At 69.0% G+C, this 56,015-nt stretch carries 52 protein-coding genes and 1 pseudogene (1 of these 53 running past the window's edge); 24 read left to right on the top strand and 29 right to left on the bottom strand.

Annotation, left to right across the window (positions count from 1 at the left end; translation table 11 throughout):
* From lpxK to MNQ95_RS15525, 5 genes are all read right to left on the bottom strand, one after another.
* Positions 1-259 carry the 5' end (the start) of a tetraacyldisaccharide 4'-kinase gene (gene lpxK / locus MNQ95_RS15505; protein ID WP_241953408.1) on the bottom strand. The gene continues 746 nt to the left of window position 1, outside the view, so 259 of the gene's 1,005 nt are visible here — the first part of the coding sequence; its start codon is at positions 257-259; the stop codon falls past the left edge of the window.
* A gap of 25 nt (positions 260-284) precedes the next feature.
* A complete protein-coding gene (gene msbA / locus MNQ95_RS15510) occupies positions 285-2,033 on the bottom strand; it encodes a lipid A export permease/ATP-binding protein MsbA (RefSeq protein ID WP_241953409.1) in 1,749 nt (582 codons plus the stop codon).
* On the bottom strand, positions 2,030-2,449 hold the full coding sequence (locus MNQ95_RS15515) for an ExbD/TolR family protein (RefSeq protein ID WP_162410942.1): 420 nt from the start codon (positions 2,447-2,449) through the stop codon (positions 2,030-2,032). Before MNQ95_RS15515 ends, msbA begins: the two co-directional genes overlap by 4 nt.
* 6 nt (positions 2,450-2,455) lie before the next feature.
* Positions 2,456-3,121, bottom strand: coding sequence for a MotA/TolQ/ExbB proton channel family protein (locus MNQ95_RS15520; protein WP_425605683.1), 666 nt, complete (start codon positions 3,119-3,121; stop codon positions 2,456-2,458).
* Positions 3,122-3,465: 344 nt separating this feature from the next.
* Complete coding sequence (locus MNQ95_RS15525; protein WP_425605747.1) at positions 3,466-5,706, bottom strand: DNA internalization-related competence protein ComEC/Rec2; 2,241 nt, start codon at positions 5,704-5,706, stop codon at positions 3,466-3,468.
* A gap of 305 nt (positions 5,707-6,011) precedes the next feature.
* Between MNQ95_RS15525 and MNQ95_RS15840 the strand changes: the two genes are divergently transcribed.
* The 4 genes from MNQ95_RS15840 (at position 6,012) to MNQ95_RS15550 (ending at position 8,289) form a co-directional block, all read left to right on the top strand.
* On the top strand, positions 6,012-6,881 hold the full coding sequence (locus tag MNQ95_RS15840) for an ACT domain-containing protein (protein WP_338423329.1): 870 nt from the start codon (positions 6,012-6,014) through the stop codon (positions 6,879-6,881).
* A 78-nt stretch (positions 6,882-6,959) separates the two neighbouring features.
* Positions 6,960-7,436 carry a RidA family protein gene (locus MNQ95_RS15540; RefSeq protein WP_241953410.1) on the top strand — a complete coding sequence of 159 codons (477 nt, stop codon included), beginning with the start codon at positions 6,960-6,962 and terminating at the stop codon, positions 7,434-7,436.
* Positions 7,433-7,753 carry an Rdx family protein gene (locus MNQ95_RS15545; protein ID WP_238390389.1) on the top strand — a complete coding sequence of 107 codons (321 nt, stop codon included), beginning with the start codon at positions 7,433-7,435 and terminating at the stop codon, positions 7,751-7,753. The genes MNQ95_RS15540 and MNQ95_RS15545 overlap by 4 nt, the downstream gene beginning before the upstream one ends.
* 293 nt (positions 7,754-8,046) lie before the next feature.
* Positions 8,047-8,289 (top strand): PspC domain-containing protein, encoded by a 243-nt coding sequence (locus MNQ95_RS15550; protein WP_162410938.1) that lies wholly within the window; start codon positions 8,047-8,049, stop codon positions 8,287-8,289.
* Between the two features lie 27 nt (positions 8,290-8,316).
* On the opposite strand, the gene lolD is transcribed toward MNQ95_RS15550, so the two are convergent.
* The 5 genes from lolD to MNQ95_RS15575 form a co-directional block, all read right to left on the bottom strand.
* Positions 8,317-9,042, bottom strand: a complete 726-nt coding sequence (lolD, locus tag MNQ95_RS15555; RefSeq protein WP_486660004.1) for a lipoprotein-releasing ABC transporter ATP-binding protein LolD — start codon at positions 9,040-9,042, stop codon at positions 8,317-8,319.
* 10 nt (positions 9,043-9,052) lie between these two features.
* The gene (locus MNQ95_RS15560; protein WP_162410936.1) at positions 9,053-10,294 is read right to left on the bottom strand and encodes a lipoprotein-releasing ABC transporter permease subunit; all 1,242 of its coding nucleotides are present in this window, start codon (positions 10,292-10,294) and stop codon (positions 9,053-9,055) included.
* Between the two features lie 46 nt (positions 10,295-10,340).
* The gene (locus MNQ95_RS15565; RefSeq protein WP_338015109.1) at positions 10,341-10,796 is read right to left on the bottom strand and encodes a hypothetical protein; all 456 of its coding nucleotides are present in this window, start codon (positions 10,794-10,796) and stop codon (positions 10,341-10,343) included.
* Positions 10,765-11,040, bottom strand: coding sequence for an FAD assembly factor SdhE (locus MNQ95_RS15570; protein WP_162410934.1), 276 nt, complete (start codon positions 11,038-11,040; stop codon positions 10,765-10,767). The genes MNQ95_RS15565 and MNQ95_RS15570 overlap by 32 nt, the downstream gene beginning before the upstream one ends.
* 192 nt (positions 11,041-11,232) lie before the next feature.
* Positions 11,233-12,567 (bottom strand): MFS transporter, encoded by a 1,335-nt coding sequence (locus tag MNQ95_RS15575; RefSeq protein ID WP_162410933.1) that lies wholly within the window; start codon positions 12,565-12,567, stop codon positions 11,233-11,235.
* Between the two features lie 202 nt (positions 12,568-12,769).
* Here MNQ95_RS15575 and cyoA point away from each other — a divergent pair, with 202 nt between their 5' ends.
* The 7 genes from cyoA to MNQ95_RS15610 all read left to right on the top strand — a co-directional run bounded on the left by cyoA (position 12,770) and on the right by MNQ95_RS15610 (position 19,704).
* Positions 12,770-13,825, top strand: a complete 1,056-nt coding sequence (gene cyoA, locus MNQ95_RS15580) for a ubiquinol oxidase subunit II (protein ID WP_162410932.1) — start codon at positions 12,770-12,772, stop codon at positions 13,823-13,825.
* 89 nt (positions 13,826-13,914) lie between these two features.
* Positions 13,915-15,888: a cytochrome o ubiquinol oxidase subunit I gene (gene cyoB, locus MNQ95_RS15585; RefSeq protein WP_425605748.1), complete on the top strand. Its 1,974-nt coding sequence runs from the start codon at positions 13,915-13,917 to the stop codon at positions 15,886-15,888.
* Complete coding sequence (gene cyoC, locus MNQ95_RS15590) at positions 15,875-16,522, top strand: cytochrome o ubiquinol oxidase subunit III (RefSeq protein ID WP_425501363.1); 648 nt, start codon at positions 15,875-15,877, stop codon at positions 16,520-16,522. The genes cyoB and cyoC overlap by 14 nt, the downstream gene beginning before the upstream one ends.
* Positions 16,522-16,947: a cytochrome o ubiquinol oxidase subunit IV gene (gene cyoD / locus MNQ95_RS15595; RefSeq protein ID WP_345779091.1), complete on the top strand. Its 426-nt coding sequence runs from the start codon at positions 16,522-16,524 to the stop codon at positions 16,945-16,947. Before cyoC ends, cyoD begins: the two co-directional genes overlap by 1 nt.
* A gap of 34 nt (positions 16,948-16,981) precedes the next feature.
* Positions 16,982-17,818, top strand: a complete 837-nt coding sequence (locus tag MNQ95_RS15600) for an SURF1 family protein (RefSeq protein WP_241953414.1) — start codon at positions 16,982-16,984, stop codon at positions 17,816-17,818.
* A complete protein-coding gene (locus MNQ95_RS15605) occupies positions 17,781-19,163 on the top strand; it encodes an ATP-binding protein (protein ID WP_241953415.1) in 1,383 nt (460 codons plus the stop codon). The genes MNQ95_RS15600 and MNQ95_RS15605 overlap by 38 nt, the downstream gene beginning before the upstream one ends.
* Positions 19,153-19,704 carry a response regulator transcription factor gene (locus MNQ95_RS15610; protein ID WP_162410926.1) on the top strand — a complete coding sequence of 184 codons (552 nt, stop codon included), beginning with the start codon at positions 19,153-19,155 and terminating at the stop codon, positions 19,702-19,704. Before MNQ95_RS15605 ends, MNQ95_RS15610 begins: the two co-directional genes overlap by 11 nt.
* 530 nt (positions 19,705-20,234) lie before the next feature.
* Here the strand turns inward: MNQ95_RS15610 and MNQ95_RS15615 are convergent.
* The 5 genes from MNQ95_RS15615 to MNQ95_RS15635 all read right to left on the bottom strand — a co-directional run bounded on the left by MNQ95_RS15615 (position 20,235) and on the right by MNQ95_RS15635 (position 23,873).
* On the bottom strand, positions 20,235-21,017 hold the full coding sequence (locus MNQ95_RS15615) for a succinate dehydrogenase iron-sulfur subunit (protein WP_162410925.1): 783 nt from the start codon (positions 21,015-21,017) through the stop codon (positions 20,235-20,237).
* A 95-nt stretch (positions 21,018-21,112) separates the two neighbouring features.
* A complete protein-coding gene (sdhA, locus tag MNQ95_RS15620; RefSeq protein ID WP_162410924.1) occupies positions 21,113-22,903 on the bottom strand; it encodes a succinate dehydrogenase flavoprotein subunit in 1,791 nt (596 codons plus the stop codon).
* Positions 22,904-22,928: 25 nt separating this feature from the next.
* The gene (sdhD, locus tag MNQ95_RS15625; RefSeq protein WP_162410923.1) at positions 22,929-23,312 is read right to left on the bottom strand and encodes a succinate dehydrogenase, hydrophobic membrane anchor protein; all 384 of its coding nucleotides are present in this window, start codon (positions 23,310-23,312) and stop codon (positions 22,929-22,931) included.
* Complete coding sequence (gene sdhC, locus MNQ95_RS15630; RefSeq protein WP_241953416.1) at positions 23,309-23,701, bottom strand: succinate dehydrogenase, cytochrome b556 subunit; 393 nt, start codon at positions 23,699-23,701, stop codon at positions 23,309-23,311. The genes sdhD and sdhC overlap by 4 nt, the downstream gene beginning before the upstream one ends.
* Positions 23,702-23,756: 55 nt before the next feature.
* On the bottom strand, positions 23,757-23,873 hold the full coding sequence (locus tag MNQ95_RS15635) for a DUF1674 domain-containing protein (protein ID WP_238390387.1): 117 nt from the start codon (positions 23,871-23,873) through the stop codon (positions 23,757-23,759).
* A gap of 97 nt (positions 23,874-23,970) precedes the next feature.
* On the opposite strand from MNQ95_RS15635, the gene ygfZ reads away from it, so the two are divergent.
* A complete protein-coding gene (gene ygfZ, locus MNQ95_RS15640; protein ID WP_425501362.1) occupies positions 23,971-24,849 on the top strand; it encodes a CAF17-like 4Fe-4S cluster assembly/insertion protein YgfZ in 879 nt (292 codons plus the stop codon).
* 21 nt (positions 24,850-24,870) lie between these two features.
* Here ygfZ and MNQ95_RS15645 read toward each other — a convergent pair whose 3' ends face one another.
* Positions 24,871-25,950 (bottom strand): ABC transporter ATP-binding protein, encoded by a 1,080-nt coding sequence (locus MNQ95_RS15645; protein WP_162410919.1) that lies wholly within the window; start codon positions 25,948-25,950, stop codon positions 24,871-24,873.
* A gap of 423 nt (positions 25,951-26,373) precedes the next feature.
* Here MNQ95_RS15645 and zwf point away from each other — a divergent pair, with 423 nt between their 5' ends.
* The 5 genes from zwf to eda all read left to right on the top strand — a co-directional run bounded on the left by zwf (position 26,374) and on the right by eda (position 32,396).
* The gene (gene zwf, locus MNQ95_RS15650; RefSeq protein ID WP_162410918.1) at positions 26,374-27,819 is read left to right on the top strand and encodes a glucose-6-phosphate dehydrogenase; all 1,446 of its coding nucleotides are present in this window, start codon (positions 26,374-26,376) and stop codon (positions 27,817-27,819) included.
* Between the two features lie 2 nt (positions 27,820-27,821).
* Positions 27,822-28,811 (top strand): glucokinase, encoded by a 990-nt coding sequence (gene glk / locus MNQ95_RS15655; RefSeq protein ID WP_238390385.1) that lies wholly within the window; start codon positions 27,822-27,824, stop codon positions 28,809-28,811.
* The gene (gene pgl / locus MNQ95_RS15660; protein WP_241953417.1) at positions 28,808-29,536 is read left to right on the top strand and encodes a 6-phosphogluconolactonase; all 729 of its coding nucleotides are present in this window, start codon (positions 28,808-28,810) and stop codon (positions 29,534-29,536) included. The genes glk and pgl overlap by 4 nt, the downstream gene beginning before the upstream one ends.
* Positions 29,537-29,647: 111 nt before the next feature.
* Entirely contained in the window at positions 29,648-31,561 is a 1,914-nt protein-coding gene (gene edd / locus MNQ95_RS15665) for a phosphogluconate dehydratase (RefSeq protein ID WP_241953418.1), read from the top strand.
* 175 nt (positions 31,562-31,736) lie between these two features.
* Positions 31,737-32,396, top strand: a complete 660-nt coding sequence (gene eda / locus MNQ95_RS15670; protein ID WP_162410916.1) for a bifunctional 4-hydroxy-2-oxoglutarate aldolase/2-dehydro-3-deoxy-phosphogluconate aldolase — start codon at positions 31,737-31,739, stop codon at positions 32,394-32,396.
* Positions 32,397-32,550: 154 nt separating this feature from the next.
* Here eda and MNQ95_RS15675 read toward each other — a convergent pair whose 3' ends face one another.
* The 8 genes from MNQ95_RS15675 to MNQ95_RS15710 form a co-directional block, all read right to left on the bottom strand.
* Positions 32,551-33,231 (bottom strand): hypothetical protein, encoded by a 681-nt coding sequence (locus tag MNQ95_RS15675; protein WP_241953419.1) that lies wholly within the window; start codon positions 33,229-33,231, stop codon positions 32,551-32,553.
* A gap of 53 nt (positions 33,232-33,284) precedes the next feature.
* On the bottom strand, positions 33,285-36,446 hold the full coding sequence (locus MNQ95_RS15680; protein WP_241953420.1) for a discoidin domain-containing protein: 3,162 nt from the start codon (positions 36,444-36,446) through the stop codon (positions 33,285-33,287).
* A gap of 10 nt (positions 36,447-36,456) precedes the next feature.
* Positions 36,457-37,293, bottom strand: coding sequence for a carbohydrate ABC transporter permease (locus tag MNQ95_RS15685; protein WP_162410913.1), 837 nt, complete (start codon positions 37,291-37,293; stop codon positions 36,457-36,459).
* A 22-nt stretch (positions 37,294-37,315) separates the two neighbouring features.
* Entirely contained in the window at positions 37,316-38,194 is an 879-nt protein-coding gene (locus tag MNQ95_RS15690; protein WP_162410912.1) for a carbohydrate ABC transporter permease, read from the bottom strand.
* Positions 38,191-39,456 carry a sugar ABC transporter substrate-binding protein gene (locus MNQ95_RS15695; RefSeq protein WP_238390392.1) on the bottom strand — a complete coding sequence of 422 codons (1,266 nt, stop codon included), beginning with the start codon at positions 39,454-39,456 and terminating at the stop codon, positions 38,191-38,193. Before MNQ95_RS15695 ends, MNQ95_RS15690 begins: the two co-directional genes overlap by 4 nt.
* 38 nt (positions 39,457-39,494) lie before the next feature.
* Complete coding sequence (locus MNQ95_RS15700) at positions 39,495-41,099, bottom strand: glucoamylase family protein (RefSeq protein ID WP_241953421.1); 1,605 nt, start codon at positions 41,097-41,099, stop codon at positions 39,495-39,497.
* Positions 41,100-41,267: 168 nt separating this feature from the next.
* Positions 41,268-44,234 (bottom strand): TonB-dependent receptor, encoded by a 2,967-nt coding sequence (locus tag MNQ95_RS15705; protein WP_241953422.1) that lies wholly within the window; start codon positions 44,232-44,234, stop codon positions 41,268-41,270.
* A 39-nt stretch (positions 44,235-44,273) separates the two neighbouring features.
* Entirely contained in the window at positions 44,274-45,317 is a 1,044-nt protein-coding gene (locus MNQ95_RS15710) for a LacI family DNA-binding transcriptional regulator (protein ID WP_241953423.1), read from the bottom strand.
* Positions 45,318-45,897: 580 nt separating this feature from the next.
* On the opposite strand from MNQ95_RS15710, the gene MNQ95_RS15715 reads away from it, so the two are divergent.
* From MNQ95_RS15715 to rluB, 3 genes and pseudogenes are all read left to right on the top strand, one after another.
* Positions 45,898-46,809 (top strand): segregation and condensation protein A, encoded by a 912-nt coding sequence (locus tag MNQ95_RS15715; RefSeq protein ID WP_162410975.1) that lies wholly within the window; start codon positions 45,898-45,900, stop codon positions 46,807-46,809.
* Positions 46,810-46,847: 38 nt separating this feature from the next.
* Positions 46,848-47,402, top strand: a pseudogene (gene scpB, locus MNQ95_RS15720) (SMC-Scp complex subunit ScpB); the annotation flags it as partial.
* 302 nt (positions 47,403-47,704) lie between these two features.
* Positions 47,705-49,363: a 23S rRNA pseudouridine(2605) synthase RluB gene (rluB, locus tag MNQ95_RS15725; protein WP_241953424.1), complete on the top strand. Its 1,659-nt coding sequence runs from the start codon at positions 47,705-47,707 to the stop codon at positions 49,361-49,363.
* Between the two features lie 281 nt (positions 49,364-49,644).
* Here rluB and MNQ95_RS15730 read toward each other — a convergent pair whose 3' ends face one another.
* The 5 genes from MNQ95_RS15730 to MNQ95_RS15750 form a co-directional block, all read right to left on the bottom strand.
* The gene (locus MNQ95_RS15730; protein ID WP_162410907.1) at positions 49,645-50,082 is read right to left on the bottom strand and encodes a hypothetical protein; all 438 of its coding nucleotides are present in this window, start codon (positions 50,080-50,082) and stop codon (positions 49,645-49,647) included.
* A 93-nt stretch (positions 50,083-50,175) separates the two neighbouring features.
* A complete protein-coding gene (locus tag MNQ95_RS15735) occupies positions 50,176-50,661 on the bottom strand; it encodes an OsmC family protein (RefSeq protein WP_241953425.1) in 486 nt (161 codons plus the stop codon).
* 15 nt (positions 50,662-50,676) lie between these two features.
* Positions 50,677-51,129, bottom strand: a complete 453-nt coding sequence (gene trxC / locus MNQ95_RS15740) for a thioredoxin TrxC (RefSeq protein WP_241953426.1) — start codon at positions 51,127-51,129, stop codon at positions 50,677-50,679.
* Positions 51,130-51,208: 79 nt separating this feature from the next.
* Positions 51,209-52,006, bottom strand: a complete 798-nt coding sequence (locus MNQ95_RS15745) for an amidohydrolase (RefSeq protein WP_241953427.1) — start codon at positions 52,004-52,006, stop codon at positions 51,209-51,211.
* A gap of 86 nt (positions 52,007-52,092) precedes the next feature.
* Entirely contained in the window at positions 52,093-53,250 is a 1,158-nt protein-coding gene (locus MNQ95_RS15750) for a pyridoxal phosphate-dependent aminotransferase (protein WP_241953428.1), read from the bottom strand.
* Positions 53,251-53,315: 65 nt separating this feature from the next.
* Between MNQ95_RS15750 and MNQ95_RS15755 the strand changes: the two genes are divergently transcribed.
* The 4 genes from MNQ95_RS15755 to ccmB all read left to right on the top strand — a co-directional run bounded on the left by MNQ95_RS15755 (position 53,316) and on the right by ccmB (position 55,985).
* Positions 53,316-53,834, top strand: coding sequence for a DUF3293 domain-containing protein (locus tag MNQ95_RS15755; RefSeq protein ID WP_162410902.1), 519 nt, complete (start codon positions 53,316-53,318; stop codon positions 53,832-53,834).
* Positions 53,835-53,886: 52 nt separating this feature from the next.
* Complete coding sequence (locus tag MNQ95_RS15760; protein ID WP_238390383.1) at positions 53,887-54,456, top strand: helix-turn-helix domain-containing protein; 570 nt, start codon at positions 53,887-53,889, stop codon at positions 54,454-54,456.
* 118 nt (positions 54,457-54,574) lie between these two features.
* The gene (ccmA, locus tag MNQ95_RS15765; RefSeq protein ID WP_162410901.1) at positions 54,575-55,225 is read left to right on the top strand and encodes a heme ABC exporter ATP-binding protein CcmA; all 651 of its coding nucleotides are present in this window, start codon (positions 54,575-54,577) and stop codon (positions 55,223-55,225) included.
* Between the two features lie 70 nt (positions 55,226-55,295).
* Positions 55,296-55,985 carry a heme exporter protein CcmB gene (gene ccmB / locus MNQ95_RS15770; RefSeq protein ID WP_162410900.1) on the top strand — a complete coding sequence of 230 codons (690 nt, stop codon included), beginning with the start codon at positions 55,296-55,298 and terminating at the stop codon, positions 55,983-55,985.
* Positions 55,986-56,015 lie beyond the last annotated feature (30 nt).

The raw sequence follows: 56,015 nt of genomic DNA on the forward strand, positions 1-56,015 counted from the left end.
CGCCCGGACGCCAGCCGGCGTCGCGCAGCTTCTGGACCACCGCGATCGTCAGCGGCGTCTTGCCGGCGCCGCCCGCGGCCAGGTTGCCGATCACGATCACCGGCACGTCCGTGCGGCGCTGACGCAGCAGGCCGCCGCGGTACAGGCGCCTGCGCAAGCCGGTGACCCCGGCATAGACCGGTGCCAACAGTTGCGCCCACCACGGCACCGCCGCGTCGCCGAACCACCAGGCCGGCGTCTTTGGAGCGCCCTTGCTCATCCTTTCCTTCCCTTCCGTGGCCCCATCAGGCCCTGCGTTCGCGGAACTGCATGCCGTGCAGGTGCGCGTAGAGTCCACCGGCGGCCATCAGTTCGGCGTGACTGCCGCGTTCCACCAGGCGGCCGTGGTCCAGCACCAGCACCTGGTCGGCGTGCTCGATGGTCGACAGCCGGTGCGCGATCACCAGCGTGGTGCGGTCTGGCATCAGGCGTTGCAAGGCATTCTGCACCAGCCGCTCCGATTCGTTGTCCAGCGCGGCCGTCGCCTCGTCCAGGATCAGTACCGGCGCATCGCGCAGGATCGCGCGGGCGATCGCCAGGCGCTGGCGCTGGCCGCCGGACAGCAAGGCGCCGTTCTCGCCGATGGGCGTCTCCAGGCCGTGCGGCAGGCGTTCGATGAACTCCCAGGCGTTGGCCGCCTCGGCCGCCGCGCGGATCGCTTCGTGGCTGGCCTGGCCGCCATAGGCGATGTTGGCCGCGACGGTGTCGTCGAACAGCATCACCTTCTGCCCGACCAGGGCGATCTGCCGGCGCAGGTCGGCCATGCGGTAGTCGTGCAGCGGCACGCCATCGAGGGTGATGCTGCCGCTGCTGGGTTCGTAGAAACGCGGCACCAGCCGCACCAGGCTGGTCTTGCCGCTGCCCGAGCGGCCGACGATGGCGGTGACCGTGCCCGGCCGTGCGCTGAAGCTGATGTCGTCCAGGGCGAACCCGGGCTGGTCGCGGTAGCGCAGGCTGACGTTGTCGAAGACCAGTTCACCGCGGGCGCGGGCGAGGCTGCGCGTACCGGTGTCGGCCTCTTCTTCGGCATCCAGGATCGCGAACAGTCGCTCGGACGCGGCCACGCCGCGCGCGATCGCGGTCTGCACGCTGGTGATCCGGCGCAGCGACGGGATGATGCCCATCATCGCGGTCATCAGGCTGATGAACTGGCCGGCATTGAGGCGCCCGGCCAGGGCTTCCCGGGTGGCGACCGCCACGATCAGCGCCAGCGCGATCGCGGCCAGCAGCTGGACCAGGCCCGACGCCGCCGCGCGGGTGGTCTCCACCTTCATGTTCAGGCCGAGGATGCTGTTGGCCAGGACCGAATAACGCGAGATCTCCAGCGCCTGTGCGCCGTGGATCTTGACGTCCTGCTGCGCGGCCAGCGACTGCTCGGCACTGGCCGCCATCCGGCCCATGCCGTCCTGGATGCCGCCGCTGATCCGCCGATAGCGCTTGCCCACGTACCAGACGATCACGCCGATCAGCGGGGTGATCAGCAGCATCGCCAGGGTCACCTTGACGCTCATGTAGAGCATCAGCGCCAGCAGGTAGGCGATGGTCAGGCTGTCGGTGACCAGGGTCTTGAGCGCCTCGGAACTGGCCTGGGTCACCTGCTCGGTGTCGAAGTTCAGCCGGCTGACCATCACCGGCGTGGACTCGATGTCGAACTGGGTCGATGGCAGGCGCAGGTACTTGGCCAGGACCTGCTCGCGCAGGTCGCGGACCACGCTGCGGCCGGTGCGGGCCATGCCGTAGTCGGTGACGAAGGTGGCCACGCTACGCAACACGAACAGGCCGACAATGGCCAGCGGCAGCAATACCGCCATCTGCGGTTCGGGCTTGACGAAGCCGCGGTTGGTCAGCGGCTCCATCAGCCAGATGAAGGCCGCGCCGGCACCCGCTTCGATCAGCATGCCGACCAGCGCGGCGCCGAGGAACAGGCGGTAATGCGCCGCGTAACCGAGCAGGCGCCTGTAGATCGGCCAGACCGGCGGTCGCGGTTCGCTCAAGACTGCGGCTCCGGCGCGGTGGCGATCGCGATGCGGCGGAACCCCAGCTGGGCGAGCGCGTCCTGCGCGGTGACCACGGCCTGGTACGGGGTGCGCGCGTCGGCGCGCAGCATCACCGCCTGGTCGCGATCGTCGCCCGCGGCCTCCACGATCGCCTGCTTGACCGCCTCGATGCCGGTGCGCAGCACTTCACGCTCGCCGATGAAATAGCGGCCATCGGCATTGACCAGGATGTTCAGGGTCTGCGCCGGCGGCGGCGCCTGCGCGCTGGCTACCGGCAGCTGCAGCTGCAAGGTCGAGCGAACATCGAACGTGGTGGTGATCACGAAGAAGATGATCAGCACCAGGATCACGTCGATCAGGGGGACCAGGTCGATCCCCGGCTCGTCGTAGGCACGCTGGTCGCGGATGCGCATGGCGGATCAGTCGCGCAGCGGGGCGGCGGGCGTCGGGCGCGCGGCCGCGACGCGTGCGGCGGCGGCCTGGGCGACGGCGGAGGCCGGTTGCACCGCGGCGGTGCGCGAATTGTCCAGGGCGTCCAGCAGCGACGTCGCTTCCTGCTCCATTTCGATCACGTAGCCGGCGATGCGGCTGCGGAAGAAGCGATGGAACATCAGCGCCGGCACCGCGATGATCATGCCGGTGGCGGTGCACACCAGCGCCTTGCCGATGCCGCCGGCCAGCTGGTTCACGTCACCCAGCCCGTGGTCGAGGATGCCCAGGAACATCTGGATCATGCCAACCACCGTGCCCAGCAGGCCCAGCAGCGGGCCGGCCGAGGCGATCGTACCCAGCGCGCTGAGGAACTTCTCCATCTTGAACACCAGGTGGCGGCCGGTGTCCTCCAGGCGCTCGCGGATCACGTCACGCGGCTTGTGGCGCACGTCCAGCGCGGCGGCCAGCAGCGCACCCAGCGGCGAGTTGCGGCGCAGGGATTCGATGTGGGCCGGGTCGAGCTGGCCACGCGCCGCCCAGGTGCGCACCTCGCTCCCCAGCTTCGGCGGCATGACCTCGGCCCGGCGCAGGCTCCAGAGCCGTTCCAGGATGATCGCCAGGGCCGCCACGCCCAGCAGCAGCAACGGCAGCATCGGCCATCCACCGGCTTTTACCAGCTCCCACACCTGAACCACCTCCGGCACCGGGCCGCTTGCGACGAGCCGCTAGGATGACGGCAAACGCGACCCGGACGCCAGCCCGTGCTGCCGGGAACGGGGAACCGCGCACGTTCCCCCGCCCGGTCGCATGGCCTCCGGTCGACGCTCAACCACGCGCGGAAGTGTTGCCGTAGCACGGGTTGCACCCAGCGAACGCCGCCGTCGCGGGCCCGACATTCCATCCGCCAGAATGTCCCGGTCGCGCCCAGCCCACCGACTGGAAAGGCACCTGGCGTGCCTCGCCCCAGGCAGCGACCCGCCCCGGCGGACAGCCGCACCTAGGGAGGCGGGCCGGGCCGGTCCCACAGGCGACGGCGCCACGCGCGGCGTTCACGTACCGATATGCCGCCCTCGTCGACCCAGATCCGGATGGCGCCCGAATGCGATGTCGCCAGCACTTCAGCGCCCTGCCGCTGCCAGCGCCGCACCACCTCCGGTCGCGGGTGACCGAAGCGATTGCCATGGCCGGCCGCGACCACCGCCACGCGTGCGCCCGTGGCGGCGATGAACGCGGCCGATGAAGAGCCACCACTGCCGTGGTGCGGAACCAGCACCACGTCCGCGCGCAGCAACCCCGGTTCGCGCAACAGGCGACGCTCGACGACCTCGCCGATGTCGCCGGGCAACAACACCGCGCCGTGCAGCGAAGCGATCCGCAGCACGCAGCTGGCCTCGTTGCCCAGATAGGGAAAATGCACGGGCGGATGCAGGAAGGCGAACTCGACCCCGTCCCAGCTCCAGCGGCGGCCCGCTTCGCATGCCCCCTGCGCCGCCACCGGTGCGCGCGCAGGCGCCAGCGAAACGGACACCGGCATGCCGCGCTGCACCGCAGGCCAACCACCGGCATGGTCCTGGTCGGCATGGCTGAGCACCACGCGATCCAGACTGGAAACGCCCAGTGCGCGCAACGCGGGCAGGACCGCGCGCTCGCCGGCGTCGTAACCGTCGCGGATGGCCGGACCGGCGTCGTAGAGCAGTGCATGGTTGCGGGTGCGTACCAGGACCGACAGGCCCTGCCCCACATCGATCACGTTCAGTTCGACGGCGCCCGGCGCTGGCAGGTCGCGCGGAGGCCACAACAACGGCAGCCACAGCAGCAGCGCCAGCGGCCGGCCCGGCAATCCGCGCGGCAGCAGCCACCAGAACGCGCCAAGCAGCGCCAGCGGCAGCGCCCAGGCGCGGCCCTCGGGTAACCACACCAGTGCAAAGGGACTGGCCGCCATCCGCTCGAAGACTGCCCAGCTCGGCTCGAAGCAGGTGGCGGCCAGGCGCCAGGCCCATGTACCGGCGCCTGCGTGCAAGGCTTCCAGCGCGGTACCCAGCAACGACAGCGGCACCACCACCAGGCTCCACCACGGCACCGCCAGCAGGTTGGCCACCGGTCCCGCCAGCGATGCCTGCAGGAACAGCACCGCACCCAGCGGCAACAGGCCAAGCGTGGCCACGCCCTGTGCGGCGAAGAAGTCGCGCAGCAGGTGGCGCTCCCCGCCCTGCGCCGGCAGGCACCACACCAGCCAGGCCACGCCGGCAAAACTCAGCCAGAACCCGGACTGCAGCACCGCCAGCGGATCGACCAGCAGCATGGCCAGCAGGGCCAGCGCCAACGCCTGCCATGCATCCAGCGGCCTTCGCACCAACCGCGCAGCGGCCACCACCGCGATCATCAGTGCGGTGCGGACGGTCGGCAATGCGAAACCGGCCACCGCCGCGTAGCCTGCGGCACCGAGCACCGCCGCGACCGCCGCAGCCTGGGGCCGTGGCCAGCGGCGGCCCAGTGCCGGCCACAGCCACCACGCGGCCATCGCCAGCCACGCCGCGAATCCGGCCACCAGCCCGACATGGAAGCCGGAGATGGCGACCAGATGGGTCAGCCCGACCGCCCGCAGCGTTTCCCAGTCGGTATCGGCCAGCCCGCGCGTGTCGCCCAGCGCCAGCGCCCGGACGAAACGCGAAGACGATGAAGGCACCGACCCGGCAATGCGTCCGGCCATCGCATCGCGCCAGGCATCGATGCCCGCTGCGGGCGCGAGTTCCCGTGCCAGGTGTGGCGAACGCACGTAGCCGGTGGCCGCGATCCTCTGCGCCAGCGCATGCCGCCCGGCATCGAACCCGCCCGGGTTGGCCAGCCCGCGTGGCGCACGCAGCCGGGCCTGGAACTGCCAGCGCGAACCGGGCTGCAGCGCCATGCGCGGCCCCGCCTCGCGCGCGCCGAAGTCGTCGTACCAGGCCAGTTGCAGCCGGCGACCGCGCAGCGGCGGCGGCACGCTGTCGTCCGCATCGACGACGAACTGGAAGCGCGTGCGTCGTACTTCGTGTTGCGGCAGGTCCAGCACCCGCCCACTCAGGCCCACTTCCCGCCCTTCCAGTTCCGGCGGCAGCCAGCCGGCCAGCGCCCAGCCAGCGCCCAGTGCGGCCCAACCCGCGCCGGCCAGCAGTGCGCCGACGGCCCGGCCGTTCCACCTCCATGCCCACGCCGGCAACCCCACGACCAGCAGGCCCCAGAGGGCCGGCACGGGCAACAGCCAGGGCAACCCCAGCACCGCAACCGCGCCGGCAAGCAGGCCGGCCGCGCAACCCGGGCCGAACGGATGCGGGCATGGGCGTACCGGCGCGGCGCTTTCGCATGGTTCCGTACGGGCTTCCCCCGTGGCGACACTTGATGGCAGAGAGGACATGCCGGCACGACCCCGGAGGCGTTGCGTCCATCCTGTTCGCCCGCGCGACCGCCGCCGATAGGTGAAGCTGGATCGCGACGGTAGGATTTCTCCACCAGGTGGGGCGACCGCCAGCCAGGCGGCCGCTCGACCGAATCGCAAGGACTGCAATGCGACCCGGCAACGAACTGCAGGTTCTGCTTGCGCACATGCGCCCGGAACTCGAGCCCGGCCGCTACGCGTTCGTTGCCCTGCCGCCGGGCACTGGCCTGGACCCTGCCCATGTCGTGGCTTCGATCCGCGAGCCCGAAGGACTTTCGGTGGTCGTCGAAGAGCGCATCGCCAGGGAACTCGGCCTGCAGGTCGCCTTCACTGCCGCCTGGATCACCCTGCGTGTCCAATCCGACCTTGCGGCGGTCGGCTTCACTGCCGCATTCTCGCGGGCACTGGGCCAGGCCGGGATCAGCTGCAACGTGGTCGCAGGCGTACGCCACGACCATCTGTTCGTGCCGTTCGACCAGGCACGGCAGGCGCTGGACGCACTGGATGACCTGTCGCGGTCCGCCGGAGCCGCCAATCGGGTCGAACCGTTCCGGCCCCATCGGGCGGACCGGGATCCGGACGCCGGCGCACACCAGGAACTTCGCCAGGAGCCTGCCATGGACCGCGTGACCGGACTCGGGGGAATCTTCTTCAGGGCCAGGGATCCGGAGGCACTTCGTGCCTGGTACCGGACCCACCTCGGCATCGACGTGCAGAGCTGGGGCGGCACTGCGTTCCGCTGGGTCGATGGCAACGACGTGCCCATCGGCGGCACCACCGTGTGGTCGATCGGCGGCGGGGAATCCTTCGCGCCGGGCACGGCCTCGTTCATGGTCAACTACCGCGTAGCCGACCTCGACGGACTGCTCGCCCTGCTTCGCGAAGAAGGTTGCGAAGTAATAGATGCGAGCGGCCCCTCCGAATTCGGGAAGTTCGGTTGGGTCCTGGACCCGGAAGGCAACAAGATCGAACTGTGGCAACCGCCGGAAGGCCGATAGCGGCCTGCTGTGCGACCCGGTTCACGGTCATGCTCCGGTCCCCGTTTCCCTGCAACACCCCTTCGGACGACGCACGACATGAGATTCCTGGCCTTCCTCCTCGGCATGCTCGCCCTCGCACCTGTCGCCCCGGCCGCCGACGCCGAACCCCGTGCGCGGGTCGAGTTCCTCAACTCCGGCAAGGTGATGCCCGCGAGCCTGCCTTTCTCCGAGGCGGTGCGCGTCGACGACTCGCTCTACCTGTCGGGCCAGATCGGTATCGAACCGGGGACGATGAAACTGGTCCCCGGCGGCCTGGAGGCGGAGACGCGACAGACCCTGGACAACATCCGGACCACGCTGGAAGCGCACGGGTTCGCCATGGGCGACCTGGTCAAGTGCACGGTGATGCTGGCCGACATGTCGGGCTGGAATTCCTTCAACACGATCTACCGCGGCTACTTCAGCGGCGGCCGCTATCCGGCGCGCAGTGCATTGGGGACGAGCGGCCTGGCCCTGGGCGCGAAGGTCGAACTGGAATGCATGGCCGTGGCCGGTGCAGGCGGGCCGCGGTGAGCGGTCCTTCGACCGGCAGCCCGCCCCTGCCCCATCGCATCGAGATCGAATACTGCACCCAGTGCCGCTGGCTGCTGCGTGCGGCATGGATGGCGCAGGAACTGCTGACGACTTTCGATGGCGAAGTCGCCGAGCTGGTGCTGCGGCCGGGCACGGGCGGCGTATTCGAGGTACGCGCCGATGGCCACCTCGTGTGGTCGCGAAGCGATGAGGGACGCTTCCCCGACATCGTCGAACTCAAGCAGCGCGTCCGCGATGCCATCGCGCCCGGGCGCGACCTGGGCCACGTCGATCGCGCGGGGCCACGCGTGGACTGATCGCTCCACGCCTACCTGCACTGCCGACACGCGACCGTGCCTTCATCTTCCGACCATGGCGTGCCATGAAAAAAAAGCGGCACCTGCGCGGGGGCGAGCGCGGCGGCGGTTAACGCTTCGTGCTGATCGCGGAGTACGCCAAGGAACTCCACCACCGCGCCCGCACCCGCGCGGCGACATCGTCCTGGAGTCGGAATAATCCGACGCATGCCGCGGCATCGGCCTATGGCGCACGTGCGTCATGCAGCGTCATCCTCGGGCCTGGCAACTCCACCCAGCCCAGGGAAGAACCGATGACGTGGGATATGCAGGACCTGTGCAAGTCCTCGCGCGATGTCTGGCTGAGCGGGGTCTGCGGCGGCCTGGGCGAGCACACGCCGCTGCCCTCGTGGCTGTGGCGGACGATCTTCGTCGCGACGACCATCGGAATCGGAGTGGGCTTCGTCGCCTACATCGCACTATGGATATTCATGCCCAGGACGCCGAAAGCGTCCGCACCCGCTTCCATCGACGCAGGCGACCGGCCGCCGCTGTAGCGCGGCGCGGTCATGCCCGCGCACCGCTCAGTCCGGCTGCACGTCCTGCGGCGCCACCTCGCGCAGCTTGCCTTCGTGCAGCTCCAGCACCCGGTCCAGGCGGCGTGCCAGGCGGCGGTCGTGGGTGACCAGGACCAGGCTGGTGCGCTGGGCGCGGTTGAGCTCGAGCATCAGCGCGAACACGGTCGCAGCGGTCTTCTCGTCCAGGTTGCCGGTCGGCTCGTCGCCGAGCACGCAGGCCGGGCGGTTGACCAGCGCGCGTGCCACCGCGGCACGCTGGCGCTCGCCACCGGACAGTTCGCCCGGCTTGTGCGCGAGGCGATGACCCAGGCCGACCGACTCCAGCAACGCGCTGGCGCGCTGGCTGGCTTCGGCCACTTCGCCGCCGGCCAGCAGCACCGGCATCATCACGTTCTCGAGTGCCGTGAACTCCGGCAGCAGGTGGTGGAACTGGTAGACGAAGCCCAGCGCGCGGTTGCGCAGGCGACCACGCTGGCTGTCGGAAAGCGAAGACATCTTGTGCCCGGCGACATAGACCTCGCCCGCGCTGGGCGTGTCCAGCCCGCCGAGCAGGTGCAGCAGCGTGCTCTTGCCCGCGCCGGACGCGCCCACGATCGCCACGGTCTCGCCCGCGGCCACGCGCAGGTCCAGGCCGTCGAATACGTGGGTATTCAGCTTGCCTTCGGCGTAGGTCTTGCCCAGGCCCTCGGCGCGCAAGGCCTCGCCTTCGGCATGCATGGGTGCGGAATCCATCGGGCTGGCCTCATTCATAGCGCAAAGCCTCCGCCGGCTGGGTGCGTGCGGCGCGCCAGGCCGGGTAAAGCGTGGCCAGGAAGCTCATCAGCAAGGCGACCACCAGCGTGGCGACGACATCCGGGGTCTGCATGTCGGTCGGCAGACCGGTGATGTAGTAGACGTCCTCCGGCAGCAGGGTGACGTTGAACAAAGCCTCGATGCCATCGAGGATCCGCTCGAGGTTCCAGGTCAGGGTCACCCCGCCCACGAAGCCGAGCACGGTGCCGATGATCCCGATCAGCGTGCCCTGGACCATGAACACCTGCATCACCCCTCCCGGGGTCAGGCCCAGCGTGCGCAGGATGGCGATGTCGGCCTGCTTGTCGGTGACCAGCATCACCTGCGAGTTCACCAGGGTGAAGGCGCCCATCAGGATGATCAGCGACAGGAGGATGCCCATCACCGTCTTTTCCATCTTCAGCGAGTGGTAGAGGTTGGCGTTCTCGCGGGTCCAGTCGCTGACCCGGTAGAAGCCGGGCAGTTTCAGCGCCAGGTCGCGAGCCACCTCGTAGGCCTGGTTCATGTCGTGCAGCATCAGGCGCACGCCGCTGGCGCCGTCCATGCGAAGGACGCGCTGCAGGTCGCCCATGTGGACCACGGCCAGGCCGCGGTCGATGTCGTTGTAGCCGGCCTCGAACACCCCGCTGACGGTGAAACGCTTGTAGCGCGGGATTGCGCCGACGGGCGACCCCTGGAACTCGGGCAGCATCACGGTGACCGGGTCGCCCACGTCCACGCCCAGCCACAACGCCAGTTCCTGGCCGAGCAGGATGTTGTACGAACCTTCGGTGAGCGAGTCGGCCGAGCCCCGCTTCATCTTCTGCGACAGCACCGACACCTTTTCCTCCAGGGTCGGCTCGATGCCGCGCACCATCGCCGGCTGCTTGCGCGGGCCCGACAGCAGCGCCTCGGTCTCGATGAACGGTGCGGCGCCGGAGACGCGCGGATCCTGCCCGGCCACCTCCAGCGCATGCCTCCAGTCCTGCATCGGCACCCCGTCGGCCACCACCGTGGCGTGGGCGGCGAACTGGAGCAGGCGGTCGCGGATCTCCTTCTGGAAGCCGCTCATCACCGCCATGGTGGTGATCAGCACGGTCACGCCCAAGGCGATGCCGAGGATCGAGGCCAGCGAGATGAAGGAGATGAAGCCGTTGCGGCGCTTGGCCCGCAGGTAACGCAGGCCGATGGCCACTTGCACGGGTTTGAACATGGGCCTTCGGGGTCCGTGGCCGGCTCACCCCGGCGTTCGATGGCGACTATGGTGCCATCGGCCGGTCGTGGCGCGAAGCCGCGCGCGCTGCGGCGGCCAGCCGCAGTTCACGCCGCAGCGGCGGTGGCAGCGTGTCCGGCCACCAGACCAGGCGTTCGCTGCGGCCGTCACGATCCACGAGGTGGATGAAGGCCAGCGGACCACGCCACGCGATCCGGCAGGCAGGCATCGGTCGCCCATCGAGCGTGTCCGGCGGCCTGTGCGGCCCGTGCGACGCGGTGCCTGCGGCCAGGACCAGCCTTCGCGGCGCCCTGCCCGCCTCGCGCCGCGCGCTCCACAGGCCGTAGCCGCCGGCGGCCATGGCCAGCGGCCAGGCCAGCGCAGGTGGCAGGTCCGAGCCGAGCACCGACAGCGGCGCCAGGCAGGCGAAGATCAGCAGCGCGGCCAGCAGCCAGCGCGAGGGACGCCATTCAAGCCGGCAGGGCGCGGATGTGGGCGACAAGGGCTGACAGTTCCGCATCCGGGCAGGCCTCGTAGCCCATGAACCAGCGCCACAACTTATCGTCCTCGCAATCCAGAAGGCGTAGGAAAACCCCGCGCTCGGCGTCGGTCGCAGCCGGATAGTCGCGTGCGAGCCAGCGCTCGAACAGCTGGTCCAGTTCGCGCATGCCGCGGCGGCAGCGCCAGCGGATGCGGCGCAGGTCGGCGGCGGGATCGGCTTGCAGGTCGGTGTGCGTGTCCGTCATCCGCCAATTGTAGGATCTGGGGCCCCTGCGCGGCACAACGACGCGACCGCCCAGTGCCACACAACCCGTGGTCGCGACCGACGGGGCCACCATCGGCGTCGGAAACGGTGCTGGCAGGGCGCCGCGCAGCACCCGCGGTATCCAGCCGTCGGAAAGCCCGCTACGCCGCGCGCATGGCGCGGACGACCCGGATCAGCCGCGAGCCACTTCGCGCTGCTTCAGCCAGCGGTTGAACAGCAGCGCCGCCAGCGTGGCCAGCGCGCCCGAAAGCAGGTACAGGCCGACGTACGGCAGGCCGAAGTGAGCGCACAGTCCCAGCGCCACCAGCGGCGCGAACGCGGCACCGATCAGCCACGCCAGGTCGGTGGTCAGCGCCGCGCCGGTGTAGCGGTAGCGCGAACCGAAGTTGCGGGTCACCGCACCTGACGCCTGGCCATAGGACAGGCCCAGCAGCAGGAAGCCCAGCAGCATGAACACCTGCTGCGCGCCCGGACCGCCGCCAAGCAGGGTCGGCGCGAAACCGCTGAACATCGCGATCGCCAGCGCGGTCGCGCCCAGGGTCGGCACGCGGCCGAAGCGGTCGGCGATCACGCCCGACGCGAGCATGCCGCCGATGGCGAGGAATCCACCGACCACCTGCACCATCAGGAAGCGGCTGATGTCCTGCTGGGTGAACAGCTGGATCCAGGACAGCGGGAAGATGGTGACGATGTGGAACATCGCGTAGCTGGCCAGCGCGGCGAACGCACCGATGAACACGTGGCGCCCCTTCTCGCGGAACAGCTCGGCGACCGGCACCGGCTCCAGCTCGCGCTCGCCCATCTGCTGCGCGTACTCGTGGGTGACCACCAGGCGCAGGCGCGAGAACAGCGCGACCACGTTGATCGCGAACGCGGCGAAGAACGGATAGCGCCAGCCCCAATCGTAGAAGTCGTCGTTGGACAGGCTCGAGTACAGGAACGCAAACAGCGATGCGGCGACGATGAAGCCCACCGGCGCGCCGAGCTGGCCGAGCATCGCGTACCAGCCACGGCGGTGCTTGGGCGCATTCAACGCCAGCAGCGAGGGCAATCCGTCCCAGGAGCCGCCCAGGGCGACGCCCTGGCTGCAGCGGAACATCGCCAGCAGCACGATGGCCGCCGCGCCGATCTTCCCGTAGCCGGGCAGGAACGCGATGCCGGCGGTGCTGGTGCCGAGCAGGAACAGCGCGGCGGTCAGCTTGGTGCCGCGGCTCCAGCGCTCCTGGATCCACAGGAACAGCACCGTGCCCAGCGGCCGGGTGACGAACGCCAGCGCGAACACCGCGAACGAATACAGCGTCGCCTGCAAAGGTTCGGCGAAGGGAAAGAACACCTTCGGGAACACCAGCGCCGAGGCGATGCCGTACACGAAGAAGTCGAAGTACTCGGACGTGCGGCCGATGACCACGCCCACGGCGATCTCGCCGGGAGCGACATGCGCATGCGCGCCGGAATCCTGGCCGTGGACGGAGACGGTGGAACTGCTGGACGCGGGGGTCGAGGACATCGCGGGGGGGCTGTGCTGAGGCCTGCGTGAGAGGCTACACCGGTCCGTGTGGCGGGCGTGCAGCCGCCGCCGGGCCGGGTGGCGGCGGTACAGAGTCCCACCATTCCCACGGGGGGGCCATAGGACAAAACGCCCAATCGTGGCGTTCACGGAGCGGGAGTAGAGTGGCACCTCGCTGCGCCCCCACCAGCCGCCTATTCAGATGCCTTCCTTCACGCCCCTGCGCCGCCTGCTGATGGCCGCCGCCCTGGCCCTGCCATTGGCCGGCTGCAACACGATCCTGCTCAATGCCCCGGGCGACATCGCCCGCCAGCAGGGCAACCTGATCATCGTCTCGACGCTGCTGATGCTGATCATCATCGTCCCGGTGATCGCGTTGACGCTGTTCTTCGCCTGGCGCTATCGGGCAGCCAACAAGGACGCTACCTACAAGCCGGACTGGGACCATTCCCTGCAGCTGGAACTGGTGATCTGGGCCGCGCCGTTGCTGATCATCATCGCGCTGGGCGCGATCACCTGGATCAGCACCCACACCCTGGACCCATACCGGCCGCTGGACCGCATCGCCGAGGGCCGGCCGGTCCCCGAAGGCACCGAACCGCTGGTGGTCGAGGTGGTGGCCCTGGACTGGAAGTGGCTGTTCCTCTATCCGGAACAGGGGATCGCCACGGTCAACGAACTGGCCGCCCCCGTCGATCGGCCGATCCTGTTCAAGCTCACCTCTTCCACGGTGATGAACGCGTTCTACGTCCCCGCGCTGGCCGGCATGATCTACACCATGCCCGGCATGCAGACCGAACTGAACGCGGTGATGAGCACGCCCGGCGACTATGAAGGCTTCTCGTCCAACTACAGCGGCGCGGGCTTCTCCGGCATGCGCTTCCGCTTCCATGCGCTGGACCAGGGCGGCTTTGACGAGTGGGTCACCACGGTGCGCGCCGGCGGCAAGCTCGACCGCGAGGCGTACCTGGTGCTGGAGAAGCCCAGCGAGCGCGAGCCCGCGCAGCACTTCGGCCAGGTCGAAGGCGGCCTGTACGAGGCCATCCTCAACCGCTGCGTGGATCCGCGCCGGATGTGCATGCACGAGATGATGGCCATCGACGCCGGCAACGGCCCAGGCCGCAGCGGCATGGAAGGCCTGGAGCAGCGTCGCACCGGCGACCTGCGCGGGCGCCGCTACGTGCAGTCGGCGATGTGCGCATCCACCGACGCACCCGCGCCCGGCCTGACCACTGCCCTCTACCGCAATTCGCCCTGAACCCTGCGCCTGCCGCCCGCGTGGCGGCCTGACGACGGAAGTCCGAACACATGTCCTCGCCGCACTCCACCTCCGCGCCCCACAACCCGCTGACCGGCTACCTGGGCTGGGAGTCGTTCCCCCTGCACGACCCGGTGATCCTGTCGGCCTTCATCGGCACCGCGGTCGCGGGCATCGCGATACTGGCGCTGATCACCCGCTACAAGCTGTGGGGCACGCTGTGGCGTGACTGGTTCACCAGCATCGACCACAAGAAGATCGGCATCATGTACATGGTGCTGGGCATCGTGATGCTGCTGCGCGGCTTCGCCGACGCGCTGATGATGCGCATGCAGCAGGCCATGGCCTTCGGCGACAACCTGGGCTACCTGCCGCCGCACCACTACGACCAGGTGTTCACCGCCCATGGCGTGATCATGATCTTCTTCGTGGCCATGCCCCTGGTCACCGGCCTGATGAACTACCTGGTGCCGCTGCAGATCGGCACCCGCGACGTCGCCTTCCCGTTCCTCAACAACTTCAGCTTCTGGATGACCACCGCCGGCGCGGTGCTGGTCATGCTGTCCCTGTTCGTGGGCGAGTTCGCCAAGACCGGCTGGCTGGCCTACCCGCCCCTGTCGGGCATCGACTACAGCCCCGATGTGGGCGTGGACTACTACATCTGGGCCCTGCAGATAGCCGGCCTGGGCACGTTGTTATCGGGCGTCAACCTGATCGTGACCATCGTCAAGATGCGCGCACCGGGCATGACCCTGATGCGCATGCCGGTGTTCACCTGGACGGCGCTGTGCACCAACGTACTGATCGTGATCAGCTTCCCGGTGCTGACCGCGGTGCTGGCCCTGCTCGCCCTGGATCGCTACGTGGGGACCAACTTCTTCACGAACGACCTCGGCGGCAACCCGATGATGTACGTGAACCTGATCTGGATCTGGGGCCATCCGGAGGTCTACATCCTGATCCTGCCGGTGTTCGGCGTGTTCTCGGAGATCGTGGCGACCTATTCGGGCAAGCGCCTGTTCGGCTACAGCTCGATGGTCTACGCCACGGTGGTCATCACCATCCTGTCCTACCTGGTATGGCTGCACCACTTCTTCACCATGGGCTCGGGCGCCAGCGTCAACTCGTTCTTCGGCATCACCACGATGATCATCTCGATCCCGACCGGGGCGAAGATCTTCAACTGGCTGTTCACCATGTACCGCGGCCGCATCCGCTTCGAGGTTCCGATGCTGTGGACGATGGGCTTCATGGTCACCTTCGTCGTCGGTGGCATGACCGGCGTTCTGCTGGCGGTGCCGCCGGCCGACTTCGTCCTGCACAACAGCCTGTTCCTGGTCGCCCACTTCCACAACGTGATCATCGGCGGCGTGGTGTTCGGCCTGTTCGCCGGCATGACGTTCTGGTTCCCGAAGGCGTTCGGCTTCAAGCTCGACGACTTCTGGGGAAAGATGTCGTTCTGGTTCTGGCTGGCCGGCTACTGGTTCGCCTTCACCCCGTTGTACGTGCTGGGACTGATGGGCGTGACCCGGCGCGTGAGCCACTTCACCGACCCCTCCCTGCAGATCTGGTTCCAGATCGCCGCGTTCGGCGCCGTGCTGGTGGCGATCGGCATTGCCAGTTTCCTGATCTGCATCTTCGTCAGCTTCCGCAAGCGCGAACAGCTGCGCGACGTGACCGGCGACCCGTGGGATGCGCGCAGCCTGGAGTGGTCCACCTCCTCGCCGCCGCCCGAGTACAACTTCGCCTTCACCCCGGTCGTGCACGACAACGACGCCTGGTGGGACATGAAGCAGCGCGGCGCGGCGCGCCCGCGGTCCGGCTTCCTGCCGATCCACATGCCGAGGAACACCGCCGCCGGCGTGGTCCTGGCCGGCCTGAGCACCGTGCTCGGCTTCGCCCTGATCTGGCACATCTGGTGGCTGGTGATCGCCTCGTTCGCCGCCACCCTCGTCGCCGCCATCGTCCACAGCTTCAACTACAAGCGCGACTACCACATCCCGGCGCAGACCGTGGCCCGGACCGAGGAGCAGCGCACCGCCCTGCTGGATGCCCATGTCTGACGCCACCACCCTGCCCCTGACCGGCGCCGCCGCGCCCGGCGAGCCGCTGCGGTTCTACGACCTGTCCGGCGATCACCACCCGCAGCAGGGCACCCTGCTCGGCTTCTGGCTGTACCTGATGAGCGACCTGCTCATCTTCGCCTCGCTGTTCGCCGTCTACGGGGTGCTCGGCCGCAACTTCGCCGCCGGCCCGACCGGCGCGGACCTGTTCGACCTGCCGCTGGTGGCGATCAACACCGCGATGCTGCTGTTCTCCTCGATCACCTACGGCTTCGCCATGCTGTCGATGCAGCGTCGCCACATCCCCGGCGTGCTGGCCTGGCTGGCGATCACCGGCCTGTTCGGCCTGGCCTTCCTGGGCATCGAGCTGTACGAGTTCTCGCACATGATCCACCAGGGCGCAGGCCCGCAGCGCAGCGCGTTCCTGTCCGCGTTCTTCGCCCTGGTCGGCACCCACGGCCTGCACGTCACCTTCGGCATCGTCTGGCTGGTGGTGCTGATGGTGCAGGTGCAGCGCCATGGCCTGCACGCGGCCAACCAGCGGCGGCTGCTGTGCCTGTCGATGTTCTGGCACTTCCTGGATGTCGTCTGGATCGGCGTCTTCACCTTCGTCTACCTGATGGGAGTGCTGTGATGAGCCTGCCCAGTGATCCGCACGCACGCCACGACTCCGCGCACGGCCCCGCACACGACGAGCATGGCGGCGAGCACGGCCCGCACGTGGAAGCCGCGCACGGCTCGATGCGCGACTACGTCACCGGCTTCATCCTGTCGGTGATCCTCACCGCGATCCCGTTCTGGCTGGTGATGGACGGGGTCATCGCCGACCCGGGGACCACCGCGCTGGTGATCCTGGGATTCGCGGCGGCGCAGATCGTGGTGCACATGGTCTATTTCCTGCACATGAACCCGCGCTCGGAGGGTGGCTGGAACATCCTGGCGTTGATCTTCACCACGGTATTCGTGGTGATCATCCTGGCCGGTTCGATGTGGGTGATGCACCACATGAACAAGAACATGATGCCGATGTCGCCCCACGAGGCGCGGATCCAGCCCTGATCACGGCCAGCCACGGCATGCCCTGCACGCGGACATGAGCACCCGGCAACTTCCGCCGCGGTCGTCGCACGCCAGCGGCGAGGTACCGCGCCCGCCGCGCAGCCCGCTCGCGGCGAGCGTGCTGGTCGTCGCGTTCATCGCCGGCTTCCTGCTGTTCGCCGCGCTCGGCGCCTGGCAGGTGCAGCGCCTGGGCTGGAAGCACGACCTCGTCGCGCGGGTGGACGCGCGCATCCACGCCCCCGCCGAGCCGGCGCCTGATGCCGCCGCATGGGCCGCCAGCACACCGAAGGACCAGGAGTACCGCCACGTGGTCCTGCACGGTGCGTGGCTGCCGGGCAAGGACACCCGCGTACAGGCGGTGACCGAGGCCGGCGCCGGTCGCTGGCTGCTGCGCCCGCTGCGCAGGGAGGATGGCAGCGTCGTGCTGGTCAACCTGGGCTTCGTCCCGGAAGACTGGCCGTTGCCCGAGCCGCCTTCCGGCCGGGCCGCGGTGACCGGGTTGCTGCGCCTGTCCGAACCCGGGGGCGGCTTCCTGCGCCAGAACGTGCCGGCAGCGGAGCGCTGGTACTCCCGTGACGTCGAAGCGATCGCGCTCCACCGCGGGCTCGCGCCGGCAGCCCCCTGGTTCGTCGATGCCGATGCCGCTTCCGCCACGCAGGCCGGCACGCCATGGCCCCGTGGCGGTTTGACGGTGGTACGGTTCCGCGACAACCACCTGGGCTATGCGCTGACCTGGTTCGCGCTGGCCCTGCTGGTGGCCGGCGGCGGCTGGCGATTCGCGGTCGAGGAGCGCCGGATCCGCCGCCGCTGGCGCCAGCACACGGAGTCCACGGATGCCCCAGGAACAAGCGCCGGTCCCCGGCACCGATAAACGCCAGGCGATCGAGTCCGCGCGCACCGACACCACCCGCGGTGCGGGCATCCGCAGCATGCAACAGCTGATCCAGCTGCGCTGGATCGCCATCGTCGGCCAACTCGCCACCATCGCGTTCGTGCACTTCGTCCTCGGCATCCATCTGCCGCTGGTGTCCATGCTCACCGTGGCCGGGGGGCTGGCGGCGTTCAACCTGGCCAGCCTGGTGTTCTGGCGGCCGCGCCAGGAGGTTGGCGATGCGGTCCTGCTGGTCGCGCTGCTGGTCGACGTGGCCGCGCTGACCGCGCAGCTGCACCTCAGTGGCGGCATCACCAATCCGTTCGTCTTCCTCTACCTGCTGCAGGTCGCCCTGGGCGCGGTGCTGCTGCCGGCCTGGGCGGGCCGCGTCGTGGTCGCGGCCAGCTGCGTGGGCGTCCTCTACCTGGTGGCATCGCCCGGACCCGTCACCCTCGCAGCGGACCCTGCGCGCGGCATCGCCGATCCCTACGTGCAGGGCCTGCTCGCGTGCTTCCTGCTGACCACGGTGCTGGCGGCAGTATTCATCGGGCGCATCGCGCGGATCCTGCGCGACCGCGACGCGCGCCTGGCAGACCTGCGCCAGCAGGCGGTCGAGGAAGAGCACATCGTGCGCATGGGCCTGCTCGCATCCGGCGCGGCGCACGAGCTGGGCACGCCGCTGGCGACCCTGTCGGTGCTGCTGGGCGACTGGCGACGGATGGAGCCGTTCACCTCGCACCCCGACCTCCAGCAGGACCTGGACGAAATGCAGACCCAGCTCGTGCGCTGCAAGAGCATCGTCACCGGCATCCTGCAGTCGGCGGGCGATGCGCGCGGCGAGGCCCCGGCCCACACCACGCTGGCGGTGTTCCTGGATGAACTGGTCAGCGAATGGAGCGCCACCCGGCCGGTGGAAACGCTGGACTACCGTCGCGAGCTCGATGCCGACGTGCCGATCGTGTCGGACTCGGGCCTCAAGCAGATGATCAACAACATCCTCGACAACGCGCTGGAGGCGTCGCCGCAATGGGTCGGCCTCGATGTGACCCGCGAAGGTGAGGACGGCGAAGTACTGCGGCTGAAGGTGAGCGATTCCGGAACGGGGTTCACCGCCGGCACCCTGGCCGATTTCGGCAAGCCCTACAATTCGAGCAAGGGCCGGCCAGGCGGTGGCCTGGGCCTGTTCCTTTCGCTCAACGTCGCACGCAGCCTCGGCGGCCGTCTTACCGCCAGCAATCGCGTCCCGAACGGGGCCTCGGTGGTGCTGGAACTCCCGCTGGCCTCGCTGGCACTGCCAGGCGACGCCGCGGGCGAGAACGACCTGGACGATGCCGATGACGAATGACCCTCCTGCCGCGCTACGCCGCCTCCTCGTCGTCGAGGACGATGCCGCGTTCGCACGCACGCTGTTGCGCTCGTTCGAACGGCGCGGCTACGAAGTGCGCCACGCGACCAGCCAAGCCGAACTGGAGGAGGTGCTGCGCGACTTCGCTCCGGCTTATGCGGTGGTGGACCTGAAACTGGCCGGCGGCAGTTCCGGCCTGGCCTGCGTGCAGGCGCTGCACGCGCACGATGCCGACATGCTGATCGTGGTGCTGACCGGTTACGCGAGCATCGCCACGGCGGTGGAGGCAATCAAGCTCGGCGCCTGCCATTACCTGGCCAAACCCTCCAACACCGACGACATCGAGGCCGCGTTCGGCCGCGCCGGGGGTAACGTGGAAGTCGCGCTGGGCGAGCGCCAGAGCTCGATCAAGACCCTGGAGTGGGAACGCATCCACGAGGTGTTGGCCGAGACCGGCTTCAACGTTTCCGAAACCGCGCGTCGACTGGGCATGCACCGGCGCACGTTGGCGCGCAAGCTCGGCAAGCAGCAGGTCAAGTAGCGGGCGCGCGGGTCTGCCTCGAGCGCATCGATTCACGCAAGAAGCACCCGCCAAAAAGGCCGCTCTTTCAATTGGTCGTGTCGCCAGGCGCGAGGCCTCCTGGCGCGAATGTCCCCCGGCGCCGGCCTGCGGCCGACGCCTCCTCCTTTATTTCTCCCCGGAAGGCCTCATACCCGACGATCCGGCCGTGGCGTATTACTCATGGGAAGCGACACCTTCGCCCAAGCCCTGGCCAGCCTCGTTCGAAACCCCGCGCTGAAGCAAGCTCGACTCCCCGAGCCTCGACCTGGCATGCGGACCCCAGAAGCGAAATCAAGGAGGAGGCAGCCGCGCAAGCGGATGCCGGGGGACATTCGCTGGCGGGGTCCGCATGCCGGGGCGAGGCCGTTCGGTTCGCGACACCCGCTCGCACGCAATTTCGACCACCACCCGAGGCTGCGTATCGCGACCCATGAGGACCAAAAAAAGGCCCGGCATTGCCGGGCCTTTCGATACTCGCCCAGGTGGATCGCTCCACCTGCCAGCGCTGATCAGGCGCGACGCGCCATCATCAGCTTCTTGATCTCGGCGATCGCCAGCGCGGGATTCAGGCCCTTCGGGCAGGTGCGCGCGCAGTTCATGATGGTGTGGCAGCGGTACAGCTTGAACGGATCTTCCAGGTCGTCCAGGCGCGCACCGGTGTCCTCGTCGCGGGAGTCGATGATCCAGCGATAAGCCTGCAAAAGGATCGCCGGGCCCAGGTAACGCTCGCCGTTCCACCAGTAGCTCGGGCAGCTGGTCGAACAGCATGCGCACAGGATGCACTCGTACAGGCCGTCCAGCTTCTTGCGATCTTCCGGCGACTGCAGGCGCTCGCGGTCCGGCGGCGCCGGCGTCTGCGTGCGGATCCACGGCTTGATCGAGGCGTACTGCGCGTAGAAGTGGGTCAGGTCCGGGACCAGGTCCTTGACCACCTCCATGTGCGGCAACGGATAGATCGGCACTTCGGCCTTGCCGCAATCCGCGATCGCGCGGGTGCAGGCCAGCGTGTTGGTGCCGTCGATGTTCATCGCGCACGAACCGCAGATGCCCTCGCGACAGGAACGGCGGAACGTCAGGGTCGGGTCGATCTCGTTCTTGATCTTGATCAGCGCGTCCAGGACCATCGGCCCGCACGCGGCCAGGTCGACCTCGTAGGTATCGGTGCGCGGATTCGCCCCGTCGTCCGGGTTCCAGCGGTAGACCTTGAACGTACGCGGGTTCTTCGCGTCCTTGGCCGGGAAATGCTTGCCTTTCCTGACCGTGGAATTCTTCGGAAGACTGAACTCTGCCATGGCTGATCTCGTTGGCTCAGGCGGCCCGCAGTGCGAGCGGGACGCGCGCGCAGCGCGCGTCGTGGGAATGGAAGGTCGGGCGCTGCATCACCGCGTCAGTACACGCGCGGCTTGGGCGGCACCACGGCCACGTCATCGCTGAGCGTGTACATGTGCACCGGGCGGTAGTCGAAGCTGCAGGCGCCCTTGTCGTCGACGGTGACCAGCGTGTGCTTGTGCCAGTTGACGTCGTCGCGCTCGGGGAAATCCTCGTGGGCGTGGGCGCCGCGGCTCTCATGGCGCTGTTCGGCCGAATTGATCGTGGCCACCGCGTTCAGCAGCAGGTTGTGCAGCTCGTAGGTCTCGATCAGGTCCGAATTCCAGACCAGCGAGCGGTCGGAGACCTTGACGTCCTCGAAGCTGGAGAAGATGTCGGCCATCTTCTCGCAGCCTTCCTTCAGCGTCTTGCTGGTGCGGAACACCGCCGCGTCGGACTGCATGGTCCGCTGCATGCGGTCGCGGATCACGGCGGTCGGCGTGTCGCCATCGGCGTTGCGCAGCTTGTCCAGGTGCGACAGCGCCTTGTCGCAGGCGTCGGATGCCAGCGGCTTGTGCGGGGCGTTGGTCTTGATCGTGGTGGCGCAGCGGTTGGCCACCGCGCGACCGAACACGACCAGGTCCAGCAGCGAGTTGGAACCCAGGCGGTTGGCGCCGTGCACCGACACGCAGGCCGCCTCGCCGATCGCGTACAGGCCGGGCACGACCGCGTCGGGGTTGTCGCCGACCTTGCGCACGACTTCGCCGTGGTAGTTGGTCGGGATGCCGCCCATGTTGTAGTGCACGGTCGGGATCACCGGGATCGGCTGCTTGGTCACGTCCACGCCGGCGAAGATGTGCGCGCTTTCGGCGATACCCGGCAGCTTCTCGTTGATGACTTCCGGGCCCAGGTGGGTCAGGTCGAGCAGGATGTGGTCCTTGTGCTCGCCGACGCCACGGCCTTCGCGGATCTCGATGGTCATCGAACGGCTGACCACGTCGCGCGAAGCCAGGTCCTTGTAATGCGGTGCGTAGCGCTCCATGAAGCGCTCGCCATTGGCGTTGCGCAGGATGCCGCCTTCGCCGCGCACGCCTTCGGTGATCAGGCAGCCGGCACCGTAGATGCCGGTCGGGTGGAACTGCACGAACTCCATGTCCTGCAAAGGCAACCCGGCGCGGGCCACGAGGCCGCCGCCGTCACCGGTGCAGGTGTGGGCGGAGGTGGCGCTGAAGTAGGCACGGCCGTAGCCACCGGTGGCCAGGACCACGCCATGGGCGCGGAACAGGTGCAGCGAACCCTCGGCCATGTCCAGGGCCAGTACGCCGCGGCATGCGCCCTCTTCGTCGAAGATCAGGTCGAGCGCGAAGTACTCGATCATGAAGCGCGCGTCGTGCGCCAGCGACTGCTGGTACAGCGTGTGCAGCATGGCGTGGCCGGTGCGGTCGGCGGCGGCGCAGGTGCGCTGCGCCGGCGGGCCTTCGCCGAACTTGGTGGTCATGCCGCCGAACGGGCGCTGGTAGATCTTGCCTTCCTCGGTGCGCGAGAACGGCACGCCGTAGTGCTCCAGCTCGATGATCGCCGGGATCGCCTCGCGGCACATGTACTCGATCGCGTCCTGGTCGCCCAGCCAGTCCGAACCCTTGATGGTGTCGTAGAAGTGGTAGCGCCAGTCGTCTTCGCCCATGTTGCCCAGCGCGGCGGAGATGCCGCCCTGCGCGGCGACCGTGTGCGAGCGGGTCGGGAAGACCTTGGTCAGGCACACCGTCTGCAGGCCCTTCTGGGCCAGGCCGAAGGTGGCGCGCAGCCCGGCGCCACCGGCGCCGATGACGACCATGTCGTACTTGTGTTCGGTGATCTTGTAGGCGGACATCGAGTCTTGGTTCCTTTGCGCGCGGTCAGCCGGCCAGCGCGATGCGGGCCACGGCGAAGATGCTGACGATCGCGCCCAGCACCGCGATGAACTTGACGCTGACCTGCAGCGCAAGGGCCAGCAGCGAATTGTGGATGTAGTCCTCCAGGATGACCTGCAGGCCCAACTGCGCGTGCCAGAAGGCGGCGACCAGGAAGCCGACCAGCAGCACCGCGTTCCACGGCTTGGACACCGCGTCGGCGGCCGTGAGGTAATCGCTGCCGACCAGGCCCAGCACGAACCAGACGAACCAGATGCCCAGGAACACCAGGGCGGTGGCGGTCAGGCGCTGGTGGACGAAGTGCTCGGTGCCGGTCTTGGCCGTGCCCAGGCCGCGCACGTTCTTCAGCGGGGTGCGGAAACGGGTCATGCGGCACCTCCGTTGCGGGCGCAGAACCAGATCAGCGCGGTGATGGCCAGGCTGGCGACGACCGACAGCCAGCTGCTGCGGACGAAGGCCGGGATGCTGAAGCCGTGGCCGAAGTCCTGCACGACATGGCGGATGCCGTTGCACAGGTGGTAGGCGAAGGCCCAGCTCCAGCCGAACAGGAACAGCTTGCCGTACCAGGTGGCGGCCACGCCGGTGAAGCAGGCCCAGTGGTCCGGACCGAGCATCAGGCACAACAGGCCCGCGGCGATGACCAGGGCGCCGGCCGACAGGACGATGCCGGTGGCGCGGTGCAGGATCGAGGTCACCATCTGGATCTGCCAGCGGTACACCTGCAGATGCGGTGACAGGGGACGTTCGCGACTGCTCATTCGCTGGTATGTCTCGGCTGTGCGGCCGACCGGCCGCGTGGCTGAAGGTACGGCGTCAGAAATCGACGCAGCGCCCGTTCTTTTCCCAATCCCCGTAGCGGGTCGGCTCCGGACCCTCGCGACCACCGATCTCGCGCGGCAACACCGCGCCGTCCGCGTCCGCGGACCGCATCGTTCCGGGATCCTGCGCGGCGGCAGGCTCGGGAACCACGGGGATCTGACCTATCATGGGATTCCTTGCAACGCACAAAATTTTAAGCCCCGGTCACGTGCCTGACAACCAGCCATTCGTATCCCCCTTGAATCCAGCGGGTTTTTTCGCACTGGAGAGCCATACGGTACTCGCCTTGGACGGGGCCGATGCGGTTGCTTTCGCCCAGGCCCAGTTCGCCAGCGACGTCGTCGCCCTCGCCCCCGGACACTGGCACTGGAGTGCGTGGCTGACCGCCAAGGGCCGGGTCATCGCGGTGTTCGCGCTGCTGCGCACGGGCGATACGGCCTTGCGGCTGGTGCTGCCGGACCACGACGCGGCGGAACTGGGCGACGCGCTTCGTCGATTCGTGTTCCGGCGCAAGGTCACCATCTCGGCGCGAACCGACCTGCGCGTGTCGGGGATGTTCGCCGCGCCGGCCCAGGCGCACGGCCCGGTGCTGGCGGGCGACGAGGAAAGCGGCCTGGAGCTCGATTACGGAGCGCCGGGGCTGCCGCGCACATTGCGCCTGTCCCCCGCCCTGCTGCCCGACGATCCCGCATCCGTCGAAGCCTGGAACGTCGCCGATCTGCGGCTGGGCCTGCCACGCCTGCCGCCGCCGCAGCGCGAACAGTGGACGCCACAACAGCTGGCGCTCGACCGGCTGGAGGCCTTCAGCGTCAAGAAGGGCTGCTACCCCGGCCAGGAAATCGTCGCCCGCACCCATTTCCTCGGCAGGGCCAAGCGCGAACTGCTCCTGCTGCGGGTCGCCGACAAGGTCGATCCGGGCGCCCAGGTCACCCAGTCCGGCACCGCGATCGGCAGCATCGTCAGTGCGGCCGGGCGGTCGCGGCGATACGCGTTGGCGGTCCTGCCGCTGGAACGGGAGCCAGCCCCGCTGCTCGCGGACGGCAGCGAAACGGTGACTGAAGCCTTCGTCGAGGGTTTCGCCCGCTGAACCGTCCGGGCGGAGGGCGGCTCAGGCCGCCAGCCGCATGCCGTTGCCCGGGTCGAAGAAGTGCAGGTGCGCCGGATCGGCCCGCAGGTTCAGCTGCGTGCCCGGCTCGGGCAGGCGCTGCGGCGGCAGCCGCGAGACCAGGGCACGACCACCGAAATCCAGGTGCAGGAACGCCTCGCTTCCGATCGGCTCGACCACGTCCACCCGCGCCTGCAGGCCTTCGCCGGCCACTGGCAGCAGGTGCTCGGGACGCACGCCCAGGGCCACCCGCCGCCCCAGCCAGGCCGGGGGAACTTCAGCGCCCGGCAGCGGCACGTCGCCCTGCCCGTCCAGCACCAGGCGCAAGCCATCGGCGAGCTGCAGCTCGCCTTCGAGCACGTTCATTGCCGGGCTGCCCAGGAAACCGGCCACGAACAGGTTGGCCGGGCGCTCGTACAACGCCATCGGGGTGTCGATCTGCTGGATCCGGCCGGCGTCGAGCACGACGATGCGCTGGCCCAGGGTCATCGCCTCGACCTGGTCGTGGGTGACGTACACCATCGTCGCCCCCAGGCGCTGGTGCAGGCGTGCGATTTCGGTGCGGGTGGAGTGGCGCAGCTTGGCGTCCAGGTTGGACAGCGGCTCGTCGAGCAGGAACACCGCCGGCTCGCGGACCAGCGCCCGCCCCAGCGCCACGCGCTGGCGCTGCCCGCCGGACATCTCGCGCGGGCGCTTGCCAAGCATGCCGTCCAGGCCGAGCATCCCCGCCGCGTCCGCGACCCGCCGCTCGACTTCGGCGCGCGGCTGGCCGCGCAGCTTCAGGCCGAAGGCCAGGTTCTCGGCGACGGTCATGTGCGGGTACAGCGCGTAGCTCTGGAAGACCATGGCGATGTCGCGATCCTTGGGGGCGACGTCGTTGACCACGCGCCCGCCGATCTTCAGGGTTCCCGCGCTGATCTCCTCCAGCCCCGCGATCATCCGCAACAGCGTCGACTTGCCGCAACCCGACGGACCGACCAGGACCATCAGTTCGCCATCGGCGATCTCGAAGGTCGCGCCATGCACGGCGACCTGGCCGTTCGGATAGACCTTGCGGACCTGTTCCAGCTGCAAACCCGCCATCCGGACCTCCGGGAATACGTATGCGTTACGCGTGCGGCGCCATCCCCGGCATTCGCCCGACTGGACCGGGATCATGTCACGCGGCCGGGGCCGAGGCGAACCCGCCGCCGCTCGCGCGAGAACGCGCGATGTCCCGCGATGCAGGTACGACAGGGCCTGCATGCGGTTGTGTCCGGCGCGTGCCGGTATGCGTACCGGGATAGGGCCAAGCCCCCTCCGTGCGCCGGGGCATGGAATCGACCGTTTCCACAGAGACGTTCCTGACCACTGGACAAGAAGTGCGGCGGACGGCCATATTTCGACAGTTTGTACGCCCGCGCACGGGCAGCCTTCACATCCCCACAGCGTCATCCGTCCGCCCGCCGGACGCGACCCACGAGAGAAGCCACGGAACCGATGCCACACGCCACGGAAGCCCACCGGATGCACGACACCCTGCTGCTGTTCGGCGCCACTGGCGACCTCGCGCAGCGCTACCTGTTCCCATCGCTGCTGCGCCTGCAGGGCGACGGGCTGCTGCCGGAGAATTTCCGCGTGCGTGCGCTGGCCCTGTCGCCGCACGACACCGACAAGTTCCGCGAGATCCTGCGCGAACGCTTCACCCAGCTCGCCCACTACACCCCGACCGCCGAGCAGGTCGACACGTTCCTGGCCAGGATCGACTACCGCTCGGTCGACATGCGCACGCCCGAATCGGTGGCCGAGGCCGTGCGCGACCTGGTCGACCGGCCCTGCGTGAGCTACCTGTCGATCCCGCCGGGCCTGTACATCAGCACCTGCGAAGGCCTCGCCCTGGGCGGCGCGTTCAAAGCGCCGAACCGGCTGATGCTGGAGAAACCCATCGGTGCGGACCTGGCGTCGGCGCGCGAGATCAACGCCACGATCGGCGGCCTGATCGACGAGGACCGGATCTTCCGCATCGACCATTACCTGGGCAAGGCGGCGGTGCAGAACCTGCTGGCCCTGCGCTTCGGCAACACGCTGCTGGAGGCGGTCTGGAACCGCACTTACATCGACTCGGTCAACATCCTGGTCTCGGAAACCGAGGGCGTGGATGGCCGCAACGCCTACTACGCCCGTTCCGGCGCGCTGCGCGACATGGTCCAGAGCCACATCCTGCAGCTGCTGTGCCTGGTGGCGATGGAGCCGCCGGCCTCGCTGGCCGCCGATCGCATCCGCGACGAGAAGGTCAAGGTGCTGCGCGCGCTGCGCCCGTTCACCGCCCACGAGGCGCAACGCCACAGCGTGCGCGGCCGCTACATCGCGGGCACGATCGATGGCGCGCCGGTGCAGGCTTATGCGGCCCCGGATGACAGCGATGTCGAAACCTACGTGGGCGTCACCGCGCACATCGACAACTGGCGCTGGGCCGGGGTGCCGTTCCACCTGGTCACCGGCAAGCGCATGGCCGAGCGCGCCACCGTGGTCACGGTGACGCTCAAGCCGGTCAGCCACTGGCTGTTCGAACGCCCGGACGGCGCGCACGCCGCGCCCAATCGCCTGACCTTCCGCCTGCAGCCGCAGGAGGACATCGAGCTGGGCCTGATGAGCAGCCTGGCCGGACCGGAATGGGGCACGCTGGAGCTGCAGCCGCTGGAGCTGGAGCTTTCCTCGGAAACCGGCAAGAACCGTCGCATCGCCTACGAGCGCCTGTTCCTGGACGCGCTGCACGGCAGCCACGCGCTGTTCGTGCGCAACGACGAGGTCGAGGCCGCCTGGGCGTGGATCGACTCGGTGGTCGAAGGCTGGAAGGCCGGTGACGTGCCGCTGCGCTACTACCCGGCCGGGACCTCGGGACCCCATGAAGCCACCGCCTACCTGCCCGCGCAGTTCGACGCGGTCGGTCGCCCGGCGCAGCGCGGGTCCTGAGCATGTCCGGAACGCTGCTGATCGCCGACATCGGCGGGACCAACGCCCGCTTCGCCCTGGCCGACCCGCACGCCGCGGTGCCCTTGCTGGACGACAGCGTGCGCGAGTTCGCCGTCGCCGATTTCCCGTCGCTGGCCGATGCCGCGCGCCACTACCTCGAGCAGGTCGGCGCGCACGCCAGCCGCGGCGTGTTCGCGGTCGCCGGGCGGGTCGACGGCGACGAGGCGCGGATCACCAACCATCCCTGGGTGATCTCGCGCAGCCGGACCTGCGAGATGCTCGGCTTCGACCAGGTCCACCTGCTCAACGATTTCGCCGCGCAGGCGATGGCGATCAGCCTGTACCGGCCCGAGGACGTGGTCCAGATCGGCGGCGCGGGCTGGATCCCGGCCGCACCGGACCAGCCGCGCACCTACGCCGTGCTCGGCCCGGGCACCGGCCTGGGCGTGGGTGGGCTGGTGGTCCGCGACGGCCGCTGCTATCCGCTGGAGACCGAGGGCGGCCATGTCAGCTTCCCGCCGGGCACGCCGGAGGAGATCCGGATCCTGGAAATCCTGTCGGCCCAGTTCGGCCGCGTGTCCAACGAGCGCCTGATCTGCGGCCCGGGCCTGGTCAACATCCACCGCGCGCTGTGCGAGATCGCCGGGGTCGACCCGGGCCTGCTCGAGCCCAAGGACATCACCGCGCGCGCCGCGCAGGGCGATGCGCTGGGCATGCGCGCGGTCGATGTGTTCTGCGCGGTGTTCGGCGCCATCGCCGGCGACCTGGTGCTGACCCTGGGCGCATGGGACGGGGTGTTCCTCACCGGCGGGCTGGTGCCCAAGATGCTCGACTCGCTGCGCCACTCCGGTTTCCGCCAGCGCTTCGAATACAAGGGCCGGTTCTCGCCCAACATGTCGCGGGTCCCGTCGCTGGCGGTGATGCATCCGCGCGCCGGCCTGCTCGGCGCGGCCGCCTACGCGGTCGACCTGCTGCGCCGGGAGGCCCAATGAAACCCGCACCGATGAAGCGCGACTCGCGCATAGAGTGGATCGAGCACCGCGATCCGGAATCCTGGGTACATGGCATCGCCCGCGACATGGAGCGCATGCTCGCCGTGGAGCTGGCGATCCGCGGCCGCGCGCGGATGCTGCTCTCCGGTGGCACCACGCCGGCGCCGGCATACGCGCAGGTGGCGGTGGCGCCGCTGGACTGGTCCAGGATCACGGTCGGCCTGGTCGACGAACGCTGGCTCTCGCCGCAGGACAGCGCGAGCAATTCCCGCCTGATCCGCGAGAGCCTGCTCGACCACGCCGAAGTCGGACGCTTCGAGCCGCTGGTCCGGGAAGGCCTGACCCTGGCCGAGTCGGTCCATGCCGCGAACGTCGAGGCACGCCATGCCGACGAGGCCTGCGTGGCGGTGCTGGGCATGGGCAACGACGGGCATACGGCGTCGCTGTTCCCCGGCTCGATCGACCTGGACCGCGTGCTCGCGAGCGACCAGCCCTACGCGGCGCTGGATGCCAGCGGCTGCGCGGTGGCCGGTGACTGGCCGCTGCGCATCACCCTGACGCCTGCCGGACTGGCGCGCACCCGCCACCGGCTGCTGCTGCTGCGCGGTGAAACCAAGCGCGAGGTATTCCTGCGCGCGCTCGACGGCGACGATGTCCGCGAACTGCCGATCCGGGCCGCGATCGGCATCGGGATCGAGCCGATGCGCGTGCACTGGTGTGCTTGATGCGAGTCCCTCGCAAGACCCCGCACGTCCATGTGCGGGGATTCAACGAAGAGCATGGCGCTGGATGATTCCGCCAGGCGCCTCCCCCCGACTCAGGTAGCCCCCACGCCAATGAGCCTGCATCCCAAGATCGAAGCCATCACCGAGCGCATCCGCAAGCGCAGCGCCGCCTCGCGCGCCGCCTACCTGGCGGGCATCGACGAAGCCGTGCGCAACGGCCCCAACCGCAAGCCCTTGAGCTGCGCCAACCTGGCGCACGTGTTCGCCGCTTGCGGCGATACGGACAAGGCGCGGCTGCGCGCCGACGTCACCCCGAACCTGGGCATCATCACCGCGTACAACGACATGCTCTCGGCGCACCAGCCGTACGAGCACTATCCCGAGCGCATCCGCGCCCTCGCCCGCAGCCTCGGCGCGACCGCGCAGGTCGCCGGAGGCGTGCCGGCGATGTGCGATGGCGTGACCCAGGGCCGCGGCGGCATGGAGCTGTCGCTGTTCTCGCGCGACGTCATCGCCCAGGCCGCGGCGATCGGCCTGAGCCACGACGCCTTCGACGCGACGCTGTACCTGGGCATCTGCGACAAGATCGTGCCGGGCCTGCTGATCGGCGCGCTCGCGTTCGGCCACCTGCCGGCGCTGTTCGTGCCAGCCGGGCCGATGCCGGCGGGCATCCCGAACAAGAAGAAGGCCGAAGTACGCGAGCGCTACGCCGCCGGCGAAGCCTCGCGCGAGGAGCTGCTCGAGGTCGAGGCGCAGTCCTACCACGCGCCCGGTACCTGCACCTTCTACGGCACCGCCAATTCCAACCAGGTCCTGCTGGAGGCGATGGGCGTCCAGCTGCCGGGCAGTTCGTTCATCAATCCGGGCACGCCGCTGCGCGAGGCTTTGGACGATGAAGCGGTACGCCGCGTACTGGCGATGAGCGCATTGGGCGACGACTACCGGCCGCTGGGCCGGCTGATCGACGAACGCGCGATCGTCAACGCGGTGGTCGCGCTGATGGCCACCGGCGGTTCGACCAACCACACCATCCACTGGATCGCGGTCGCACGCGCCGCCGGAGTCGTCCTCACCTGGGATGACATGGACGAGATCTCCCAGGTCGTGCCGCTGCTGGCGCGCGTCTATCCCAATGGCGAGGCCGACGTGAACCGCTTCCAGGCCGCCGGCGGCGTGCCCTTCGTGTTCCGCGAACTGCTCGACGCGGGCCTGATGCATGACCTGGTGACCGTCGTGCCCGAGGGCATGCGCGCCTTCACCCGCGAGCCGCGCCTTGACGGCGGCACGCTGTCCTCGGCGCCTGCCGCCGCGCTCTCCGCCGACGCATCGGTGGTGCGCACCGTTGCCGAGCCGTTCGAAGCGCAGGGTGGGCTGCGCCTGCTGCGCGGCAATATCGGGCGCGGCCTGATCAAGCTTTCCGCGGTGAAGCCCGAGCACCGCTACGTCGAGGCGCAGGCGGTGGTGGTCGATGCGCCGCAGAAGCTCAACAAGCTGCATGCCGCCGGCGTGCTGCCCCGCGACTTCGTCGCCGTGGTGACGTACCAGGGCCCGCGCGCGAATGGCATGCCGGAACTGCACTCGCTGGCGCCGCTGCTGGGCATGCTGCAGAACCAGGGCCGCAAGGTCGCGCTGGTCACCGACGGCCGCCTGTCCGGTGCCTCGGGCAAGATCCCGGCAGCGATCCACGTCACCCCCGAAGCGGCGCGCGGAGGCGCGATCGGCAAGGTCCGCGACGGCGACCTCGTGCGCCTGGACAGCGAGGCCGGCACGCTGCAGATCCTGGTCGACGCGGCCGAGTTCAACGCACGCGAGGTGGCTGCCAACACCAGCCCTGCGCTGCACGACATGGGTCGCAACCTGTTCGCCAACAGCCGGGCGCTGGTCGGGCCTGCCGACCAGGGTGCTTTGTCGATCTCCTGCGGCCCGCCGGCACACGACGGTGGTGCCTGGGATTACGACGCCGAGTACGAACTGGGCTGCGACGCCGAAGCCGCGCTCGCACCACACGAGGCCAAGGACGCCTGAGCCCGCGGCGGCATCACGCGGGCAACGCGGCACCAATACCGCGTGGCGTAGCGCCGCGCTTGCCCCGCTCAACGCCATGGCCTCACCCATTGGATGCAACTGCAACCGAAGCGTGGATGCCCGGGGCCTCGGTTAGAATCGGCGTCCGCACGAATACGCACGGAATACGCACCCCATGAGCATCGCCGCCACCCAGGCCCAGGCCGAACAGCTGTTGCGCAAGTCCGGCATCCTGCCGGTGGTCACCGCCGACAGCGTGGACGAAGCGCGCAAGCTGTCCGCGGCGCTGCTCAAGGGCGGACTGACCGCGATCGAGCTGACCCTGCGCACGCCGGCCGCGCTGGACGCGCTGGTCGCGCTGAAGAAGGAGCTGCCCGGCATCGCGGTGGGCATGGGTACGGTGCTGACCATCGAGCAGATGCAGAAGTGCATCGAACTCGGTGCGGATTTCCTGGTCACCCCGGGCACTCCGCCGGAGCTGGCCGACGCACTGGCGAAGGCGCCGATCCCGGTGGTCCCCGGCGGTGCGACGCCGACTGAATTCCTCTCGCTGATGGCGCGCGGTTTCCGCGTGTGCAAGCTGTTCCCCGCCACCGCGGTCGGCGGCCTGGCCATGCTCAAGGGCCTGGCCGGCCCGATGGCCGACCTGAAGATCTGCCCTACCGGCGGCATCACCGAAGACACTGCGGCCGACTTCCTCTCGCAGCCCAACGTGGTCTGCATCGGCGGCTCGTGGATGGTGCCGAAGAACTGGCTCAAGGCCGGCGAGTGGGACAAGGTCGAGGCCAGTGCGGCGAAGGCCGCGGCGATCGTGGCTGGTGTGCGCGCCCGCTGACCCACGCGCAGCCGCTTGGCTGTACGTAGAGTGGCGCCAGCCCCGCTGCCGTCGCACGAGGGATTTGTAGAGCAGGGCTTGCCCTGCTTCCGTTGACCCGTTTTCGTGGCGTCGAATCGACTTCACAGGCTGCAGCAGCGGCGCAAGCCGCGCTCTACGGATCATTGAAGGAAAGATGCAGGCGCTCGTGACGCCAGCACCACGCCTGCAGCAGATACCAGGTGGCCAACAGCAGGCCCAGCTGCCATTCCAGCGCGTTCTCCAGCCGGTCCTGGCGTGCACGGTCCTGCAGCAACGCATCTCCGAGCACGTTGCCGACGCCCAGCAGCAGCATCGCCACGCAGACCGCGGCCATCATCCGCCACTGCGGCCGCGCTGCGCCCCTCGTCGTATCGCCATTCCATCGCCGCAGGAACACCAACTGGGCCAGGAAACCGCAGCCGAAGAACACAGTGATGCCATACCGGCGCAGGAAGCCATAGGCGGCGCCCTCGGTGCCCAGGAAGGTCGCGTACACACCCAGCGCCACCGCGCAGGTCGCTCCGAGCACGGCCAACGCGCGTGCCGGCTTGCTACCCGCGCCGAGCCAGCGCCCAGCCAGCCACCAGTGGATCGCCACCAGCAATGCGCAGGGAAGCATCATCAGGCGGAACAGGTGGTTTCCCAACCCATGCCGGGCGGCGCGACTGATCGAGGTGCAGCCGTCCCAGTACGGGTTGCAGGGCTCGATGTAGCCGGCCCGCAGCGACAGCCACCAGGCCAGGTGCGCGGACGCCAGCATCACCAGCGCGATGGCCAGCGGAAAGATCCATAAGGGAACAGTGCTGCGCGACATGGCAGGTCTCCGCCGGTGATCCCAGGTTGTGGGCTCGCGTCTGCGCCCGGCTCTCAGGGCATCGCGATGCGCACCCGCGCGCCGGGTCGGGTGATTCGCAACTCGCCGTCCTGCCACTGCGCCGCCGATCCATCGATGGTGGTCGCTCCCGGCGTTCCCGCATACGGCCAGGGCAGCACCAGGCCGCCAGGCGGCAGGCCCGCGTCCGCGGACAAGTCCAGCCGCAGTTCTCCGTCGGCATGGCGCAGCGTGTAGCCGAGGCGGCCATGGGGCGTATACAGGCCCTCGATCGCGATGCCCTCGCCGTCCAGCCAGTCCACCGGTACGCCTGCGGCCAGCACCAGGCTGTCGTCGCGCTCGCGGCTGTAGGCGAACATGTCCAGCGCCGAGCGCAGGAAGTCCGACGCCACCCAGGCATGCGGCAGGTCGCCGACGAAGAACGGCGTGCGCGGGGTGCGCGAGACCACCTCGGCCCACTGGTTCCATTCGACCGGGGCACGGTCCCGGAAGAAGTACCCGGTCGCCTCCCAGGCGCGCTCGCGCCAACCCAGGCGCACGAACGCGGCCACGTTGCGCCACTCGTACGGCGTGTAGTCCTTCCACTCGCGCTGGCCGTCGCGGCGCTGGACGAACTCGTGCCAGTAACGCTCGAACGTGTTCTCAAGCAGGTCGCGCGGCAGCCAGTCCTGCTCGCCGCCCGGCGCCAGCGCGATCGTGGTCGAGGTCGGGTCGAAGTCGCCCAGCTCGGCGGCACCGGGCAGGTAGTCGATGCCGTGGCGCCGGGTGCTTGCGCGCAAAGAGGCGGCCAGGTCCGCGCGGAACTGGTCGCGCGCCCTGGCCATCCGCTTCGCCTCGTCGTCCCTGCCCAGCGCCCGCGCGATCTCCACCGCATCCTTGTAGCCGCGCAGGGCCCAGAAGTTGTCCCAGTACGAGTGCATCGGCTTGGCCGAGTAGCCTTCGTGGCTGATGGATGCCGGCATCATTCCGTAGAACGCCGGGTCCAGCCTGCGGTTCGCGTCGGTGCGCTCGCTGGCGCGCAGCTGTTCCATGTAGTCGAACGCGCCGGCGACATGCGGCCACATCTTCTCCAGGAACGCGCGGTCGCCGGTGTAGCGCCAGTACTCGGCGATGTTGAAGATCAGTTCGCCGTGGCTGTCGTTCTCGGGTACCGGGTCGCTGCCGCGGTCGTCCACGCAGCACGGAACCTTGCCATTGTCGAACTGGTACGGCGCGTACCACTCCAGGTAGTCGCGCACGACTTCCGGCCGCCCAAGCCGTAGCAGGCCTTCGGAAATCATCGCGCCATCGCGGATCCAGCTGCGCGAATACGAACGAGTGCCGGGCTGCAGCCTCGGACCGATGCGGGAGACCAGCATGTGCGCCAACGCGGTGTGCACGGTGTCGGCGAACGCCTGTCCCTGTGGCGGCAGGCGCAGCCGGACCTGGCCGAGCAGGTCCTGCCAATGTCCTTCGGCACGCTGGACGGACGCCGCCAGGTCGAACCCATCCGGCATCCGCGCCGGACCGTCGAGCGGTGCGACCAGCGCCACCTCGCGGGTCTCGCCCGGCGCCAGGCGCCAGCGGTACAGCAGCATGCCTGAGGCCAGCCCGGTCGGATCCTCGACCTCGGCCGTCGCCGGAACATCGCCATCCGCCAGGCGCATCACCTCCAGTCCGGCATCGAAGGGCGTGGCGAACGCCGCATCCGGCTTCGCGCTGGCGAACACGCGCGGCCTGCCATCCACGACCACCTGGCCGCCCGCCAGCGCCAGCCGCTCGATCCGGCTCACGCCGCCGACGGTATTGAGGAACTGGCTGGGCGGATTGACCTGCAGCGGCCGCACGGCGAGCGCGAGGGTGACCTCGCGTGGCCGGTCATGCGGGTTGGTCAGGCGGTAACGCGTCACCAGCTGCGAATCGCCCGGCGTGCCCTGGGCGAAGGCGAGCACCTCCAGCAGGTCATCCTGCGCACCGCCCGCATTCTTCGATCGCCAGGTCACGTTCGGCATCGGCATTCCACCGGGGCGCAGGCCCTGCACCGCGTGAACGTCCGCCCAGCTGCGCAGCTGGCCGCCTTCGAGCAGGAACGGTTCGATGCTGAAGCCGCCACGCGCGACCTCCACCGCACCGTCCTCGCCGATCAACCCCTGTTCGTGGCCGCCGTCGATGCCGAGGATGGTCCAGTAGGGCTGCTCGCCACTGAAGCCGCGCGGCAGCCAGCCACGTGGAAGGTCGGCCGCGACGGCCTTGATGAAATCGTTCGGATGCGAGGAAAATTCCAGCGGCTGCACCTGTGCTTCTGCCAACGCATAGCGCCGGCCCTCGAAATCCAGTGCGATACGTTGCGACTCGGCCTCCGGCAGCGCGAGCCAGTCGGTGTCGCCGCGCCCCTGGTCCACGCGGCGCACCTCCCTCCAGCTGCCGTGCGCATCTTCCAGCGACACGACATACCGTGCCGCGCGCTTGTCGGCCGCGAACCAGTGCAGGCGCATGCCGCCGAATTCCCGCACCTGGCCAAGGTCCAGCACCAGCCGCTGCTTCCCGCGCGCCTGCCAGGCCGTGCCCAGGTCGCCGTCGATCGCAAGCGTCGCGGTTTCCGGCGACGCCGTTGCCTGGGCCGACACCGCCCTGGGTGGCGTCGAAGGATCGACCGGCAGCGGCTCGAACGTCAGTTCGTCGAAGCAGACCGAGCCGGCGCCGCCGGCGTTGTTGTAGATGGTGAATTCGATCTTCGCGCTGCGCCGCAGGACCTTGTCCGGATCAGGGCCCCATGCCCTGGAAATGTGGCGCTGGCGGTACACGATTCCGGTCCATTCGTCAGGGAACGCGAACTTCGGCCGGTTCACCCACCACACGTTGTCGCCGCTGGCATCGACCAGCTTGAACTGGAGGTCGTTGGCCGGAGACTCGCCGCGAAGCTGGAAGGCGAACCGGTAGTTAGCCGGGAACTCCAGCGGCAGGTCGCGCTGGATCCCCGCGTAGCCGGACACGCCGTTGAAGTCGTAGTCCAGGCACAGGGCCTTGCCTTCCACGCCCTCCACCTCGCGCAGGCTGCCGCTGACCTGGTTGGAAGTGACCACGCGCCATGGCGCGGCGTCCTCGAATGCGTCCAGCACCCGCACCTGCGCGCCCGCTGGCGCCGCATCCAGCGATAGAAGTGCCACGGCGATGCAAGACACCGCGCGCAGATTCCAACCCGACAGCACACCCGGCATCAGCAACCCCTCATCCCTTGACGCTTCCCAGCAGCAACCCCTGGATGTAATAGCGCTGCAGCAGCAGGAACAGCAACAGCACCGGCAGTACCGTGACCACCGCGCCGGCCATCATCATCTCCACATCCATGATGTGTTCGCGCGAAAGCGAGGCCAGCGCTACCGGCAACGTGTAGTGCTCCTGGTCGGTCAGCACGATCAGCGGCCACATGAAGTCGTTCCAAGCCGCCATGAAGGTGAAGATCGCCAACGTCACCAGCACCGGCTTGAGCATCGGCAGCACGATCTGGAAGAAGATCCGCCACTCCCCTGCCCCGTCGATGCGCGCGGCCTCCAGCAGCTCGTCCGGGATCGATCGCGCGTACTGCCGCACCAGGAAGATACCGAACACGCCGGCCAGCGCGGGCACGATCACCCCGCCATAGCTGTTGACCAGTCCCAGCTGCTTCATCAGCAGGAACAGCGGCAGCATCGCCACCTGCGCGGGAATCACCAGCGCGGCCAGCAGCAACTGGAAGATGCGCTCGCGCCCGGCGAAGCGCAGCTTGGCGAAGGCGTATCCGGCCAGGGTATTGACCAGCAGCGAACCCAGGGTGATCGCCACCGAAACCAGCACGCTGTTGGCGAAATTTCGCGCCATGCCGGTGCGGCCGAACATCTCGTGGTAGTTGTCCAGCGTCGTCGCCGAAGGCAGCAGCGGCGGCGGGAAGCGGCTGGCCTCGCCGGCCGGCATGAACGAGACCGACACCATCCACAGCAGCGGCGCCAGGCTGACCATTGCCAGCACCAGCAAGGCGCCGTTGACCATCACCGCGTGCCAGCGCGACTGGCCGACCTCGGCGCTCATCGCATGCTCCCCGCGCGCACCGTCATACGAGTTCCTTGCGACGGCCCAGGCGCAGCATCACGGTGGTCACGCCGAGGATGATCAGGAACAGCAGGAACGCCACCGCCGACGCCCGGCCGAGGTTCCACCACTTGAAGCCCTCCTCGAACATGAAGTACAGCACGCTGACCGTGCTCTGCAGCGGGTCGCCACGGGTCATCACGTACGGCTCGGCGAACAGCTGGAAGTAACCGGACACGGTGATCACGCCCACCACCAGCAGGACCGGGCCCAGCTGCGGCAGGGTGATGTGCAGGAACTGCTGCCAGCGCGAGGCCCCGTCGATGCGCGCGGCCTCGTACAGGTCCTGCGGGATCGCCTGCAGGCCGGCGAGGAAGATCACCATGTTGTAGCCGAAGTTCTTCCACACCGCGAACAGGATGATCGTCGGCATCGCCCAGCGCGGGTCGCCCAGCCAGTCCACGGGCGCGACGCCGATGTGCCCCAGCGCCCAGTTCACCAGGCCATAGCTGGTGTGGAACAGGTAGCGCCAGATCACCGCCACGGCCACCAGCGTGGTCACCACCGGCGCGAACAGGGCGGTGCGGAACAGGGCCTTGAACCGCGCGACCGGCGCGTTGAGCAGCAGCGCGGCGCCCAGCGAGACGGCGACCGACAGCGGCACGCCGACCACGACGAAGTAGGTCGTGTTCCACAACGACTTCCAGAACATCGGCGTGCGCAGCAGGTCCAGGTAGTTGGCCAGGCCGACGAACCGCAGGTTGCTGCGGTCGGCCAGCGCGTACAGGTCGAAGTCGGTCAGGCTCAACGCCAGCGCCGACAGGACCGGCAGCCCGAAGAACACGCCGATCACCAGCAAAGCGGGACCGGCGAACAGCCAGCCGGCGAGCGAGCGCCTCATGGCGTGGGCTCCGCGGCGGCAGCGCCCGCATGGTCGCGGTCGTACATCCAGCGCCGCTTGGCGAGGATGCCGTCCACGCGCTGGTCCAGCTCGCGCAATGCCTGGTCCTGCGACTGCCCACCGCGTACGACCCGCTCGCTGGCGATCCGCATCTCCTGCACGATCCGCTCCCATTCCAGCACCTTCGGCGTCGCCTCGACCCGCTCGAGCTGGTCGCGGAACGCATGCGACAGCTCGTCCTGCGCCAGCGACGGATGTTCCCAGGTGCTGCGTCGCGGCGGCAGGTCGCCGATCATCGCGTGGAAACGCTGCTGGATGTCGGGCCGCGACAGGAATTCGATCAGCTTCCACGCCTGCTGCTGCCGCGGGGAGTCGCGGAACAGCACCAGGCTGGTCCCGCCGGCGATGCCCGCGCCCGGACCGTCGGGTCCCGGCAACGGCATGGTTCCCCACTGCCCTTCCAGGTGCGCCGGCTGGCGCTTGCGGAACTCGCGGATGTTCCATGGCCCGGACAGGTAGAACGTGTAGAAGCCGTTGAAGAACTCGTCCCAGACATTGGAGATCTGCGTCTCCGACATCTTCGGCGCCCAGCCCTGCTCGAACATGTTGGCGTAGAACGCCAGCGCGCGGCGGAAGCCCGGGCTCTGGAAGTTGCCGCGGCCGTCATGGCCGCGCAACAGCGGGTCGTCCTGCTGCAGGCCGAACGACAGCAACTGCTCGAATTCGTTGACCGGCATCAGGATCGCGTAGCGGTCCGGGCCGACGTGCGCCTTGACCGCGGCCATCGCCTGTTCCCATTCGGCCCAGGTCCGCGGCGGCGTGGCGACACCGGCTTCGCGCAGGATGTCCTTGCGGTAGAACAGCAGCCGCGTGTCCACGTACCAGGGAATGCCGAGCAGCTGACCGTCGATCACGCTGGTGTCCCAGATGCCCGGGAAGAAGTCGTCCTGGTCGACCACGGCCGACGCGTCGACGAAGGGCTGCAGCGGTTCCAGCACGCCAAGCGCGGCGAACTCGGGCAGCCAGGTATTGCCGAGCTGGCATACGTCGGGCAGCGCCTCGGCCGCGAACGCGGTCAGCAGCTTTTCGTGTGCGGCGGTCCAGGGAATCTGCTGGATTTCGACCTCGATCCCGGTCTCGCGCTCGAACTCGGGAATGAGCTCGGCCACCACCTCCGCTTCGCGGCCCATCGCCCAGAAGCGGACCGGTTCGGGTTCGTTGCGTGCGCAGGCGGACAGCAGCAGGAACAGGCACGCAGCCACGCAACACGACGCCCTGCGCCAGGCACCACCGATCGCGCTCACGGTGGTGGCTGTGCCCGGTTGTTGGCGGGCTGGTCCTGTTTCGTCTGCGCCTCGGCCGCCGCGGCACGCGACTCGGCCATGCCCAGCGCGCGCGCTGCCGCGGCGCCGGGATCGGACTGTTGCGGTTCGGGCACCTCGTCTTCCGGGGTCAGCCAGCCGCCGCGGAATCCGGCCCGCTCCAGCCCGGTGCGGATGTACGGGCTCTTCTTCATCACCGTCCAGACGAACTCGTTGCGGTAGTTGGCGATCATGGCCAGGATCGGCCCCTGGTCGATGCCGATGTAGTCGCTCGCCACCCAGCCCCTGCCCGGTACCAGCCGGCCGGTCTTGAGCGGGATGTCGAAATCGAAGCTGGGATTGAATGAATCCAGGAAACCGTAGCTGGAATAGATGTAGTCGCCGTAGCGGCGATGGAGCTCCTCGGTCGCCGGGATCACCACCTCCGGTGCGAAGACGATCGAGGAGATCGCCGCGGTCGGGGCGATGGTGCCGTCGTCGAAGTTCTCGCGCAGGCCGGCGCCACGCGAGGAATAGTGGCGGAATTCCCGCTCCTCGCTGCGGTACATCTGGCGGGTGTTCTGCGGCCCGTCGCTGGCGGTCAGGCCCCACACGTTCTCGCCGTAGTCCTTCCACTTCATCGGATTGGCGATCGCGTACTCCCGGTGGGCCAGCGCCGCGCGCCGGCTGTTGAGGAAGTAGTCGATCCCGCGTTCGCGCATGTACTGGTCCTGGATGTCGCGGTAGTCGATCCAGACATGGCTGTACTGGTGCCCGAACATCGGCCCGAACGACAGGTACTCCTGACCGTAGTACACGCCCCAGTCGTGGTCGTAGGTGCGGGTCCATACCGTCCACGCATCCGGGCTCACCGGATGGGTCGGGGAACCCAGGGCGAGGACGTAGAGCAGCATCGCCTCGTTGTAGCCCATCCAGTCGTGGACGATGAAGCCGCTCTCGGGGAACCAGCCCATCGACACCAGCGGCTCGCGCTGCTGCAGCCAGGTCCAGTCGACCTTGCGGTACAGCTGGTCAGCGAGCTTGCGGATCTCCTGCTCGCGCGGGTCGTCGCCATCGTAGTAAGCCTGGGCGAACAGCACGCCCATCATCATCAGCGCGGTGTCCACGCTGGACAGCTCGACCCAGCTGTCGTAGCGATGGCCCTGCTGCATGTCGAGGAAGTGGTAGTAGAAACCCTTGTAGGCGCCCTTGCCGGTGCGCTGCGGGCCCTGCGGGATGTCGCGCAGGAAACGCAACGTGAGCAGGGTGCGGTCCACCGCCTGGGTACGGCTCACCCAGCCGTTCTCGATGCCGATCGGATAGGCAGTGAGCGCGTAGCCCACCGATGCGATGCTCGCGAACGGACGCGACGGATAGCGGTCCGGCGTCATCCCGTTCTGTTCGTTGGTGGTGTCCCAGAAGAACTGGAACGTGCGCTTCTCGATGTCCCGGAACAGCGGCGGCAGTTCCGGCCGCGGTGGGCGCTCGGGCAACACCGGCTCGATCAGGACCACGTCGGGCCTGGGCGGCGCCGGCTGTGCCGGCGGCGGCGGCGGCTCACGGCCACACGCGGCCACGAGCCAAGCACCCGCGGCCACCATCATTCCGATTCGCACTTGCCGCCACTTCACGCCTGCCCCCCTTCGTATCGAGTTCCTGATCCCGCTTCCATCAACCGGCCCCGCGCCGCCCGGCACCATCCGGCGCGCGGGCGAAGTGGAGTGCGACGACCGACCCCGGCGGGAGAGGTGGCCGGGGTGGCCGCCGCGACCTCACCAGTCGATGCCGATCGACAGCTTGAACGTGCGTGTCGGCAATGCGATCGCGTTCGGCGTGCCCCAGAGTGGATTCTGGACCTCGCCAGCGCCACCACGCCAGTCCTCGTAGCCGGAGTAGTTGGTCCAGTCGAACACGTTCAGCACGTCGAAGCGCAGCCGGAGCATGACGTTGCTGCCGGTATCGAACACCTTCTGCATCGCCAGGTCGACCTGCTTGAAGTCATCGTCCGGGGTGTAGCTGTCGAAGTGGCAGTACGCCCAGGCCGAGACGTTGCAGTTCTGGTAGTAGCGCGGCGTCGCGTCCGACCACACGCCCTTGCCCGAGAAGGTCAAGCCCCAGGGACCGTCCCAGATGCCGCTGGCGACGATGCGGTTCTCGGGCACCTTGCCCGGGAACCAGCCATAGTCCCCGATGGACGCGGCGTTGAACGCGCCCGGGAACCCGTCGACCGGGCTGTTCTGCTCGGAGTCCGTATAGGTGTACGCGAACGTGGCGCCCCAACCCGAGCTGCTCGTGTACGGCTTCTCGAGCTTGATGTAGATCGCGCTGGTCTTGGTCTCCAGTGCGTTCTGTCCCAGGATCAGGTTGGAGAACGGCGCGAAGCCCTGCCCCCACGGCGGAGGATCGGTCGCATCCGGCGGGGTCGGCGGGAAGAACAGGCCGTCGGGACGACGGTTTCCGAGCAGGAACGCGATGCCGTCGTGGCTCCTGACATAGGAGTACATCACCTCGGTGTTCCAGTCCCGGCCCCATACCTCGAAGGTGTTGCGCATGCCCAGGCCGAACTGGTCGGAGTACGGGACGACCAGGTCGTTGTTCATCAGGTACAGCTCGCGCCCGCCACCTGCGATCGAGGAAGCGCGCAGGAACTCCGGATCCAGGTAACCCGGATCCCAGTTGCGGCAGGTCGCATCGGTTCCCACCGCGCACGGGTGCATCGGCGTGTTGAAGTTGTAGACGTACTGGCCCCAGCTGCCCTTCGACACCTCGTTCTGCAGGTAGTCGAACAGGTTGCGGTCATAGGAACGTCCGGCGCCGCCGAAGATCACGTGGCGCTGGTCCGCGTTGAGGTCGTAGGAGAAACCGAAGCGCGGCGCCCAGTTGTTCCGGTCCGGATCGCGGTTGCCGCCGGTGCTGATGTAGTCGTCGATGTCCACGCCCGAGTTGGGCAGGTTGGTATTGGAGTTCTGCAGCGCGGTGACCACGTCGCCGGGCGTGACGAAATCCTCGTAGCTCGGCGTCGTCTCGACATCCCAGCGCACGCCCATGTTCAGGGTCAGGTGCTCGTTGACCTCCCAGTCGTCCTGGATGTAGATGCCGAACTGGGTGTTGCCCGAACTGACCGTACCGTCTCCGTAGCCCGCGACCGGCGCTCCGAATTCGACGTGGGTCGGAACCGTCAGGCTTTCGTTGATGTCGTAGTAGAACTGCGGGTTGTACTTGTTCTGTTCGAGCGTATCCAGGTCGATGCGCTTGTACTTGATGCCCGCCTTGATGGTGTGGCCGCCGAAGCCGGTGAAGGTCAGGTCGTCCTGGAAAGACCAGCCCTTCTGGCCCTTGTCCTGGTAGTTGTCACCGCCGCCACTGCGGACGATGGTCTCCCACCAGTTGCCATCGCTCAGGAAGTAGCCGTTGGTGAAGTTGGCCGGCTGCGGGCTCCAGAACGCGTCCTCGTAGGTGATGTGCGCGTCGTTGAGCCAGTCGCCCGAGGTCCACTGGTAGCGCAGGTCCACCCGGGTCTCGTCATTGGTGTTGAGCGTGGCCGCCGGCGGCAGGCGCTGGCCCTCGACCTGGATGGTCTCGCTTTCGTCGCGGTACTTGGCGGTCAGTTCGAAGTAATGGTTCTCGCCGACCGCCCAGTCGATCTTGCCGAAGTACAGGTCTTCCTTGAACGGCGAGGTGAAGGTGCCGTTGCCGAATTGGCTCTGCAGCTCCGGCGGCAGCTGGTCGACGGTATAGCCGCGCCCCAGGCTGAAAGTGCGGGGACTGCTGAACTCCTTGGCCTCGTAGGCGATGAAGAAGTGCGCCCGGTCCTGCACGATCGGGCCGCCGAACGAGACGCCGTACTGTTCCTGCTTGCTCTCGGCCTTGGTCGCGCCCGGGCGCCGCTCGAAGTCGGTCGCCGAGCGCCAGTCGGTCATCGTGTAGTCCCAGAAGAAGCTGCCCTGGAACTCGTTGCCACCGGAGCGCGTGGCGGCCACGACCGCCGCGCTGCTCAGCTGGTCGTACTCGGCCTTGTAGTTCTGGGTGATGACCTTGTACTCGCCGATCGCCGACTGCGGGAACGGGTTGCCGCGGCTGGTGTCCTGGCCGCTGACGCCACCGGTGGTGACGTAGTTCTTCTGGCCGACGCCATCGATGAACACGTTGACCGCGTTGGCGCTCTGCGCGCCCGAACGCAAGCGGGTGTTGCCGCTGGCGTCGGTGATGAACTGCATGCCCGGCACGGTGTCGGCGAAGGCGAGGAAATTGCGGCTGTTCTGCGGCAGCGCTTCGATCTGCTTGTTGCTGATGTAGGTCGCTACTTCCGAGGTGCGCGTCTCCACCGCGGTGCCGACGACCTGGACCGCGTCCAGGGTGGTCGCGGCGCCGGCATCGGCGGTCTCCGCCACGCCACCCACGCCGAGGTTGAGCGTCGCGGTCTGGCCGACCTGCACCACGAGCTCGCGCGAGGTGCTCTGGCCCGCGGCCTGTACTTCGATGCGGTAGGTCCCGGGCGGCAAACCACCCACGCTGTAGCTGCCATCGGCGCCGGCCTGGGCGCTGCGACGGAAGCCGGTCGTGGTGTTGATGACGACGATCTGGGCGCTGGCCGCCGGGGCCGAGTCGGCCATGACCTGGCCACGGATGGTGGCGCCGGTGCTCTGCGCCATCAGCGGCGCGGCACCCAGGGCCAGGCAGGTGGCCATCGCCACGGTGAGGAGCTTGCGTACGGGTCTGCTAGCGCATTTTCCGTTCATCGATCTTCCCTCCCAGGATGATGCCGTGTGGTTGTCTTCTTATTTCCGCTTTGCCCGCTTCGCCGTGCTGGCTTGCTCGGATCCGCCGCTGGACTGGCGGACCACCAGCTCGGGCAGCAGCACGTGGTGTTCGACCGCTGCCGGCTCGCTGGCATCGATCTGCGCGAGGAGGCGCTTGAGTGCGTTCGCACCGAGCTCCGCGATACTCACCCGCATCGTGGTCAACGACGGGTGAACGAAGCGCGCGAGTGGAATGTCGTCGAAGCCGGCGAGCGCGACATCGCGTGGCACCTGCAGCCCTGCCTGGGCAAAGGCGTACAGGCAACCGAGCGCCATCATGTCGTTGGCGGCGAACACGGCATCGGGACGGGCGTCCGCAGCCAGGATCTGGAGACCGGCGCGATGGCCCGAGGCCTCGTCGAAATCGCCGCCGAACTCGCTGCCGTGCGCATCGCCCTGCTCGGCGATGGCGTCGCGGAACCCGCGCAGCCGCTCGCGGGCGTCGTGGTTGTGCACCGGCCCGCCGATGAAGGCCAGGTGCCGGTGGCCAAGCGAAAGCAGGTGGCGGGTCATCGCCACGGCGCCGGCATGGTTGTCGATCTCGAAGACCGGCCAGGCCGGTTCGTCCTGGCGCGTGCTGATCAGCACCACCGGCAATGGCTGCGGGAGGTTTTCGGCCAGGAAGCCGGGGCGCTCGGCATAGGGCGACATCACCAGCAGCCCGTCCACGCGCCCGCGCATCGCACGCAGGGCCGCGGCCTGCTCATCGGGATCGCCGTGGTAGCTGGACAGCAGAAGGTGCCGTCCGGCAGTGCGCGCCAGCGAGTCGATGCCGCGGATCAGTTCGGAAAAGAATTCGCCGTGCAGGTCGGGCAGGACCACGCCGATGGTCTGGGTGCTGCGACTGCTGAGGCTGCGCGCGGCCGCATGCGGGCTGTAACGCATCCGGTTGGCCACTTCCAGCACCAGCCGGCGCACCGGTTCGGCGACATTGCTGTGTCCGTTCAGGGCGCGGGACACGGTGGCGACGGAGACATTCGCCTCCCGTGCGACATCGCGGATCGTGACCGCCTGGCGCCCCATCGCTTCTCCCGTCCGGACATGAAGGCGGCCGGCGGCGGCACTGTAACCGTTTTCAGGCCCCGTTGAAAGCCTGATGAAGGGGCCGGTTTCCCGTAACTAACAACAGGATACTCCCTGTTTCACATGCTGCATCGCAGCAGCTGCGCTCGCTGTCCGGGAGCCGGGCTGACCACCCGCCGCTCCGCCCGACATCCCCTCGCGTCCGGCCAGCGCCGGCCTGCCTGGCTCCACGGGATCACGCCATGGTGGCCCGCGGGCCGCTGGACACGGCCGTGCGCCAGCGCTTACCCTTGCTTCACACGTTGGCCGGAAGCAGCGGCCCGCCGGCAAGGGAACAGCACAGGACACGCCCCCAGGGGGTGCCTGCCACTCCCGGCAACCGATCGCTGCCCCCTCCCGCCACACGCAGACCACCTCCCGGCTGTCGGCCGCCGCCTCCCTTGCGGCGCCTGGCCAGTATTGATGTGCATGTAGCGGCGCCCGTCCTGGCCAGTTCCGGCGACGGCCGCCATCGCAGTGCGGCACGCCCGATCCATGGAGCGTCGCCGTGCGCCCCCTACCGGGCCTGGCTTTCGAGCAGATGAGTTCCGAACCCGCGCAAGACGCGACTCCGACAATGCCGCCCCTGTCCCCGCAGCAGCAGGAAATGCCGCTGGCGGTGGTCCATGGGCAGCCGTTGCTGCAGATCCCGCAGGACCTGTACATCCCGCCGGATGCACTGGAAGTCATCCTCGATGCCTTCGAAGGCCCGCTGGACCTGCTGCTGTACCTGATCCGCCGGCAGAACCTGGACATCCTCGACATCCCGGTCGCCGAGATCACCCGGCAGTACGTCGACTACATCAACGTGATGCAGGACCTGCGCTTCGAGCTGGCGGCCGAGTACCTGCTGATGGCCGCGATCCTGGCCGAGATCAAGTCGCGGATGCTGCTGCCGCGGCCGGTCAGCGAGGATGGCGACGAGGCCGACCCGCGCGCCGAGCTGGTCCGCCGGCTGCAGGAGTACGAGCGCTTCAAGCAGGCGGCCGAGGACATCGACACCCTCCCCCGCCAGGATCGCGACACCACGCCGGTGCAGGCCTTCGTGCCGGACCGGGCCGTGGTCCGCCTGCCGCCGCCGGTGGACCTGCGCGAGATGCTGCTGGCCCTGTACGACGTGCTCAAGCGCGCCGAACTGTTCACCGGCCACCACATCAAGCGCGAGGCGCTCAGCGTTCGCCAGCGCATGGGCGAAGTGCTGCAGCGGCTGGACGACGGCCGCTTCCACCGCTTCGAGACGCTGTTCACCGCCGAGGAAGGCAAGCTCGGCGTGCTGGTGACCTTCCTCTCGCTGCTCGAACTGGCCAAGGAGCAGCTGCTGGACATCGTCCAGGATGCCCCGCTGGCCCCGATCTACGTGAAGTCGCTGGCGATCGGCAATACCAACGAACCGCTGCAGTTCCACAGCGAGTTCGACGACGGCGACGCCGCCAACGAACCGGCCGCGGGCTGACACCCGATGCCCCCTTTCCACCAGACCCTGCGGGATACATGGACCAGGCGCTGATCAACCGTATCGTCGAGGCCGCGCTCCTGGCGGCCAACCAGCCGCTGGCGCTGGCCCAGTTGCATGCGCTGTTCCCGGAAGATGCCCCGGCGCCGCCGGGCAGCGTCGAGGCGGCGCTGGAGCAGTTGCGCGACGCCTGCGCCGACCGTGGCGTGGAACTGGTCGAGGTAGCCTCCGGCTTCCGCTACCAGGTCAAGGCCGACGTGCATGGCTGGGTCGCGCGCCTGTGGACCGAGCGCAAGACCAAGTACACCCGCGCCACGCTGGAAACACTGGCCCTGATCGCCTACCGCCAGCCGATCACCCGCGGCGAGATCGAACAGGTCCGAGGCGTGGCGGTCAGCACCAACATCATCCAGGCGCTGGAAGAGCGCGAGTGGATCCGCGTGGTCGGCCATCGCGACGTGCCCGGCAAGCCGGCGCTGTTCGGCACCACCCGCGGCTTCCTGGACTATTTCGGCCTCAAGCGCCTGGATGAACTGCCGCCGCTGTCCGAGCTGAAGGACATCGGCGAACTGGAGCCGCAGCTGCCGCTGGATCCGGAGATGGCGCCGGCGAGGGCTGGCATCACGGGCCCCGGCAATGGTCTCCAGGATGACGACGCGCAGCCCGGCGACGTAAACGACGACGAAACCGGTTCCGACGACAGCGACGCCGCCGATGGCGGGCTCGACGACGCGGCGAACGATTCCTCCACCTCCGACGAGATCGGCGATCCCCACGCCGATGCATCGACGGATGGCGACACGAACGACACCCCTACCCCGCCCCAGGCCGACGAGGCCGCAGGCGATTCCGAAACCCAGGCCGAAGAAGACACCGACGGCCGGAGCACCAACTGATGAATGATTCCACCCCCCGCAAGCCCCTCGGCAAGCTGTCGCTCAAGCGCGGCGAAGAAGCCGCGCCCGCGCAGCCCAAGGCCGAAGAGCGCCTGCACAAGGTCCTGGCCCAGGCCGGACTGGGCTCGCGCCGCGCGCTCGAGCAGCGCATCGCCGACGGCCTGGTCAAGGTCAACGGCGAGGTCGCCCAGGTCGGCCAGAGCATCCGCAGCGGCGACAAGGTCGAACTGGACGGCAAGGCCTTCGTCGCCTCCGCCCTGACCGAGCCGGCGCGCGTGCTGGTCTACAACAAGCCCGAAGGCGAGGTGACCACCCGCGACGATCCCGAAGGCCGCCCCACCATCTTCGAGGCGCTGCCGCGCCTGAAGGGCGCGCGCTGGATCGCGATCGGCCGCCTCGACATCAACACCACCGGCCTGCTGCTGCTGACCACCGACGGCGAAATCGCGAACGCGATGATGCATCCGTCCTACGAGGTCGAGCGCGAATACGTGGTGCGCGTGCGTGCGCCGGAAGGCCAGGAGAACGTCTCCGACGCCATCATCGACCGCCTCGCCCGCGGCGTGGCGCTGGAGGACGGCCCGGCCAAGTTCGACAAGATCGAACGCATCGGCGGCACCGACTCGCACGACTGGTTCAGCGTCGTGGTCAAGGAAGGCCGCAACCGCGAAGTCCGCCGCCTGTGGGAATCGCAAGGCTGCCAGGTCAGCCGGCTCAAGCGCGTGCGCTACGGCAACGTCTCGCTGCCGCGCGAACTGCTGCGCGGCCAGTCGCAGGAACTGCCGGCGGCGCAGGTCGAAGCCATGCAGCGCGAGCTCAAGCTCGAGGACAGCTCGGCCTCGACCCTGACCCTGCAGCCGGTGATCGGCCAGCGCCGCGCGGCCAAGTCGACCGTGCACGTCGGCCGCGAGCGTGGTCCGGGCCAGGCGTACGTCAACGGCCACAACACGGCCGACGAAGGCCGCGAGCTGCGCCGCTTCGACCACGTGCGCGAGGATCGCCGCGGCGGCCGCGGCGGGAACAAGAAGCCGCACGGCGGCCTGACCGTGAGCGGCGAGATGGCGGCCAAGCAGTCGCAGAAGCCGTTCAAGCAGCGCCCGAACAAGGGTCCCAAGCCGCTGCCCGATGGCAATCCGGCTGCGTTCCGCTCCTGGTACGTGCCCGAAGGCGTGGACACCGGCCCGAGCGGTCATCGCAACGCTGGTCCCGGTGGCCCTGGCGGCAAGCCACGCTATGGCAAGCCGGGCGGCAAGCCCGGCGGCGGTTATGCCGGCGGTGGCCAGGGACAGGGACAGGGACAGGGACAAGGCCAGGGTGCCGGTGCGGGTGCGCGCAAGCCGCGTCCGTATGGACATCCGGGCAATGCACCGCACTTCCCGTCCGACCACGCAACCCCGGGCAGCAGCAGCCCTTATGGCAACCGTGGTCCGGCGGGCCATGCGCGACCCGGCGGCGGCAACGCCCGGCCCGGCGGCGGTGGACGTCCCGGTGGCCCGGGAGCAGCAGGTGCGGCACGGCCAGGTGGCGCCGGTCGTCCCGGCGGTGCCGGTCGCCCGGGCGGCGGTGGGCGTCCCGGTGGTCCGGGAGGCCCGGGTGGGCGTCCGGGCGGTGCGCCGCGCGGTGGCAACCGCGGGCCACGCGGTGGCGGCCACGGCTGAGCGAACCACAGGCGGCGCAGTCACACCGCCCGCATGTCGAGCCGGGCTCGCCCGGCTGCATGGATCAGCGCTGCCAACCTGACGGCACCCGCGTCGCGACTTCAGGCCCGTCCGTGGAATGCCAATGACCGCCCTCGCAGGCGCGGGAACGGACGCGACACCGGGAGCCTCGGGATTCCGAGACCTCCGCGCCGGGACCCGCGCGTGGTGCGTGGCGCGGAAGCCCTACCCCACCAGCGCGAGGCGCGGACACTCCCTGCAGATGCGGCGTGCTATGCGCCTCAGCGCGGCGAGATCACGAAGTTGCCGAAGGCCACGCCCAGGTCCCAGCCCTTGCCCGTACCGGCCAGGGCCAGCGAGACCTCGCCCTTGGTCATCACCTGGGCCTTGCTCGACTTGACCGCGCCGGCGTGGGCTTCGGCCGCCGCGTAGGTGCCCAGCGTCTCGCGGATGTTGGCCACGCCGGAAAACTCGCCGGTGCCGTTCTCGATCGTCGACTTGCCGAAGGTCACGCCACCGCCCTTGGCGCTGATGCTGACCGGCAGGCTGCTGCCGTCGTCGCAGGTGATGGTGCCGTTGCCCTTGGCGGTCTTGTAGAACGCCGACCAGCCGGACAGGTTGAAGTGCAGCTTGCAGTCGACATTGCCGGCCGCATGGGCGGTGGACATGCCGGCGAGGACGAGCGCAACAGCGAGCACGAGGGACGGGGTACGGGTCATGACGGTCTCCGTTCGGATGTGCGGACGATGTGGGGCTTGGCCGAGCATATAGCAGGGTGGCGTTGCCAACCCGTGCACGACCGCACTCCAGCCCTAACCCGCCGGCGCCACGGCTCCATGCAGATGCGCGCCCTGCGCGTCGGCGACCCCGACGCTGACCGGCACGCCCTGGCGGACGCTTTCGGTGACGATGCAGAAATCCTCGAACTGGGCCAACAGTCGCTCCAGTTGCCGATGGTCGGCGGCCGTCTCGGCCAGCCGCAGCTGCGCATGGATATGGGTCACGCGCCAGCGACCGGCGGCGTTGCGCGACAGCGTCGCGGTAGCGTGCGTGGTCAACGGACCGGGCGCGTTATGGAACTTGCGCAGCGCGAACAGCAGGCTGGCACTGAGGCAGTTCGCCACCGCAGCCACCAGCAGCCGCGACGGGTCGGGACCGCCGCCCAGGCCCAGCGGCGGCGATTCGTCGGTCGACAGTTCCGGGATCGTGCTGTCGTCGAAGGCGACCCGGAAAGCGTAGCCCGACGCATCGGCCGCTTCCTGGTGCAGGGTGACGCCGACCTGGCGGGTTTCTTCCATCGCCGTTCCTCCGGTTCAGGCCGCGCGCGGCGGCAGGTGCTGGCGGGTCCACTGCACGATCGACTGCAGCGGCATCGCACCGGCCTGTCGCGCCAGCTCGCGACCATGCAGGAACAGCGCCAGCGTCGGGATGCTGCGGATGCCGAATCGGGCACCCAGCGCCGGTTCTGCTTCGGTGTCGACCTTGGCCAGGCGCAACTGCGGTTCCAGCAGCGCGGCCGCCTGCGCGTAAGCCGGCGCCATCGTCCTGCATGGCCCGCACCACGGCGCCCAGAAGTCGACCAGCAAAGGCAGGTCCGAACGCTGCGCGTGCGCGTCGAACGTCGATGCGCCAAGCACGAACGGCTGGCCCGGGAACAGCTGCGCCCGGCAACGACCGCATACCGGGCGGTCGCCGAGCCGCGCGGCGGGAACCCTGTTCAGTGCGCCGCACGCGGGGCACGCAAGCTGCAGGGCGTCGCTGGCCATGCACGTCCTCCTACCCTCCGGGCTCGAGTTCATCCCGGCTGTCGACGCACCCACCATTACGCCGGGTGCGGTGGTGGCGTCAACGCAACTCGAAAGCGTCGGCGTCGAGCATGGCCGGGAAGCGCTCGCGGTGCGCGGCCAGCGTCGCCGCCGACAGCGTCGTGGTCAGCACCTGCTCGCGGCCATGCGCTTCGACCTGCGGCTGGCCGAGGAAGTCGATCACCGCGCTGTCGCCGTCGTAGGACAGGTCGTTGCCGTCGCGGCCGACCCGGTTGACCGCGGCCACGTAGCACAGGTTCTCGATCGCCCGGGCACGCAGCAGCGTCTTCCAGGCGTAGGCCCGCGGCGAAGGCCAGTTGGCGACGAAGATCTGCAGGTCGAAGTCCAGCTGCCCCGGGCGTTCGACGTCGTAGCGGTTGCGGCAGAACACCGGGAAGCGCAGGTCGTAGCAGACCTGCGGATTGATCCGCCAGCCCTTCAGCTCCACGCCCAGCCGCTCGCGACCGGCCGCGTAGCGCTTGTGCTCGCCGGCGTAGCGGAACAGGTGGCGCTTGTCGTAATGCGCCAGCGCGCCATCGGGCGTGGCCCACAGCAGGCGGTTGAATACCCCCTCCGCCGTGCGCAGCTGCACGCTGCCGGTCACCGCCGCGTCCAGCACGCGGGCCTGCTCGCGGATCCAGGCCACGGTCGGCCCTTCCATGCCCTCGGCCTTGTCGATGGCATCGTTGGAGAAGCCGCTGGTGAAGGTCTCCGGCAACACCACAAGGTCCGTCGCGCCGGCCAGCGGCGCGACCAGCGCGCCGTAGTAGTCGCGGTTGGCCGCCGGATCGTGCCAGCGGGTATCGCCCTGGACGAGGGAAATGCGGAGGTCGTTCATGGAATTTCCCGGATCGGACTTTCGGAAGGCAGGTAAGGAACGAGGAGCTTCATCTCAGACTCCCATGCGGTGCCGGTGCACGCGCCTCAGAGCATCCGCAACCGCTCGATCGCCGCATCCAGCGTCGCCTCGTTCTTGGCGAAACACAGCCGCGCCAGACGCTGGCCCTGCGGCGGGCTCTCGTAGAACGGCGACAGCGGGATCGCGGCCACGCCCTTCTCCACCGTCAGCCATTTCGCGAACTCGTGGTCAGGCAGGTCGCTGACCGCCGAATAGTCGACCAGCTGGAAGTAGCCGCCCGGCACCGGCAGCGGCTTGAGCCGCGTACCGAGCAGCTGCTCGCGGAAGCGGTCGCGTTTGGCCTGGTAGAACGCGCCGAGCTGCTCGTCGTGTGCGGGCTCGTCGCGGATCATCGCCGCGAACGCGTGCTGGGCCGGGGCGAAGGTGCAGAACACGTTGTACTGGTGCACCTTGCGGAACTCGGCGGTCAGGGCGGGTGGCGCGATCGCGTAACCGACCTTCCAGCCGGTGCAGTGGTAGGTCTTGCCGAAGCTGGACACCACGAACGCGCGCTCGCGCAGTTCCGGCCAGCGCAGCACGGATTCGTGCTGGCGGCCATCGAACACGATGTGTTCGTAGACCTCGTCGGAAATGAGCAGGATGTCGGTGCCGCGCAGCAGGCCGGCCAGCGCGCGCATGTCGTCGGCCGAGAACATCGCCCCGGACGGATTGTGCGGGCTGTTGATCATCAGCATCCGCGTCTTCGGGGTGATCGCGGCGCGCACGCGGTCCCAGTCCACGGCGAAGGTCAGCGGATCCAGCGGCACGTGCACCGCGCGCGCGCCGGCCAGGTCGATCGCCGGCTCGTAGCAGTCGTAGGCCGGGTCGAGGACGACGACCTCCTCGCCCGGGCGCACCACCGCGTGGATCGCGTTGAAGATCGCCTCGGTGGCGCCGCTGGTCACGGTGACTTCGGTGTCCGCGTCGACCTGCGCGCCGTAGCAGCGCCCTGCTTTGCCCGCGATGGCCTGGCGCAGCACCGGCACGCCGGTCATCGGCGCGTACTGGTTGTGGCCGGCGCGCATCGCGGCGTCCAGTTCGTCCACCAGCCGTTGCGGCACCGGGAAGTCGGGAAAGCCCTGGCCCAGGTTCACCGCGCCGTGCTCGGCGGCCAGCTGCGACATCACGGTGAAGATGGTGGTGCCCACCCTGGGCAGCTTGGTCGGCGGGATCTGCAGCGGCATCGCGGTTCCGGCGGGGGTCGGGAGCCGGGAGTGTACGCAAAGGCGGCGGCCGGCGAAGATGGGCCATGGCGGAAAACAGCATCCCCGGCGCTGCACCGGCAACGGATACGCTGCTGCACGCCTACCTCGCCGCCCGCTACCGCGTGCGCCTGGACGACGGCCACTGGCTGGCAGTGGCGATCGGACGGCACATACCGGCGGAACTGGTGCAGGCGCTGTCTCCCGGATCCGCTTCGCGCCTGACCCTGATCACCGCGTGGAACCCGCAGTCGCTCGTACGGTCGGCGAGTGCCAATGCCGCCGCCGACGCCGCCCTGCGCGCGGAACTGGACGCCCTCGGCCGGCCCACCCTGCGCGCCGCCGCTGCCGATGCCGACGGCGGCTGGGAGGAGCGCGGCTGGCTGGTGGAAGGACTGGACGCCGCCACCGCCGATGTCCTGGCCCGTCGCTACGACCAGGCGGGCCTGCTGCACTGGGATGCCCGGGAACCGGTGCGACTGCGGATGTACCGGGCACGGCCAATGCCAGGCGGCACGCTTGGCGACATCCGCTGGGTGGACTGGATGGCTCCGGAATCGCCGTAGCGGCTGCCGTGGCCAGTGGCATGCGGCCAGCCTTCATCGCCACGATGGCGGCATGGCAGGCGACTGGCGGCCTGCTGGCGGTCAGGTGGCGCGCCACTGGCGTTGCAAACCGGCAGCCATGCGGCACTCTGGTGGCCGGCCGCAAGTCGGCGGCCCATGGGGAGAGACAACGATGCAGATCCACGCGGACGGGGCACAGGTCAGGCGCTGGCGCGACAGTCGCGGCTGGTCCCAGGAACACCTGGCCGAAGTGGCCGGCATCGGCCTGAGGACGGTCCAGAGGATCGAGAACGGCGAGAAGGCCGCGCGCGAATCGGTGATGGCACTGGCGGCCGCCTTCGGCGTCGACGTCGCGGCGTTGACGGTCGATACCGAGGCCCAGGCCGCGAAAGCCGAGCAGACGGGAAAAGCGAAGGAAATCGCCGCCCTGCGCCTGTCCGTGCTGATCCATCTCGCTGGCTACCTGTTCGGGATGCTGGTGTTCGCCGGCATCGGCCTGGGCATGGGAGATGCCAGCATCATGAAGTGGCCGACGATCTGGTGGACGGTGGGGATGGCGGGTCACGGCCTGATCCTTGCCGTGGTGGAACTGGTGACGCGCCAACAGCCCAGGCAGGCCTGACCAGCCGCAGCGCCGGCCGGGAAACCCGATCGCGGCCCGGCGCCGGAAGACAACCCCGCCGGCTATGGGCGAAAGGCGGACGCAGTGCGGCCGCGGCACGCCGGTACAATGCGCGCCGATGACCGATATCGCCCCGTCCCCCTTGCTGGCCGCCCATGGCCTGGCGTTCGCCCGCAACGAGGAGCCGGTGTTCGGCCCGCTCGACTTCGCCGTCGACGCCGGCGAGGCCTTGCTGGTGCAGGGCGGCAACGGCAGCGGCAAGACCACCCTGCTGCGCGTGCTGGCCGGCCTGCTGCACGCCGACACCGGGCGCATCGAGATCGACGGCCGGCCCGCCGCCCCGGCGTTGCGCGCCCACGCCATCGCCTACCTCGGCCACCTGCCGGCACTCAAGGGCGAACTGTCGGTACTGGAAAACCTGGAATTCCTGTGTGGCCTGCACGGCCAGCGTCCGCGCCAGCGGCCGGTCGATGCGCTGGGCATCGTCGGCATGACCGGCTACGAGGACGCGCCGGCACGCCAGCTGTCCGCCGGGCAGAAGAAGCGCGTCACCCTCGCCCGCCTCTGGCTGGCGCCGGCGCCGCTATGGCTGCTCGACGAGCCCTACGCCAACCTGGACCTGGAAGGCATCAACCTGGTCAACCGGATGATCTCGGCCCACCTGCGCGACGGGGGTGCGGCGCTGGTGACCACGCATGGCGCCTACGCCGCCCCGCCGGTGCGCACGCGCATGCTCGAGCTGGGCGCCCGCGCGGGGGCGATCGCATGAGCACTACCTGCTGCCCCTCTCGGTCCGGCACCTCCGGCACGCGCTCGCGTGCCCGGCTGGAGATGCCGGTTTGAGCGCCGCGCCCTCGCTGCTGCAGGCCGGTCGCGCCCTGCTCCTGCGCGACCTGCGCCTGGTCTGGCGACGGCGCGGCGATGCGCTGCAGCCGGCCCTGTTCGCGTTGCTGGTAGTGGTGATGTTCGCCCTGGCGCTGGGCGGCGGGCGGCAGATCCTGCGCGATTTCGTCGCGCCTTATGCGGTCTGGGTGGCGGTGCTGCTGGCCGGCCTGCTTTCGCTGGACAGCCTGTTCCGCGGCGACGCCGAGGACGGCTCGCTGGAGCAATGGATCCTGGCACCCGTGCCGCTGGCCTGGCTGGTGGCGGTGCGCACCTTCGGCCACTGGCTCACCACGGCGGTGCCGCTGCTTCTGGTGGTGCCGGTGCTGGGCGAATTCTTGTACCTGCCACGTGCGCAGCTGCCCATGCTGATGCTGACCCTGCTGCTGGGCACGCCGGTACTGAGCCTGCTCGGCGCGGTGGTCGCCGCGCTCACCGTGGGCCTGAAGCGCTCCGGCATCCTCGTCGCGCTGCTGGCGCTGCCGTTGTACGTACCGGTGCTGGTCTTCGGTGCCGGCAGCGTCGCGGCCAGCGCGCAGGGCCTGGACGCGAGCGGAGCGTTGCTGCTGATGGCGGCCATGCTGGTGGCTTCCGGAGTGCTGGCGCCGTTGGCCGCCGCCGCCGCGATCCGGATCGCGCAGGGCTGAATGCGGCGACTGCGCAAGCCCGGAGTCACC

It is taken from the genome of Pseudoxanthomonas daejeonensis, from assembly GCF_022637495.1.
Taxonomy (GTDB): Bacteria; Pseudomonadota; Gammaproteobacteria; order Xanthomonadales; family Xanthomonadaceae; genus Pseudoxanthomonas; species Pseudoxanthomonas daejeonensis.

Bases quoted from the DNA above. Each gene is read 5' to 3' on its own strand.
- sdhC (WP_241953416.1), bottom strand. From the start codon at position 23,701: ATGAGCAGTCGCGAACGTCCCCTGTCACCGCATCTGCAGGTGTACCGC.
- MNQ95_RS15745 (WP_241953427.1), bottom strand. From the start codon at position 52,006: ATGAACGACCTCCGCATTTCCCTCGTCCAGGGCGATACCCGCTGGCAC.
- MNQ95_RS15685 (WP_162410913.1), bottom strand. From the start codon at position 37,293: ATGAGCGCCGAGGTCGGCCAGTCGCGCTGGCACGCGGTGATGGTCAAC.
- MNQ95_RS15570 (WP_162410934.1), bottom strand. From the start codon at position 11,040: ATGACGGACACGCACACCGACCTGCAAGCCGATCCCGCCGCCGACCTG.
- rluB (WP_241953424.1), top strand. From the start codon at position 47,705: ATGAATGATTCCACCCCCCGCAAGCCCCTCGGCAAGCTGTCGCTCAAG.
- zwf (WP_162410918.1), top strand. From the start codon at position 26,374: ATGCACGACACCCTGCTGCTGTTCGGCGCCACTGGCGACCTCGCGCAG.
- edd (WP_241953418.1), top strand. From the start codon at position 29,648: ATGAGCCTGCATCCCAAGATCGAAGCCATCACCGAGCGCATCCGCAAG.
- cyoC (WP_425501363.1), top strand. From the start codon at position 15,875: ATGCCCATGTCTGACGCCACCACCCTGCCCCTGACCGGCGCCGCCGCG.
- MNQ95_RS15690 (WP_162410912.1), bottom strand. From the start codon at position 38,194: ATGAGGCGCTCGCTCGCCGGCTGGCTGTTCGCCGGTCCCGCTTTGCTG.
- ccmA (WP_162410901.1), top strand. From the start codon at position 54,575: ATGACCGATATCGCCCCGTCCCCCTTGCTGGCCGCCCATGGCCTGGCG.
- MNQ95_RS15615 (WP_162410925.1), bottom strand. From the start codon at position 21,017: ATGGCAGAGTTCAGTCTTCCGAAGAATTCCACGGTCAGGAAAGGCAAG.
- MNQ95_RS15730 (WP_162410907.1), bottom strand. From the start codon at position 50,082: ATGACCCGTACCCCGTCCCTCGTGCTCGCTGTTGCGCTCGTCCTCGCC.
- MNQ95_RS15550 (WP_162410938.1), top strand. From the start codon at position 8,047: ATGACGTGGGATATGCAGGACCTGTGCAAGTCCTCGCGCGATGTCTGG.
- MNQ95_RS15520 (WP_425605683.1), bottom strand. From the start codon at position 3,121: ATGCTGCCGTTGCTGCTGCTGGGCGTGGCGGCCCTGGCGATCATCCTG.
- MNQ95_RS15710 (WP_241953423.1), bottom strand. From the start codon at position 45,317: ATGGGGCGCCAGGCGGTCACGATCCGCGATGTCGCACGGGAGGCGAAT.
- MNQ95_RS15540 (WP_241953410.1), top strand. From the start codon at position 6,960: ATGAGATTCCTGGCCTTCCTCCTCGGCATGCTCGCCCTCGCACCTGTC.
- eda (WP_162410916.1), top strand. From the start codon at position 31,737: ATGAGCATCGCCGCCACCCAGGCCCAGGCCGAACAGCTGTTGCGCAAG.
- MNQ95_RS15610 (WP_162410926.1), top strand. From the start codon at position 19,153: ATGACGAATGACCCTCCTGCCGCGCTACGCCGCCTCCTCGTCGTCGAG.
- MNQ95_RS15645 (WP_162410919.1), bottom strand. From the start codon at position 25,950: ATGGCGGGTTTGCAGCTGGAACAGGTCCGCAAGGTCTATCCGAACGGC.
- MNQ95_RS15600 (WP_241953414.1), top strand. From the start codon at position 16,982: ATGAGCACCCGGCAACTTCCGCCGCGGTCGTCGCACGCCAGCGGCGAG.
- MNQ95_RS15680 (WP_241953420.1), bottom strand. From the start codon at position 36,446: ATGCCGGGTGTGCTGTCGGGTTGGAATCTGCGCGCGGTGTCTTGCATC.
- MNQ95_RS15735 (WP_241953425.1), bottom strand. From the start codon at position 50,661: ATGGAAGAAACCCGCCAGGTCGGCGTCACCCTGCACCAGGAAGCGGCC.
- MNQ95_RS15750 (WP_241953428.1), bottom strand. From the start codon at position 53,250: ATGCCGCTGCAGATCCCGCCGACCAAGCTGCCCAGGGTGGGCACCACC.
- MNQ95_RS15605 (WP_241953415.1), top strand. From the start codon at position 17,781: ATGCCCCAGGAACAAGCGCCGGTCCCCGGCACCGATAAACGCCAGGCG.
- cyoD (WP_345779091.1), top strand. From the start codon at position 16,522: ATGAGCCTGCCCAGTGATCCGCACGCACGCCACGACTCCGCGCACGGC.
- MNQ95_RS15560 (WP_162410936.1), bottom strand. From the start codon at position 10,294: ATGTTCAAACCCGTGCAAGTGGCCATCGGCCTGCGTTACCTGCGGGCC.
- MNQ95_RS15760 (WP_238390383.1), top strand. From the start codon at position 53,887: ATGGCAGGCGACTGGCGGCCTGCTGGCGGTCAGGTGGCGCGCCACTGG.
- MNQ95_RS15700 (WP_241953421.1), bottom strand. From the start codon at position 41,099: ATGATGGTGGCCGCGGGTGCTTGGCTCGTGGCCGCGTGTGGCCGTGAG.
- MNQ95_RS15705 (WP_241953422.1), bottom strand. From the start codon at position 44,234: ATGAACGGAAAATGCGCTAGCAGACCCGTACGCAAGCTCCTCACCGTG.
- sdhA (WP_162410924.1), bottom strand. From the start codon at position 22,903: ATGTCCGCCTACAAGATCACCGAACACAAGTACGACATGGTCGTCATC.
- MNQ95_RS15515 (WP_162410942.1), bottom strand. From the start codon at position 2,449: ATGCGCATCCGCGACCAGCGTGCCTACGACGAGCCGGGGATCGACCTG.
- pgl (WP_241953417.1), top strand. From the start codon at position 28,808: ATGAAACCCGCACCGATGAAGCGCGACTCGCGCATAGAGTGGATCGAG.
- cyoA (WP_162410932.1), top strand. From the start codon at position 12,770: ATGCCTTCCTTCACGCCCCTGCGCCGCCTGCTGATGGCCGCCGCCCTG.
- trxC (WP_241953426.1), bottom strand. From the start codon at position 51,129: ATGGCCAGCGACGCCCTGCAGCTTGCGTGCCCCGCGTGCGGCGCACTG.
- MNQ95_RS15575 (WP_162410933.1), bottom strand. From the start codon at position 12,567: ATGTCCTCGACCCCCGCGTCCAGCAGTTCCACCGTCTCCGTCCACGGC.
- MNQ95_RS15840 (WP_338423329.1), top strand. From the start codon at position 6,012: ATGCGACCCGGCAACGAACTGCAGGTTCTGCTTGCGCACATGCGCCCG.
- MNQ95_RS15715 (WP_162410975.1), top strand. From the start codon at position 45,898: ATGAGTTCCGAACCCGCGCAAGACGCGACTCCGACAATGCCGCCCCTG.
- MNQ95_RS15755 (WP_162410902.1), top strand. From the start codon at position 53,316: ATGGCGGAAAACAGCATCCCCGGCGCTGCACCGGCAACGGATACGCTG.
- glk (WP_238390385.1), top strand. From the start codon at position 27,822: ATGTCCGGAACGCTGCTGATCGCCGACATCGGCGGGACCAACGCCCGC.
- MNQ95_RS15635 (WP_238390387.1), bottom strand. From the start codon at position 23,873: ATGCGGTCCGCGGACGCGGACGGCGCGGTGTTGCCGCGCGAGATCGGT.
- sdhD (WP_162410923.1), bottom strand. From the start codon at position 23,312: ATGACCCGTTTCCGCACCCCGCTGAAGAACGTGCGCGGCCTGGGCACG.
- MNQ95_RS15675 (WP_241953419.1), bottom strand. From the start codon at position 33,231: ATGTCGCGCAGCACTGTTCCCTTATGGATCTTTCCGCTGGCCATCGCG.
- lolD (WP_486660004.1), bottom strand. From the start codon at position 9,042: ATGGATTCCGCACCCATGCATGCCGAAGGCGAGGCCTTGCGCGCCGAG.